General features: G+C 72.4%; 53 protein-coding genes (2 of these 53 running past the window's edge). 38 read left to right on the top strand and 15 right to left on the bottom strand.

The features are described 5' to 3' along the window. Positions 1-1,011, top strand: the 3' portion of a protein-coding gene (locus tag ACFWPI_RS10675) for a hypothetical protein (protein ID WP_380373271.1). 213 nt of this gene lie to the left of the window's left edge; the window shows 1,011 of its 1,224 coding nt (coding positions 214-1,224); its start codon lies beyond the left edge, outside the window; the stop codon is at positions 1,009-1,011. A 103-nt stretch (positions 1,012-1,114) separates the two neighbouring features. Here the strand turns inward: ACFWPI_RS10675 and ACFWPI_RS10670 are convergent, their stop codons facing one another. After that, positions 1,115-2,413 (bottom strand): ABC transporter substrate-binding protein, encoded by a 1,299-nt coding sequence (locus ACFWPI_RS10670; protein ID WP_380373269.1) that lies wholly within the window; start codon positions 2,411-2,413, stop codon positions 1,115-1,117. Positions 2,414-2,587: 174 nt separating this feature from the next. Between ACFWPI_RS10670 and ACFWPI_RS10665 the strand changes: the two genes are divergently transcribed. Then, entirely contained in the window at positions 2,588-3,103 is a 516-nt protein-coding gene (locus ACFWPI_RS10665) for a hypothetical protein (protein ID WP_079135686.1), read from the top strand. Between the two features lie 199 nt (positions 3,104-3,302). Beyond that, positions 3,303-4,169, top strand: a complete 867-nt coding sequence (purU, locus tag ACFWPI_RS10660) for a formyltetrahydrofolate deformylase (protein WP_380373266.1) — start codon at positions 3,303-3,305, stop codon at positions 4,167-4,169. A gap of 33 nt (positions 4,170-4,202) precedes the next feature. Here the strand turns inward: purU and ACFWPI_RS10655 are convergent, their stop codons facing one another. Together ACFWPI_RS10655 and ACFWPI_RS10650 are read right to left on the bottom strand one after the other, a co-directional pair. Beyond that, complete coding sequence (locus ACFWPI_RS10655; protein WP_380373263.1) at positions 4,203-5,438, bottom strand: zf-HC2 domain-containing protein; 1,236 nt, start codon at positions 5,436-5,438, stop codon at positions 4,203-4,205. Then, entirely contained in the window at positions 5,435-6,106 is a 672-nt protein-coding gene (locus ACFWPI_RS10650; protein ID WP_363371749.1) for a sigma-70 family RNA polymerase sigma factor, read from the bottom strand. Before ACFWPI_RS10650 ends, ACFWPI_RS10655 begins: the two co-directional genes overlap by 4 nt. Before the next feature lie 629 nt (positions 6,107-6,735). Between ACFWPI_RS10650 and ACFWPI_RS10645 the strand changes: the two genes are divergently transcribed. Continuing rightward, complete coding sequence (locus tag ACFWPI_RS10645; protein WP_063348164.1) at positions 6,736-7,209, top strand: ATP-binding protein; 474 nt, start codon at positions 6,736-6,738, stop codon at positions 7,207-7,209. A gap of 456 nt (positions 7,210-7,665) precedes the next feature. Here the strand turns inward: ACFWPI_RS10645 and ACFWPI_RS10640 are convergent, their stop codons facing one another. Then, positions 7,666-8,637 (bottom strand): GlxA family transcriptional regulator, encoded by a 972-nt coding sequence (locus tag ACFWPI_RS10640; RefSeq protein WP_063348163.1) that lies wholly within the window; start codon positions 8,635-8,637, stop codon positions 7,666-7,668. A 196-nt stretch (positions 8,638-8,833) separates the two neighbouring features. Between ACFWPI_RS10640 and ACFWPI_RS10635 the strand changes: the two genes are divergently transcribed. The 4 genes from ACFWPI_RS10635 to ACFWPI_RS10620 all read left to right on the top strand — a co-directional run bounded on the left by ACFWPI_RS10635 (position 8,834) and on the right by ACFWPI_RS10620 (position 12,440). Next, positions 8,834-10,165 (top strand): MFS transporter, encoded by a 1,332-nt coding sequence (locus ACFWPI_RS10635; protein WP_380373260.1) that lies wholly within the window; start codon positions 8,834-8,836, stop codon positions 10,163-10,165. Positions 10,166-10,210: 45 nt separating this feature from the next. Then, a complete protein-coding gene (locus tag ACFWPI_RS10630; RefSeq protein ID WP_063348161.1) occupies positions 10,211-10,738 on the top strand; it encodes a GNAT family N-acetyltransferase in 528 nt (175 codons plus the stop codon). A gap of 137 nt (positions 10,739-10,875) precedes the next feature. Beyond that, positions 10,876-11,220, top strand: a complete 345-nt coding sequence (locus tag ACFWPI_RS10625) for a DUF4229 domain-containing protein (RefSeq protein WP_063348160.1) — start codon at positions 10,876-10,878, stop codon at positions 11,218-11,220. Between the two features lie 29 nt (positions 11,221-11,249). Beyond that, positions 11,250-12,440: a LacI family DNA-binding transcriptional regulator gene (locus tag ACFWPI_RS10620; RefSeq protein ID WP_380373257.1), complete on the top strand. Its 1,191-nt coding sequence runs from the start codon at positions 11,250-11,252 to the stop codon at positions 12,438-12,440. Between the two features lie 91 nt (positions 12,441-12,531). Here ACFWPI_RS10620 and ACFWPI_RS10615 read toward each other — a convergent pair whose 3' ends face one another. After that, a complete protein-coding gene (locus tag ACFWPI_RS10615) occupies positions 12,532-13,740 on the bottom strand; it encodes an MFS transporter (RefSeq protein ID WP_380373255.1) in 1,209 nt (402 codons plus the stop codon). A gap of 423 nt (positions 13,741-14,163) precedes the next feature. On the opposite strand from ACFWPI_RS10615, the gene ACFWPI_RS10610 reads away from it, so the two are divergent. Further along, on the top strand, positions 14,164-15,510 hold the full coding sequence (locus ACFWPI_RS10610; protein WP_063348158.1) for a dicarboxylate/amino acid:cation symporter: 1,347 nt from the start codon (positions 14,164-14,166) through the stop codon (positions 15,508-15,510). Between the two features lie 266 nt (positions 15,511-15,776). Here ACFWPI_RS10610 and ACFWPI_RS10605 read toward each other — a convergent pair whose 3' ends face one another. Next, positions 15,777-15,980, bottom strand: coding sequence for a cold-shock protein (locus ACFWPI_RS10605; protein WP_052580872.1), 204 nt, complete (start codon positions 15,978-15,980; stop codon positions 15,777-15,779). A gap of 368 nt (positions 15,981-16,348) precedes the next feature. On the opposite strand from ACFWPI_RS10605, the gene ACFWPI_RS10600 reads away from it, so the two are divergent. From ACFWPI_RS10600 to ACFWPI_RS10575, 6 genes are all read left to right on the top strand, one after another. Then, positions 16,349-17,251, top strand: coding sequence for a menaquinone biosynthetic enzyme MqnA/MqnD family protein (locus ACFWPI_RS10600; protein ID WP_063348157.1), 903 nt, complete (start codon positions 16,349-16,351; stop codon positions 17,249-17,251). 182 nt (positions 17,252-17,433) lie between these two features. Further along, a complete protein-coding gene (mqnC, locus tag ACFWPI_RS10595; protein ID WP_063348156.1) occupies positions 17,434-18,654 on the top strand; it encodes a cyclic dehypoxanthinyl futalosine synthase in 1,221 nt (406 codons plus the stop codon). A 16-nt stretch (positions 18,655-18,670) separates the two neighbouring features. Continuing rightward, positions 18,671-19,387: a hypothetical protein gene (locus tag ACFWPI_RS10590; protein WP_380344903.1), complete on the top strand. Its 717-nt coding sequence runs from the start codon at positions 18,671-18,673 to the stop codon at positions 19,385-19,387. Positions 19,388-19,634: 247 nt separating this feature from the next. Continuing rightward, the gene (locus ACFWPI_RS10585; protein WP_159398455.1) at positions 19,635-20,222 is read left to right on the top strand and encodes a hypothetical protein; all 588 of its coding nucleotides are present in this window, start codon (positions 19,635-19,637) and stop codon (positions 20,220-20,222) included. A gap of 229 nt (positions 20,223-20,451) precedes the next feature. After that, positions 20,452-21,147, top strand: a complete 696-nt coding sequence (locus ACFWPI_RS10580; protein WP_063348153.1) for a demethylmenaquinone methyltransferase — start codon at positions 20,452-20,454, stop codon at positions 21,145-21,147. A gap of 134 nt (positions 21,148-21,281) precedes the next feature. Then, a complete protein-coding gene (locus tag ACFWPI_RS10575; RefSeq protein ID WP_063351195.1) occupies positions 21,282-22,571 on the top strand; it encodes a geranylgeranyl reductase family protein in 1,290 nt (429 codons plus the stop codon). Between the two features lie 72 nt (positions 22,572-22,643). Here ACFWPI_RS10575 and ACFWPI_RS10570 read toward each other — a convergent pair whose 3' ends face one another. The 3 genes from ACFWPI_RS10570 to ACFWPI_RS10560 all read right to left on the bottom strand — a co-directional run bounded on the left by ACFWPI_RS10570 (position 22,644) and on the right by ACFWPI_RS10560 (position 24,683). Further along, positions 22,644-23,006 carry a MazG-like family protein gene (locus ACFWPI_RS10570; protein WP_380373249.1) on the bottom strand — a complete coding sequence of 121 codons (363 nt, stop codon included), beginning with the start codon at positions 23,004-23,006 and terminating at the stop codon, positions 22,644-22,646. Positions 23,007-23,137: 131 nt separating this feature from the next. Continuing rightward, positions 23,138-23,836 (bottom strand): peptidylprolyl isomerase, encoded by a 699-nt coding sequence (locus ACFWPI_RS10565; protein WP_380373247.1) that lies wholly within the window; start codon positions 23,834-23,836, stop codon positions 23,138-23,140. Between the two features lie 85 nt (positions 23,837-23,921). Further along, positions 23,922-24,683: a TetR/AcrR family transcriptional regulator gene (locus tag ACFWPI_RS10560; protein ID WP_380373245.1), complete on the bottom strand. Its 762-nt coding sequence runs from the start codon at positions 24,681-24,683 to the stop codon at positions 23,922-23,924. A gap of 94 nt (positions 24,684-24,777) precedes the next feature. Between ACFWPI_RS10560 and ACFWPI_RS10555 the strand changes: the two genes are divergently transcribed. After that, positions 24,778-25,443: a CatB-related O-acetyltransferase gene (locus tag ACFWPI_RS10555; RefSeq protein ID WP_380373242.1), complete on the top strand. Its 666-nt coding sequence runs from the start codon at positions 24,778-24,780 to the stop codon at positions 25,441-25,443. Positions 25,444-25,691: 248 nt separating this feature from the next. Next, positions 25,692-26,696, top strand: a complete 1,005-nt coding sequence (locus ACFWPI_RS10550) for a DMT family transporter (RefSeq protein ID WP_380373239.1) — start codon at positions 25,692-25,694, stop codon at positions 26,694-26,696. Positions 26,697-26,709: 13 nt separating this feature from the next. On the opposite strand, the gene ACFWPI_RS10545 is transcribed toward ACFWPI_RS10550, so the two are convergent. Then, positions 26,710-27,264: a hypothetical protein gene (locus tag ACFWPI_RS10545; RefSeq protein ID WP_380373237.1), complete on the bottom strand. Its 555-nt coding sequence runs from the start codon at positions 27,262-27,264 to the stop codon at positions 26,710-26,712. A gap of 193 nt (positions 27,265-27,457) precedes the next feature. On the opposite strand from ACFWPI_RS10545, the gene ACFWPI_RS10540 reads away from it, so the two are divergent. The 20 genes from ACFWPI_RS10540 (at position 27,458) to ACFWPI_RS10445 (ending at position 51,561) form a co-directional block, all read left to right on the top strand. Next, positions 27,458-28,582 carry a sensor histidine kinase gene (locus ACFWPI_RS10540; RefSeq protein WP_380373235.1) on the top strand — a complete coding sequence of 375 codons (1,125 nt, stop codon included), beginning with the start codon at positions 27,458-27,460 and terminating at the stop codon, positions 28,580-28,582. Next, the gene (locus ACFWPI_RS10535) at positions 28,579-29,259 is read left to right on the top strand and encodes a response regulator (protein WP_380344892.1); all 681 of its coding nucleotides are present in this window, start codon (positions 28,579-28,581) and stop codon (positions 29,257-29,259) included. Before ACFWPI_RS10540 ends, ACFWPI_RS10535 begins: the two co-directional genes overlap by 4 nt. Before the next feature lie 695 nt (positions 29,260-29,954). After that, the gene (locus ACFWPI_RS10530; protein ID WP_030060100.1) at positions 29,955-30,314 is read left to right on the top strand and encodes an NADH-quinone oxidoreductase subunit A; all 360 of its coding nucleotides are present in this window, start codon (positions 29,955-29,957) and stop codon (positions 30,312-30,314) included. A gap of 100 nt (positions 30,315-30,414) precedes the next feature. Then, positions 30,415-30,969 (top strand): NADH-quinone oxidoreductase subunit B family protein, encoded by a 555-nt coding sequence (locus ACFWPI_RS10525; RefSeq protein ID WP_063348147.1) that lies wholly within the window; start codon positions 30,415-30,417, stop codon positions 30,967-30,969. Next, positions 30,966-31,679 (top strand): NADH-quinone oxidoreductase subunit C, encoded by a 714-nt coding sequence (locus ACFWPI_RS10520; protein WP_380373231.1) that lies wholly within the window; start codon positions 30,966-30,968, stop codon positions 31,677-31,679. The genes ACFWPI_RS10525 and ACFWPI_RS10520 overlap by 4 nt, the downstream gene beginning before the upstream one ends. Beyond that, positions 31,679-33,055, top strand: coding sequence for an NADH-quinone oxidoreductase subunit D (locus tag ACFWPI_RS10515; protein WP_380373228.1), 1,377 nt, complete (start codon positions 31,679-31,681; stop codon positions 33,053-33,055). Before ACFWPI_RS10520 ends, ACFWPI_RS10515 begins: the two co-directional genes overlap by 1 nt. Positions 33,056-33,072: 17 nt before the next feature. Then, a complete protein-coding gene (gene nuoE, locus ACFWPI_RS10510) occupies positions 33,073-33,837 on the top strand; it encodes an NADH-quinone oxidoreductase subunit NuoE (RefSeq protein WP_380373304.1) in 765 nt (254 codons plus the stop codon). Next, entirely contained in the window at positions 33,837-35,198 is a 1,362-nt protein-coding gene (nuoF, locus tag ACFWPI_RS10505) for an NADH-quinone oxidoreductase subunit NuoF (protein WP_380344889.1), read from the top strand. The genes nuoE and nuoF overlap by 1 nt, the downstream gene beginning before the upstream one ends. After that, positions 35,195-37,738, top strand: coding sequence for an NADH-quinone oxidoreductase subunit G (locus ACFWPI_RS10500; protein WP_380373223.1), 2,544 nt, complete (start codon positions 35,195-35,197; stop codon positions 37,736-37,738). Before nuoF ends, ACFWPI_RS10500 begins: the two co-directional genes overlap by 4 nt. Then, positions 37,735-39,063 (top strand): NADH-quinone oxidoreductase subunit NuoH, encoded by a 1,329-nt coding sequence (gene nuoH, locus ACFWPI_RS10495; protein WP_380373220.1) that lies wholly within the window; start codon positions 37,735-37,737, stop codon positions 39,061-39,063. The genes ACFWPI_RS10500 and nuoH overlap by 4 nt, the downstream gene beginning before the upstream one ends. Positions 39,064-39,069: 6 nt before the next feature. Beyond that, on the top strand, positions 39,070-39,672 hold the full coding sequence (gene nuoI / locus ACFWPI_RS10490) for an NADH-quinone oxidoreductase subunit NuoI (protein WP_063348141.1): 603 nt from the start codon (positions 39,070-39,072) through the stop codon (positions 39,670-39,672). Next, entirely contained in the window at positions 39,669-40,667 is a 999-nt protein-coding gene (locus ACFWPI_RS10485) for an NADH-quinone oxidoreductase subunit J (RefSeq protein ID WP_380373217.1), read from the top strand. Before nuoI ends, ACFWPI_RS10485 begins: the two co-directional genes overlap by 4 nt. Next, positions 40,664-40,963, top strand: a complete 300-nt coding sequence (nuoK, locus tag ACFWPI_RS10480) for an NADH-quinone oxidoreductase subunit NuoK (RefSeq protein WP_030060110.1) — start codon at positions 40,664-40,666, stop codon at positions 40,961-40,963. The genes ACFWPI_RS10485 and nuoK overlap by 4 nt, the downstream gene beginning before the upstream one ends. A gap of 13 nt (positions 40,964-40,976) precedes the next feature. Then, positions 40,977-42,872, top strand: coding sequence for an NADH-quinone oxidoreductase subunit L (nuoL, locus tag ACFWPI_RS10475; protein WP_380373214.1), 1,896 nt, complete (start codon positions 40,977-40,979; stop codon positions 42,870-42,872). Positions 42,873-42,906: 34 nt separating this feature from the next. Then, positions 42,907-44,541 carry an NADH-quinone oxidoreductase subunit M gene (locus ACFWPI_RS10470; protein WP_063348139.1) on the top strand — a complete coding sequence of 545 codons (1,635 nt, stop codon included), beginning with the start codon at positions 42,907-42,909 and terminating at the stop codon, positions 44,539-44,541. A gap of 11 nt (positions 44,542-44,552) precedes the next feature. Further along, positions 44,553-46,175, top strand: a complete 1,623-nt coding sequence (nuoN, locus tag ACFWPI_RS10465; protein WP_380373301.1) for an NADH-quinone oxidoreductase subunit NuoN — start codon at positions 44,553-44,555, stop codon at positions 46,173-46,175. Positions 46,176-46,478: 303 nt separating this feature from the next. Next, on the top strand, positions 46,479-47,489 hold the full coding sequence (locus tag ACFWPI_RS10460; RefSeq protein ID WP_063351191.1) for a polyprenyl synthetase family protein: 1,011 nt from the start codon (positions 46,479-46,481) through the stop codon (positions 47,487-47,489). 115 nt (positions 47,490-47,604) lie between these two features. After that, complete coding sequence (locus ACFWPI_RS10455; protein WP_063348138.1) at positions 47,605-48,267, top strand: response regulator transcription factor; 663 nt, start codon at positions 47,605-47,607, stop codon at positions 48,265-48,267. A 244-nt stretch (positions 48,268-48,511) separates the two neighbouring features. After that, on the top strand, positions 48,512-50,509 hold the full coding sequence (locus tag ACFWPI_RS10450) for a 2-oxoacid:acceptor oxidoreductase subunit alpha (RefSeq protein WP_380373210.1): 1,998 nt from the start codon (positions 48,512-48,514) through the stop codon (positions 50,507-50,509). Continuing rightward, entirely contained in the window at positions 50,506-51,561 is a 1,056-nt protein-coding gene (locus tag ACFWPI_RS10445) for a 2-oxoacid:ferredoxin oxidoreductase subunit beta (RefSeq protein ID WP_063348136.1), read from the top strand. Before ACFWPI_RS10450 ends, ACFWPI_RS10445 begins: the two co-directional genes overlap by 4 nt. A 119-nt stretch (positions 51,562-51,680) precedes the next feature. Here ACFWPI_RS10445 and ACFWPI_RS10440 read toward each other — a convergent pair whose 3' ends face one another. The 3 genes from ACFWPI_RS10440 to ACFWPI_RS10430 form a co-directional block, all read right to left on the bottom strand. Continuing rightward, positions 51,681-52,061, bottom strand: coding sequence for a VOC family protein (locus ACFWPI_RS10440; RefSeq protein WP_380373208.1), 381 nt, complete (start codon positions 52,059-52,061; stop codon positions 51,681-51,683). A 190-nt stretch (positions 52,062-52,251) separates the two neighbouring features. Then, positions 52,252-53,904 (bottom strand): LCP family protein, encoded by a 1,653-nt coding sequence (locus ACFWPI_RS10435; RefSeq protein WP_380373205.1) that lies wholly within the window; start codon positions 53,902-53,904, stop codon positions 52,252-52,254. Continuing rightward, on the bottom strand, positions 53,897-54,505 hold the full coding sequence (locus tag ACFWPI_RS10430; RefSeq protein ID WP_380373203.1) for a DUF6542 domain-containing protein: 609 nt from the start codon (positions 54,503-54,505) through the stop codon (positions 53,897-53,899). The genes ACFWPI_RS10435 and ACFWPI_RS10430 overlap by 8 nt, the downstream gene beginning before the upstream one ends. A gap of 295 nt (positions 54,506-54,800) precedes the next feature. On the opposite strand from ACFWPI_RS10430, the gene ACFWPI_RS10425 reads away from it, so the two are divergent. Beyond that, on the top strand, positions 54,801-55,442 hold the full coding sequence (locus ACFWPI_RS10425; protein WP_380373201.1) for a TetR/AcrR family transcriptional regulator: 642 nt from the start codon (positions 54,801-54,803) through the stop codon (positions 55,440-55,442). A gap of 313 nt (positions 55,443-55,755) precedes the next feature. Here the strand turns inward: ACFWPI_RS10425 and ACFWPI_RS10420 are convergent, their stop codons facing one another. Together ACFWPI_RS10420 and ACFWPI_RS10415 are read right to left on the bottom strand one after the other, a co-directional pair. Further along, a complete protein-coding gene (locus ACFWPI_RS10420) occupies positions 55,756-56,313 on the bottom strand; it encodes an RICIN domain-containing protein (protein ID WP_380372672.1) in 558 nt (185 codons plus the stop codon). Positions 56,314-56,376: 63 nt separating this feature from the next. Further along, on the bottom strand, positions 56,377-56,606 hold the final stretch of the coding sequence (locus ACFWPI_RS10415; RefSeq protein WP_380372675.1) for a peptidoglycan-binding protein. The gene runs 628 nt beyond the window's last position; the window shows 230 of its 858 coding nt (coding positions 629-858); the start codon falls outside the window, past its right edge; it ends in the stop codon at positions 56,377-56,379.

Here is a 56,606-nt window from a genome sequence, read left to right as displayed (position 1 = left end):
GCCATGCCGGCCCAGCCCGCCCCGTGGGCCGGTGCTCCGCAGCCCGGTTACGGCGTCCCGCAGCACGAGCCGGCGCCGGAGACGCAGCACCTCCCGCCCTACCCGGGCGCGGACCCGCACGCGGGCGGCTACCCCACGGGCCAGTCCCAGGCCGGCTACCCGCAGCAGCCCGGTCCGGGCGGCTACCAGGGCTACTCGCAGGCCGGGCAGCCGCAGCCGGTGCCGGCCTACCCCGGTCAGGACTACGGGCAGAACTACGGCCAGGGCTACGCCCAGGACCACGGGCAGGGGCAGGGCTACGGCCAGGACCACGGGCAGGGCTTCGACGCCACCCAGGCGGGCGCGCAGGCTCCGGCCGCCCGTGGCGGCCGCCCGTCCAACAAGCTGATCATCGGCGGGGTGGTGGCCGGCTTCGCGGCGGCCGGCATCCTGGTCGCCGTCCTGGTGAACGGGGACGAAACCACCCCCGCCGCCGACGCCAAGAAGACCCTGCCGGTGGCCGCCACCGGCAGCGCCACCCCCGGCACGGCGAGCGCGAGCAGCTCGGGCACCACCGTCGACCCGGCGGTCAAGGCCCAGGCGCAGCCGCTGTCGGACCTGCTCGGCACCGCGAGCGACAGCCGCTCGGCGGTGGTCGGCGCGGTCGCCTCGGTGCAGAAGTGCGACAAGCTGCCCGAGTCGCAGCAGGCGCTCACCGGCGCGGCCGGCAAGCGGCGCGAACTCCAGACCAAGCTCGGCCAGCTGAAGGCGGACAAGCTGCCCGGCGGCCAGCAGCTGGTCGAACAGCTCAACGCGGCGTGGACCGCCTCCGCGCAGGCCGACGACGAGTACGCGGCCTGGGCCGGGGACTCGCAGGGCGCCTGCGACCCCAAGAAGCTGGACAACCAGCACTACAAGAACGCCGTCCAGGCCAGCGGCGCGGCGACCACCGCGAAGAAGCAGGCCTCGACCCTGTGGAACGCGATCGCCACCCAGACCGGCCTGCCCAGCCGCAGCGACGGCGACCTGTAGGACGGACGAACGGACGGACGGGGGAACGGGCCCGCCGGCCCGCCCCTTCGTCGTCCGTCCTTCGTCATTGGTCCTTCGTCGTCCGTTCTGCGTCGTCCGGGCGTCACGCCGGTGGGCGGCCCCCGGTGAGCACCCAGCGGATGTCCACGAAGCCCGGCTGCTGCAGGGTCATCCGGCCGCCCTTGACCACCTGGTAGGTGACCCAGGTGTTCACCAGCCGCGGTGACTCGGTGCTGGGCAGCATGTTGGGGGTGCCCCAGTTCAGCGGCGGGGTGAGCCCGACGTCGATGCCCTCGCCGCTGTCCAGCAGCCCGGTGACGGTCTTCTCGGTGACCTGCCGGCCGGACGCCGCGACCTTCTCGGCGACCAGCCGGAACACCTCGTACGCGACCCAGGTGGTCTGCACGCCGGGATCGGAGACGTCGATGGTGTGGCCGCCGGTGGCGTCGGCGCGCACCACCGCGCGCAGCCCGTCCCAGACCTTCGCCGACTCCGGCGGGTACCAGCTGGTGACGTAGGTGCCGGCCAGCGGGCCGGAGTCGCCGCCGGTGGAGTCGACCACCGACTGCTGCACGCTGCCGATCACCGAGGCGAACCGGGTGTTCCTCGGGTTCAGCCGGCGGTAGGAGTCCAGCAGGTTGCCGGTCGGCTCGGCGGCGAGGGCGCTGGTGACGCAGTTCGCCGGTTCGTCCTTGCCGATCGCCTTGCGGGCCACCGCCGTGTAGTCGGTGGACTGCTCGGGCGCCTTGACGTCGAGCAGCTTGATGCCGGCCGGCTTGAGCGCGTTGGCCAGGTAGCCGAGCAGGTTGTCGCCGGACGGGGTGTCCGGGCGGACCAGCGCGACGGCCTTGCAGCCGGCCTCGACCAGCTGACGGCCGCTGCCGCCGATCAGCGCGGGCATGCCGCCGTCCACCGGGTACGAGAGCGGGCTGCTGAACTCGGGCTGGGAGAGCCCGTAGCCGCCGATCAGGGGGATGCCGGCGCGCTCCAGGACGGGCATGAAGTCGAAGCCGTACTGGCTGTAGGAGCCGATCACAGCGACCGCTTTGGCGTCCACCGCCCGCTGGGCGCAGGCCTTGGCGCCTTCGGAGGTGTTGTGCTCGTTGCAGGTGAGCACCTGCAGCCGGCGGCCGTTCAGCCCGCCCTTGAGGTTGACGTCCCGGCCGATCGCCTCGGCGAGCGCGGTCATGCCGGGCCGGTCGGCGGAGCCGGTGCCGGACGGGGACCAGGTCATCACGGTGAGGTCGCCGCCGTTGGTGGAGGCATCGGCCGGTCCGCCGCACGCGGAGGCCGAGAAGAGGGTGGGGAGCAGGGCCGCGGCGGTGGCGGCCGCGGCGATCGGGCGGCGGCGGCGCCGCGCGAACTGGTGCCGGGGTTGGAGCGGGTCCCTTCGGCTGGTCATCGGTCTTCCCTCTCTGGGGCGCCATCCGGCGCACCGGAGCAAGCCAAGCCCCGGCGCCACACGCCGAGAGGGCCGAAGTGCGAACGGTCGGATAACGGGAGCTGAAATCCGGCGGGGCACGCGTGTAGATCGGGAGTGGAGTACGAACGGACAGGGAACGTACGATCGTTCTCCATGTCCGCCAGCACAGATTCTTCGCATCGGTCTGCCCGAAACACTTCTCGTCCGGGCCACCGCTCCAGCACGATGAACGGCATGCCGCTCAACGACCTGCCCTGGTGGCGCTGGCGAGCCCGACTGCGCTCGGCGCTGCACATGTTGTCCGACCCCGGTTTCCAGCAGGAGACCTGGCTGAACGGCCGGGAGGGGTACGGCGACGTGACCGACGCCGTCTACCGGCTGGTCGAGGACACCTGGCTGGACCACTGGTCGGCCGAGAAGTACGTGGGCACGATCTTCCGCGACTCCGCCGAGGCCGCCCTGGTCGACGTCGCGGTGCTGCGCGTGGTCCAGCTGCTGCACGAGGTCGGCGCGGACGCCCACGCCTCCGCCTACTTCGGCCACCCCGGCTGGCCGGAGGCGGTCCGGGCCGCGCGCGAGGCGCACGTCGCGCTGGCGGTGAACGACGGGGACGACCCGGACGCGGCGCCCAAGTCGCTGGACGTGCTGCGCATCCTCACCCGGGTCTGAGCCTGGGTCTGAGTCCGGGTCCACGGCGGGGCCGCCGGCCGGGTGCCTGGTCGGCGGCCTAACCGGGTGCCTGGTCGGGCTTTCGGTCGGGCCGCTGAGCAGTGCCGTCCCGCAGTACGGGCAGCGGGGCGGCGACTGTCCAGGATGTGACACGCTGGACCACCCACGAACGCCACGACCTCAGGACGGGATACCCCCAGTGGACCAGCAGCCGGCCAGCGCCCAGTACGTCCTCACGCTGTCCTGCTCCGACAAGCAGGGCATCGTCCACGCCGTCTCCAGCTACCTCTTCATGACCGGCTGCAACATCATCGACAGCCAGCAGTTCGGCGACGGGGACAGCGGGCTGTTCTTCATGCGGGTGCACTTCTCCGCCGCCGAGCCGGTCACCGCCGACAAGTTGCGGGCCAGCTTCGCGGCGATCGGGGCCTCGTTCGGGATGGACTGGCAGATCCACCCGACCGAGCAGCGGATGCGGATCGTCCTCATGGTCAGCAAGTTCGGGCACTGCCTGAACGACCTGCTCTACCGCACCCGGATCGGCGCCCTGCCGGTGGAGATCGCCGCGGTGGTGTCCAACCACACCGACCTGCGCGACCTGACCGAGAGCTACGGCGTCCCGTTCCACCACATCCCGGTCACCCGGGACACCAAGGCCGACGCCGAGCAGCAGCTGCTGGACCTGGTCGCCAAGGAGGACGTCGAACTGGTCGTGCTGGCCCGCTACATGCAGGTGCTCTCGGACCAGCTGTGCACCGCGCTGTCCGGCCGGGTGATCAACATCCACCACTCCTTCCTGCCGAGCTTCAAGGGCGCCAAGCCCTACCACCAGGCGCACGCCCGGGGCGTGAAGCTGATCGGCGCCACCGCGCACTACGTCACCGCCGACCTCGACGAGGGCCCGATCATCGAGCAGGAGGTGGCCCGGGTGACCCACGACGTCACCCCGGACCAGCTGGTCGCGCTCGGCCGGGACGTCGAGTGCCAGGCGCTGGCCCGTGCGGTGAAGTGGCACAGCGAGCACCGGGTGCTGCTGAACGGTACCCGCACGGTGGTCTTCGCGTAGAGCGGTCGGCGTGGTCGGAGCGGCTGTGGCCGTTTACGGCCGCGACAGCAGCGGCAGGGCGTGCAGCACCTCGCGGATCGCGGCCCGGTCGCCGTGCTCGCCGACCGGCAGCCGGTCCGGATCGCGGTGCGCGGCGGCCAACTGGCAGAGCTCCAGGCCGTCCAGCACCATCGAGGCCACCGGCTCGCCGCCGGACGGCCCCGACTCCGGCCCGTCCAGCGGTATCAGCCACTCGCCGGCCGCCGGGCCGTCGATCACCAGCCGCAGCCGCCGGCCCCGGCCTTGGCCCTGGCCCGCCACGGGCGGGAGGTCCGGCGCCCCGGCGGGCTCGGGACGGGTGGCGCGGGCGGCACGCAGGTCGGCCAGTGCCCGCGGGACCATCCGGACCGCCAGGTCCACCATCTGCCGCAGGTGCTGGGGCGCCGGCGGGTCGTACGGGTAGGCGACCGCGCGGGCCACGTCCTCGCCGTGCACGTAGCACTCGAAGGCGCGGTCCACGAAGGCGTCGCGCAGCGGCAGCACGGCGAAGCCGTAGTCGACGGGGGTGTTGCCCCGCGGGGCGAGCGCGGCGGTGCGCACCAGGTCGTGGGTCTGCCGCCGCCACCGCTCCCGCACCGACTGCGGTGGGAGGCCGGCCCGGTCGGCGACCAGCCGGGCGGTGCGCTCGGCGATCCCGGCGTACGGCCCGCCCTGCAGCGGGACCCGGGGCAGGAGCAGGGGCGCCGGCAGCCGCGCGGGCGGCTCCTGCGGCGGCACCCGCCGGGCGGCCGGGGCCGGCGTGGCGCCCGGGCCGGCCGGCACCGGGTCGGGCAGGCCGAGGGCGAGCGCCAGATAGCCGTCCACGGCGGCGAGATGGCACAGCACCTCGGCCGGACGCAGCCGCCCGGTGCCGCCGTGCCACGGCAGGTCGGCCACCTCCTGCCACTCCTCCGGGCCGAGGTCGCGCAGCAGCGCGTCGAGCTTGGCCGTCTCCGCGGTGTACGGCATGCCCCAGGCGGGGACGGGCAGTTCGGCCGGGCGGCGGGCCAGGCACCAGTCGAGCACCTGCTGGCGCAGCGAGTTGGGCTGGTCGAGCGGCTCGTCCAGGGCGAGCCACCCCGCCGCCTCACGCAGCCGGGCGGCCTCCTCGGCGCACTCCGGGCAGGTGTGCAGGTGCTGCTCCAGCTCGGCGGCGTCACGGCTCGGGCAGGCGCCGAGGGCCCAGGCGCCGAGCAGCGAGCGCAGGGCGTCGTGGCGCTCCTCGGTGGTGGGCTCGCTCCGCTCGCTCATGCGCCCCTGTCCCCGTCGTCCCTGTCGCCCGCGTCGTCCCGGTGGTCCCGGTCGTCGGCCCGGTCGTCCTCGCGGCCGTGCCGCTCGTCGTGGCGGGCGCGCTCCTCGGCCAGTTCGGTGGCCAGCAGTTCCAGGCCGAGCCGCATCCGCTGCTTGGCGGCCTGCTCGCTGATGCCGAGCAGCCGGGCCGTCTCCTGGTAGGTGCGGCCGTCGTAGTACGTCACCGCGATGGTCTCACGCAGGGATTGGGGCAGGGAGTCCACCACGTACTGCATGCGCGCGGCGGTGGCCACGGCGCGGATCTCCGCCTCGGCCGCGCCCTCGCCGCCGCCCGGGCCGTCAAGTCCGCTGCCCGGGCCGCCCGGTACCCGCTCGGCGGCCCGCCGCGCCCGCAGCCGGTCGACCGCGCGGCGGTGGGTGAGCGCGCCGAGCCAGGAGCGCAGCGAGCCCTGGGCGGGGTCGAAGTCCTCGGGGTGCTCCCAGACGTGGGCGAATATCTCCCGGGTGAGCTGGGCGGCGGCGGCCTGGTCGGCGAGTATCCGCCCGGCCAGTCCGTGCACCATCGGCGCGAGCTGGTCGTAGATCTCGCCGAGCGCGGTCTCCTCGCCGCGGGCGAGGCGGCGTTGGAGCTGCTCGTCCCAGCGCGGCGCGCGGTCGGGGGTGGCCATCGGGAACCACCCTCCTGCCCGGGTTTCGCTGGCGTACCCAACGGTATCTTGCGGCCGGTCGGCGGCGGGAGCATTCCCCGAAGAACGGAACCCGGGCCTGCGGATCGTCACCCGGGCCGCCATCCGGATCGTCACCCGGCCCGGCGCCCGGCTCAGTGCCCGGTCGTCGCTCGTACCGGTGGCCCGTGCGCGGGGCGGTCCGTGGAGGCCGCTGTTCGAAGGCCGTTGGACATATGTCGCACGGGTGGTTCGCGAGTGGCGGGCCGGGTGCGCGGGGCGTCCGGAGGTAGGTTCGCCACTGCGGGACCGGCGGGTCGGCCCGGGCCGGACGAGTGCCGGTACGAGGCTCGCGAGAGTGAACGGGACAGTATGCACTGCGCTGTCCCCCGATCGCTGGAATATGCCCGAAGCGCTTGCCGAGGTCCGTCCGCCCACTCATCCTGAGGCGTAATCGAGTCGCGGCCAGTGCGCGACGGACGAGTTGGCCCGGACGGGACAGCTCGGGTGAGCGCCGGGCGGGAGCCCGGCCGAGGGCCCGGGTGGCACCGGGCGATGTGCGAGGGTTCGCCGGCTGGACGATCCGGCCCGATCGGGACGATGGCCGAACTGCGAGTGCGGGTGGTGGAGCGGTGCAGGTTCTTCAGGTACAGCTGGCGGTGCAGGCGGACCCGGCCGAGGTCGGCCGGGCCCGTCGGTGGGTGCGCTCGCGGCTGCTGAACCACGGGGTGGACCCGGACGCGCCGGTCGCCGAGACGGTGGTGCTGGTGGTCTCCGAGTTGGTGACCAACGCCGTGGTGCACACCGGGTGTCCGGCGGTGCTGCGGCTCTGCCTGCCGGTGGAGGAGGACCAGGCGGGCGGCGAGCCGGCCGGTCCGCTGCGGGTGGAGGTCGCCGACGCCAGCCGGACGGCTCCCGCCCCACGGCACGCCGGGGCGGACGAGAACGCCACCAACGGGCGCGGCCTGGAGCTGGTCGAGCTGCTCTGCGAGCGCTGGGGCTGGTTCCCGGACGGCTCGGGCAAGCGGGTGTGGTGCGAGATCGGCGCGGACGCCCGGCCGGCGGACCCGCTGGCGGGCGTGGACTGGGCGGCGTTGGCGCAGTAGCGGCAGCGGCAGCGGCAGCCCGGGGCCTGCTCGGTTCGCTGCCGTTCCCGCCGGTGATCGTCGGCGGAGATCACTGGCGGAGATCACCGGCCGAAAGCTGACGCAACCATTCCGAATTTCGGACTACCCATTGACGTGACGTATCCGACTGATCACGCTTGGGTGCGGCTCTCCGTCAGTGAGGGGACGCCGAGGGGACGCCCGAACGCCGCCGCGGTGCTGTTGTCCAGGGGGACCACGCCAGCAGGGGGGCCGTGGACCGCCGGTCGCGGGCGCTCCTTGGCGAGTGCGGAGGGTGCGGCGCGGGTTCAGGGCCCGCGCGTCGCGATTGGATGGTGGCCGGCCGCGCCGTGCTCGGGGTGCACGCGGCCGGCCGCCGTCCGATCCGCCGTTGTCCGGCGGCGCTTTCCGGCCACTCGGCCGAGAGCCGTCCAGGGCACCTGAAGCCGCCCGGGGTCACCCGGGGACGGCGCGGAAGGTTCGCCGGTAGGCGCTCGGGGCGACGTCCAGCCGGCCGCGCAGTTGCAGCCGGAGCGAGGCGGCGGTGCCGAAACCGGACTCCCGGGCGACCTGGTCGATCGTCAGGTCCGTGCGCTCCAGCAGCTGCCGGGCCCGCTCGGTGCGCTGCACGGTGAGCCACTGCCCGGGGCTGGCGCCGGTCTCCTCGCGGAAGCGCCGGGTGAAGGTCCGCAGGCTCATGCCCGCCCGGTCGGCGAGCCGGCTCAGCGCCAGCGGCTGGTCCAGGTGTTCCAGCGCCCAGGCGCGGACGGCGGCGGTGCCCTGGCCGGTGGAGTCCACCGGGCTCGGGGCCTCGACGTACTGCTTCTGGCCGCCCTCGCGCCACGGCGGCACCAGGCAGTTGCGGGCCACCGCGTTGGCCACCGCGCTGCCGTGGTCGCGGCGGACCACGTGCAGGCACAGGTCCACCCCGGCGGCCACCCCGCCGGAGGTGAGGACGTCGCCGTCGTCGGTGTAGAGCACGTCCGGGTCCAGCCGCACCTTCGGGTACAGCTCGGCGAAGCGCCGGGTGTAGCGCCAGTGGGTGGTGGCCGGGCGGCCGTCCAGCAGCCCGGCGGCGGCCAGCAGGAAGGACCCAGTGCAGATCGACATCAGCCGGGTGCCGGGCCGGATCCGGCCCAGCGCGGCGGCCAGTTCGGGGGTGAAGGCGGCGTCGACGGTGGCCGTGCTCGCGTCGGCGGAGGCCGGGATCACCACCGTGTCGGCCCGCTCCAGCAGTTCGGGCCCGTGGTCGACGCTGATCCGGAAGTCCGCGCTGGTGGCGATCGGCCGGCCGTCCAGCGTGCAGGTGGCGACCTCGTAGAGCGGCCGCCCGGCCGGGTCCTTGGCGCCGCCGAAGATGCGGGCGGGGATGCCGAGTTCGAAGGCGATCACGCCGTCGAGGGCGAGTACCGCGACCAGGTGGGCCATGCCGTTCCCCTTCGGTGGTGCGGCCGCCCGGGCCGGTTGGGTCGGGTCGGCCGGTCGGTTCGGTCGGTCGGGTCGGTCGGTTCGGGCCAGTCCGGCCGGTTCGGGCCAGGGTACGCCGGGACCGTGGCCCGATTCTTGCGAAAGCTGTCATTCAGGCCACTCGTCGCGGCCGCGCCGCTTCGGGACACTCGTCCGCGTGACCGAACGCAACGCCCCCGCCCCCGCCCCCGCGCCCGCCCCCGAAGGACCCGTCCGCCCCGCCCGTCCGACCCGCTTCCGGGTGCACTACGCCTGGGTGGTGGCCGGTGTCTCGCTGCTGGTCCTGCTCGGCTCGGCCGGCTTCCGGTCCACGCCCAGCCTGATGATGGACGCCCTGCACAACGAGTTCGGCTGGTCGCTCGGGACGATATCCAGCGCCACCTCCGTCAACCTGACCCTCTACGGCCTCACCGCCCCCTTCGCCGCCGCCCTGATGGACCGTTTCGGCGTGCGCCTGGTGGTGGTCTGCGCGCTGCTGACCATCTCGGTCGGCTCCGGGCTCACCATGCTGATGCGCGAGCCCTGGCAACTGGTGCTCTGCTGGGGCGTGCTGGTGGGCCTGGGCAGCGGCTCGATGGCCGGCGCCTTCGCCACCACCATCACCGGCCGCTGGTTCCAGGCCCGCCAGGGCCTGGTCACCGGCGTGCTGACCGCCGCCGGGGCGGCGGGAAACCTGGTGTTCCTGCCGGTCGGCGCCTGGCTGGTCGAGCACCACGGCTGGCGCTCGGCGGTGATCGTGGTCTCGCTCGCGGCCAGCGCGGTCGCCGTCCCCGTCCTGCTGCTGATGCGCGAGCGGCCCGCCGACCTCGGCCTGCTCCCGTACGGGGCGACCGAGGAGCCGCCGGCGCCCGCCGCCGACGGCCGCGCCCTGACCCGCTCGCTGCGGGTGCTGCGGGACGCCGCCCGGAGCCGGGCGTTCTGGCTGCTGTCCGGCTCCTTCGCGATCTGCGGCGCCACCACCGCCGGCCTGGTCGGCACCCACTTCATCCCGGCCGCCCACGACCACGGCATGCCGGTGACCACCGCGGCCGGCCTGCTCGCCATGATCGGCGTCTTCGACGTGGTCGGCACCATCTTCAGCGGCTGGCTCACCGACCGGGTCGACTCCCGGATCCTGCTGGTCACCTACTACGGGCTGCGCGGGATCTCGCTGCTCCTGCTGCCGCAGCTGCTCGCCGGCTCGCTGCAACCGCCGATCCTGGCCTTCGTCATCTTCTACGGCCTGGACTGGGTGGCCACCGTGCCGCCGACCGTCGCGCTGTGCCGCCGGCACTTCGGCGGGGACGCCCCGATCGTCTTCGGCTGGGTGCTGGCCAGCCACCAGATCGGCGCGGCCGTCGTCGCCGGGCTGGCGGGCCTGGCCCGCGACGCGCTCGGGAACTACGACCTCACCTGGTACGGCGCCGGCGCCCTGTGCGTGGTCGCCGTCGGGCTCTGCCTGGCGCTGCGCACCAGCCGGCCGGACCGCTCCGTCCCCGCCCTCTCGTAGGGCGGGCCGGGGGCCTGTCGGACCGGACGGCTAGGCTCCGCGACCATGGCGCTCACCTTCACCCTGGACCCGAAGCTCGACCCGGACCTGCGCACCGCCGTCGTCCGACTGTGGGCCGACGTCACCAACGCCGGCGGCGCGGTCGGCTTCGTGGCGCCGGTGACGGAGGACGAGGTCTGGGACACCGCCGACCACCAGTTCGCCGGGGTCGAGCCGGACGGCCCGGACCGGCTGCTGGTCGCCCACGAGAGTGACACCGGCCGGCTGGTCGGTGTCCTCTTCTTCGAGTCGATGCGCTTCGACCTGATGGAGCACTGGCGGATGCTCAAGCGGGTCATGGTGCACCCCGACTGCCAGGGCCGCGGCTACGGTGCCCGGCTGCTCGCCGAGGCCGAGCGGATAGCCCGGGAGTGGGGCCTGGAGAGCCTGCGGCTGACCGCGCGCGGCGGCCAGGGCCTGGAGCGCTTCTACACCCGCTGCGGCTACCGGGAGGTCGGCCGGGTGCCGGCCGCGATCCGGGTCGCCCCCGGGGACGACCGCGACGACATCACCCTCTGGCTCGACCTGCGCTGAGCGGCGGGTCCGGTCGGGCGGCGGCGGGCGGGGGACGGGCGCCCCCTTCCCCTCGCCGCCCGTCAGGCATGCTTCACTGGGAGACCGGCCCCCGCCCAGACCAGTGAAAAGCCAGACCAGTGAAAAGGATGTGTCCCGTGAGCAGCACCGGCCAGGAGAAGTCGCACGCCACGCTCCGCTACACCTCCCTGCGGGTCAGCATCTTCCTCGGCTGCCTGCTGGTCGCCCTGCTGCTCGGGCACTTCAAGATCATCCCGGTCAGCGGCCAGGCCGGCGTGATCTTCCTGTTCCTGCTGGCCGCGATCGCGTCCGCGCCGCTCAGCTACGTGCTGCTGAGCCGTCAGCGCGACGACATGTCCGCCCAGATCACCACCAAGGTCTCCGGCCTGCGCAGCCGCACCGCCGAGCGGATCGCCGCGCAGAACGCCGAGGAGGACGCCGTCGACGAGGCGGCCCGGACGGCCGCCGTCCGGCAGAGCTGACCCCGGCCGGACCCGCGACCGCAGCCGCCGTGCCCGACTCCGCCGCCTCGGACGCCTCCGCTTCCGACCCCGACCCCGCTTCCGCTTCTGCGGCTTCCGAGCCCGGACCGGCCGACCCGCCGTCCGGGCCGTCCGCGTTGCGCGGGTCGGCCGTCGAGGGGGCGCCCGTCGAGGCGGAGGCCGGGACCTGGCCGGCCCCGGTGCGTCGGCCCACCGGCCGGGACGTGGCCAGGCTCGCCGGGGTCTCCCAAGCCACCGTCTCACTGGTCTTCTCCGGCGCGGAGGCCGGCCGCAGGGTCTCCGACGCCACCCGGGAGCGGGTCCGGGAGGCCGCCCGCAGCCTCGGCTACCGCCCGCAGGCGGCCGGCCGGCAGCTGCGGCTCGGCCGTAGCGGGATGATCCTGCTGGCGGTGCCGAACATCCTCGGCCCGTTCTTCGGCCGGGTGCTGGAGGGCGTCCACGAGGAGGCCGGCCGGCACGGCCTGGCGGTCGTGGTCAGCTCCGGCTGGGGGAGCGCCACCCTCGCCGAGGCCGCTACCACCAGCCGCTTCGACGGCCTGCTGATCTGCTCCCCGGACGACAGCCAGCTCGGCGAGCTGCCCGCCGACACCCCCGCCGTCTTCCTCGACGCCGACCCGGGCACCGACCGGGCCCGGCCGACCGTCGAACTCGACGTGGCGGGCGGGATGCGCGCCGCCGTCGAGCACCTGGCCGGGCTCGGCCACCGCCGGATCGGGCGGCTGCGCTCCACCCACTCCGCGTACACGTTCCGGGTGCGGCAGGCCGCGTTCGAGCAGGTCGCCGCCGAACTCGACCTGGAGGTCGTGGAGTTGGGCGTGAGTCTGAACGAGGGCCAGCCGGCCGCGCGGAGCGTGGCGCACCGCCTGCTGGAGCGCCCGGACCGCCCGCGCGCGGTGATCTGCGACGACGACGTGGTCGCCTCCGGGGTGTACCAGGCCGCCGCCGAGCTGGGGCTGAGGGTGCCGGCCGACCTGTCGGTGGTCGGCATGGACAACGTCGCGGTGGCCGCGCTGCTGGCCCCGCCGCTGACCACCGTCGACCTGCCCGGCGAGGAGCTGGGCCGGGTCGGCGCGGCGGCGCTGGCGGGCCTGCTGCGCGGCGAGCGGGCGGCGCCCGTCCCGCCGCTGGCCACCTCGCTGGTGCTGCGCTCCTCCACCGCGTCGGCGGTCGGCGGGCCGGGGCGGGGCGCGCAGCAGTAGGTAGTAGGAGAAGCAGTAGGTAGTAGTAGGGGAGAACGAAAGACCGCGCCCGCCGGCCAGACCCCGGTGGGCGCGGTCGTCTGTGGGGGCCTCAGCCCACCTGCACCGGCTGCACCGACGGCGTCGGCGGCACCGGGTGGAACCAGCGGCGGGCGCCGAACAGCAGCAGGGCGCCGAGCGCGATCCCGCCCGCCGCGCACAGCGCCACCGGCCGCAGCGAGTCCTCGGCCAGGTTGCCGGACACCGCGTAGCCGAGCGAGTTGCCCGTCGCGAACAGCGTCACCAGCCAGGCGAACGCCTCGGTCACCGTCCCGGTCGGCGCCAGCTCGGCGACCAGCACGAACGCCGCCGCCAGCAGCGGCGCCAGCCCGATCCCGGAGAGGAAGGCCAGCGCGGCCATCGGGTAAGGCCCGGGCAGCAGCACCAGTGGCAGGTAGGACGCGGCCATCGCGAGCGCCATGACCCAGGTGCGGGTGGCCGTGCTGCTGCGCCACTTCACCGCGCCGTAGGCGAGCGCGCCGAGCAGGCCGCCGAGCGCCGCCAGCGCCAGCAGGGTGCCCGCGCCGCCGGGCAGGGCGTCGGCGTGGTGCTCGGCGTAGGCGATGAACAGCACGTTCTGCGCGCCGACGGCCCAGCCGGCCCCGGCCAGTCCGACCAGCAGCAGCACCAGGCCGGGGGAGCGCAGCGGGCCGAGCAGCCCGGCGGAGTGTGCGCGGGCCGGGGCGCGCCAGGCCCGGGCCGGGGCGGTGGTGGCCACGATCAGCGCGCCGGCCAGCCCCAGTCCGGCGGCCATCCAGAGCGCGGCGACCGGGCTGAACAGGCCGGCGATCCCGGCGACGGCCAGCGGGCCGGCCACGTAGAGGATCTGCTGGGAGGCGGAGTCGAAGGCGTAGGCGGTGTCGAGCTGCTCCTCCTCCACCACGTCCGGCCAGAGCGAGCGCAGGCAGGGTTCGAGCGGGGGCATGGCGAGCCCGGCGATCGCGGCGCCGAGCGGGGCGGCGATCCCGGAGCCGGGGGCGAGGGCGAGCAGCGCGTACCCGCCGCCGGCGAGCACGGCGGAGGCGAGCAGGACGCGGGGCTGCCCGGTGCGGTCCACGATCCGCCCGAGCACCGGCCCGCCGACGGCGGCGGAGATCGCGTAGGCGGCGGTGGCCAGTCCGATCCGCCCGTACGGCGCGCCGGCCTCGCGCAGGGCGAGGGCGATCACCAGGGCGGTCATGCCGGCGGGCAGGCGGCCGAGCAGGGTGCCGAGGAGCAGGCGGCTGACGTGGGGGGCGCGGAGCAGGGCGAGGTAGCCCATCGGCGTCTTCTCCGGTCTGGGCAGGCGAGGGCGGGGACGCCGTCAAAGTTATACGTATAACCGCTCAGCGGTCAATCGGGCCGGTGAGGATGATCTGATGGTGCGTCAGCTTCGTTCGTGTCCGGATCTCACCCCAACCTCAAACAACTACTTTGAACATCTCAAACCTTTGCTGCTAATGTGTCGGCCATGACCACCTCAGACGCATCGCGGAAGAACGGCCAGGGCTCGCTGCCCGGCGCCGCCCGCCCGTGCGCTCTGACCGGTGCTGTGGACAGCCCGCGCCGTTGTCGCGCCACGAGCTGTATCCCGGCGGCACGCCCCTGACCGGGGGCCGGGACCTCCCCACCCGGCCCGCGCGCCGTGCCGCCTCCTCCGCCACACCCCACCGTCAGCAACGCCCTCCCCCGGAGCCGCACCGTCATGTCCACAGCGCCCGAGGCGACCCCGTCGCCGTCCGTGCTCGCGAGAATCCGCAAGACCCCGTTCTGGGTCCAGATCGTCGGCGGCCTGCTGCTCGGCGTCGGCCTGGGCTACCTGGCCCGCGCCGCCGACATCTCCTGGCTGGCCACCACCCTGGAGACCATCGGCAAGATCTTCGTCCAGCTGCTCAAGCTGGCCGTCCCGCCGCTGGTGTTCACCGCGATCGTGGTGAGCGTCGCCAACCTGCGCAACGTCACCAACGCGGCCCGCCTGGCCACCCGCACGCTGCTCTGGTTCATGATCACCTCGCTGATCGCGGTGGCCGTCGGCCTGGGCCTGGGCCTGCTGACCAACCCCGGCCAGGGCACCAACCTCAAGACCGACGGCCTCAAGGCGCTCGACTCCAAGGGCTCCTGGATCGACTTCCTGACCGGGATCTTCCCGACCAACATCGTCGACGCCTTCGCCAAGGTGAACGTCCTGCAGATCGTCTTCATGGCGGTCGTGGTCGGCGCGGCGATCATCAAGCTCGGCAGCAAGGCCGAGCCGGTCCTCAAGCTCAGCGAGTCCGTCCTGGAGCTGACCCAGACCGCCCTGTGGTGGGTCATCCGGCTCTCCCCGCTCGGCACCCTCGGCCTGATCGGCAAGTCCGTCGCCAAGTACGGCTGGGACCTGCTCAAGCCCTTCGCCACGCTGACCCTCGACATCTACGTCGGCTGCGCGCTGGTGCTGTTCGTCGTCTACTCGCTGCTGCTCAAGTTCGCCGCCGGCCTGAACCCGGTCAACTTCTTCAAGGGCGCCTGGCCCGCGATCCAGCTGGCCTTCGTCTCGCGCTCCTCGGTCGGCACCCTGCCGGTCACCCGCCGCGTCACCGAGCGCCTCGGCGTCCCCAGCGAGTACGCGTCCTTCTCCGTGCCGTTCGGCGCCACCACCAAGATGGACGGCTGCGCCTCGATCTACCCGGCGATCGCCGCGATCTTCGTCGCCCAGGTCTACAACATCGACCTCGGCATCCGGGACTACCTGCTGATCGCCTTCGTCTCGGTCGTCGGCTCGGCCGCCACCGCGGGCCTCACCGGTGCGATCATCATGCTGACGCTCACCCTCTCCACCCTGGGCCTGCCCCTGGAGGGCGTCGGCCTGCTGCTCGCCATCGACCCGATCCTCGACATGATGCGCACCGCGACCAACGTCGCGGGCCAGGTGCTGGTACCGGTCCTGGTGGCCTCGCGGGAGAAGATCCTCGACGTCGCCGCCTACAACCGCCCCTCCGGCGACCTGTACGAGGACGCGCCGTCGGCCGTCGTCCCGGCGCAGGCGGACAAGGCGGCCCCGGTGGCCGCCTGATCCCCGCCGGCTCGGCGACAAGGGCCCGCTCCCGCACCGTTCCCCGGTGCGGCAGCGGGCCCTTGTGCGTGCCACTGGGGCGCGGGGGCGCGGGTGCTGGCGCGTGCTCGTGTGCTGCTCTCCGGGGCGGCGGCCAGGGGAAAAGGCAGGGGGCCCGCCGGTTGGGCGGGCCCCCTTGGGTGTTGCTCTTGTGCTCATGGTGACGGCTGTCGGGAGCCGCCGACGGACCCGCTGGGGTCCCGAGCGATCAGAACATCAGAAGATGGTCAGATGGGGGTGACGTTCTCCGCCTGCGGGCCCTTCGGGCCCTGGGTGACGTCAAAGTTCACCGCCTGGTTCTCCTCCAGCGAGCGGAAGCCGCTCGCGTTGATGGCGGAGTAGTGGACGAAGACGTCGGGGCCGCCGCCCTCCTGGGCGATGAAGCCGAAGCCCTTCTCAGCGTTGAACCACTTGACGGTTCCCGTGGCCATGCCGTTCTCCTTGCGAGGGACGTGTCGGGGCCACACCGTGTGGCACCCGGTCCGCTGCGCTGATCGCCCTGCCTCCGGACGAGTCCGAAGTTTTTCGATATTGCTGAAAAACTACAAAAAGCCCGCGGTTACATGCTCCGCAGGCTTCAAGTACTGCAAGGGGAATCAAACTGCAACTGAGGGCAACGCTAGCATGCGGTCGCTGTGACGACCAGGGGTGAACTGCGGCCCCCACGACGCGTGTCGTAGGCCCTCGCAGGCGCGTCCCGCAGGCCTCGCGAGCGCGTGTCGGGTGCCCGGTGCAGGCCTTTGTGAACAGCAGGCATACGCTGCGGGAAAGCGCACGAACAGTACAAGGGAGCGGCGCAGTGGCAGCACCGGACGGACAATCGCGGGAGCCCCAGGAACACACCCCGGTCAGGCCTCGCGTCGGCCACATCCAGTTCCTGAACTGCGTACCCCTCTACTGGGGCCTCGCCAGGACCGGCAACCTGCTCGACCTCGACCTCACCAAGGACACCCCGGAGAAGCTGAGCGACCAGCTCGTCGACGGCTCGCTGGACATCGGTCCGATCACCTGCGTGGAGTACCTGCGCAACGCCGACGACCTGCTGGTCCTGCCCGACATCGCGGTCGGCAGCGACGGCCCGGTGATGTCCTGCCTCATCGTCAGCAAGGTGCCGCTCGCCGACCTGGACGGCCGCCGCGTCGCCCTCGGCTCCACCAGCCGCACCTCCGTCCGGCTCGCCCGGCTGCTGCTGGAGGAACGCGAGGGCGTCCGCCCCGACTACTTCAGCTGCCCGCCCGACCTCAGCTCGATGCTCGCCGAGGCCGACGCCGCCGTCCTGATCGGCGACCCGGCGCTGCGCGCCTACCTCGGCCAGGCCGCCGACCTCGGACTGACCGTCCACGACCTCGGCGAGATGTGGAAGGAGTGGACCGGCCTGCCGTTCGTCTTCGCCGTCTGGGCCGTGCGCCGCGAGTTCGCCGAGCGCCGTCCGGAACTGACCGCGGCCGTGCACCGGGCCTTCCTGGAGTCCCGCGACCTCTCACTGGTCGAGGCCGCCAAGGTCGCCGAACAGGCCGCCCGCTGGGAGGCCTTCGGCGCGGACGTGCTGGAGCGGTACTTCAGCGAGGCCCTCGACTTCTCGCTCGGCGAGCGGCAGCTGGCCGGCGTCGCCGAGTTCGCCCGCCGGGTCGCGCACGACAGCGGCTTCGCGTCGGACGTCGCGGTGCGGCTGCTGGAGCCGGCGGCGCTGCCGGTCGGTTGAGCGCGGCGGGGCGCTCCGGTGCTCCGGTGCACCGGCTCCGGTGCTCCGGGGCCGACGGGCAGCGGGCTGACGCGGACGCTCGAAAGGCCTGGCGTAGGCTGGTTCGGCCGTACCCGGACGCCCGTCGTCCGGGGGGCGGCAGCGCCGAGAACTGCAGTATCCGAGAGAGAGAAGGCGGCCAGGTGACCGAGCTCGCAGCGACCACCCTCGATGCGCCCAGCACCGATTTGCAGGCCGTGCTCGACCGCGCCGCCGGCGGTGGCCGGATCACCCCGGAGGAGGCGCTGGAGCTGTACCGCTCGGCGCCGCTGCACGCGCTCGGCTCCGCCGCCGACGCGGTGCGCCGCCGCCGCTACGCCGGTACCGAGCACATCGCGACGTACATCATCGAGCGCAACATCAACTACACCAACGTCTGCGTGACGGCGTGCAAGTTCTGCGCCTTCTACGTGCCGCCGAAGAGCGACAAGGGCTGGTCCCGCGAGCTCGACGAGATCCTGCGCCGCTGCGCCGAGACCGTCGAACTGGGCGGCACCCAGATCATGTTCCAGGGCGGCCACCACCCGGACTACGGCGTGGAGTACTACGAGCGCGCTTTCTCGGCCATCAAGGCCGACTTCCCGCAGCTGGTGATCCACTCCCTGGGTGCCTCCGAGGTCGACCACATGGCCCGGATCTCGGGCGTCTCGATCGAGGAGGCCATCACCCGGATCCACCGGGCCGGCCTGGACTCCTTCGCCGGCGCCGGCGCCGAGCTGCTGCCCGCGCGGCCGCGCAAGGCGATCGCCCCGCTCAAGGAGTCCGGCGAGCGCTGGCTGGAGATCATGGAGGCCGCGCACGGCCTCGGCGTGGAGTCCACCTCCACCATGCTGATGGGCACCGGCGAGACCAACGCCGAGCGGATCGAGCACCTGCGGATGATCCGCGACGTGCAGGACCGCACCGGCGGCTTCCGGGCCTTCATCCCCTACACCTACCAGCCGCAGAACAACCACCTGAAGGGCTCGACGCAGGCCACCGTCTTCGAGTACCTGCGGATGATCGCGATCGCCCGCCTGTTCCTCGACAACATCGCCCACATCCAGGGCTCCTGGCTCACCACCGGCAAGGAGGCCGGCCAGCTGTCGCTGCACTACGGTGCGGACGACCTCGGCTCGGTCATGCTGGAGGAGAACGTCGTCTCGGCGGCCGGTGCCAAGCACCGCTCCAACCTCACCGAGCTGATCCACCTCATCCGGGCCGCCGACCGCGTCCCGGCGCAGCGCGCGACCACGTACGAGCACCTGCGGGTGCTGGACGACCCGGCCAACGACCCGGTGGACCCTCGGGTCGCCTCGCACATCGCCTCCACGGCGATCGAGGGCGGCACCGCGCACCCCGAGCTGAAGATCCTGGACAACTGAGGCCCGGGGCACCGCCGTGCTGACCCTGCACCGGGCGGCCCTGGTGCTGCCCGACCCGGCCGACCCCACCGCCCCGTCCCTCCCGGACGGGGCGGTGCTGGTGCGCGGCGACCGCGTCGAGGCCGTCGGACCGTACCGGGAACTGGCCGCCGCGCACCCGGGGGCGCGACTGCGGGACTGGGGCGCCGCGGTGCTCACGCCGGGGCTGCGCAACCCGTACGGGCACCGGCTGCTGGAACACGCCTACCACCCGGACCCGCGCGAGGAGATCGGCGTCGAGCCGGTCGCGGACGGGCTGACGGGCTCCGCCGACGAGGGGCGCTGCGGCGCGAGCGCCCGGCGCGGGCTGCAGCGGATGCTCGGGTTCGGGGTGACGGCGGTGGCCGGGCCGTTCGAGCGGGCCGCGGTGCGCACGGCCGTGGCGCGCTCCGGGCTGGTCGCGCTGCCGGGCGGCCCGGGCACGGGGGGTGGCCCTGAGGCGGGGAGTGGCCCGGGCGCGGGGGGTGGCCCTGGTGCGGTGGGCGCGGGGGACTGCCTGCTGGGCCTGGGAGACGGCCCGCTGGACCCGCTGTCGGTGCTGCCGCTCGCGGCGGCCGTGCACGGCCGGGTGGCGGCGGGCGGCCGGGCCGACTTCGCGGTGTTCCCGGCCGTTGGGGAGGGCTTCGCCCAGCCATCGCCGGGCGGTTGCCTGGCCGCCGTACTGGGCGGGCGGTTGGTGTACCGGCGGCGCTGAACGAGGCCGGGAACCGGGCGACGTACTCGCCGGTAGTCGGACTTCCTTGCGGCGTACGGCACTTCCTTCGTGTGCCGCCGAACTCCACTGTCCACCCTGTGGGGTGATTCCCCCTTCGCCGTGACCTGAGGGCCCGCCAGCGGATACGATCCCGGACAGCTCACTCCGTACCCTCACCACCTACCGCCCGTGCCCGCGGGTGGCGGGGCCGTGTCCCAGGCCCCGAAGGCAAGCCAGGACAGGAACCATGCGATCCGCGACCGTCCCCCCGCCGCGATCCCCGCGGATGGGCCGTGGTTGGTACCTCGCCGCCGTGCTCAGCGCCGTGCTGGCCGTCGGCATGTGCCTGCTCGGCTGGCGCCAGGCCGACCAGGCCGACCGGATCGGCGCCCACCCCGTGAGAGTCGAAGGCGTCGTCACCCAGCTCCCCACCGGCGGCGGCTCCTACAGCGCCGTCAGCTACCGGGCGTCCGGCCAGTCGCACACCGCGGCCGCGCTGCCGCTCGCCGACGGCGCCAGGATCGGCGACCCGATCTGCCTGGAGCACGCCGCCGACGACCCGGGCGCGGTGCGGATCTGCGGCGACACCTACCCGCAGCCGGTCGGCGTCGGCCTGGCCCGGTTCAGCGTGCCGGTCGCGGTCGGGATGTTCGTGATCTGCGTGCTGCGCATCCGGCGGCACCGGCGGGCGCTCGCGGTCCGCGCCGGGCAGGGCCGGCTGGCCACCACCGTCGCACTGGCGACCGGGGCGCTGGCCGACGGGATGCCCGCGATAACCCACGGCAAGCGCTCCCGGCGCCGGCGGCGCGCGGGCGGGCGGCGCGCGCAGCACTGACGGGGCGCGTAGCACCGGTGGGGCCGTAGCGCCGGTGGGCCGGGCGGGGCGCCGGTGGGCGGGGCGGGGGCGCTGGGCGGGGGAGCTGGGCGGCGGGGGCGCGCGGCGACGTCCGTGCGACGGGTGCCGGGTGGACGGGTCTGTGCGGCGGGGCCCGTGTGGCGGGTGCGGACGCCCCGCGGCGTGCCCCGTTGGTCGGGCTGTCGGCGCCAGGGTGAACAATGGGGGCGTGACCCGAGCCTCTCTGGACAAGCAGCCGCACGAAGTCGCCGCCATGTTCGACGACGTCGCGGCCAAGTACGACCGCACCAACGACGTGCTGTCCCTCGGCCAGGCCCGCGCCTGGCGCCGGGCGGTGGCCGAGGCGGTGGCCGCCGGACCGGGGGACCTCGTGCTCGACCTCGGAGCCGGCACCGGCACCTCCTCGCTGCCCTTCGCCGAGGCCGGCGCGCAGGTCGTCCCGTGCGACTTCTCCGTCGGCATGCTCGTCGAGGGCAAGCGCCGCCACCCCGAGCTGCCGCTCACCGCCGGCGACGCCACCCGGCTGCCGTTCGCCGACGGCACCTTCGACTCGGTGACGATCTCCTTCGCGCTGCGCAACGTCCAGGACACCGACGCGGCGTTGCGCGAGATGCAGCGCGTCACCAAGCCCGGCGGCAAGCTGGTGATCTGCGAGTTCTCCACCCCGACCTGGACGCCGTTCCGGACGGTCTACACCGAATACCTGATGCGCGCCCTGCCGCCGGTCGCCACCGCGGTCAGCAGCAACCCGGACGCGTACGTGTACCTCGCCGAGTCCATCCGGTCCTGGCCCGACCAGCCCGAGCTGGCGGCCCGGCTGCAGGAGAGCGGCTGGTCCAAGGTCGCCTGGCGCAACCTCACCGGCGGCATCGTCGCGCTGCACCGGGCGTACAAGCTCGGGTAGCCGCTGCACCGGCGGGATGGGGGCGTGGTCGTTTCCGGCGGCGGGGACGGAACTAGACTGCCGGAGACAAAAGCCGCCGTCCCCACAGCCGCAGCTCCAGGAGAGTGTCCACCGTGTCCGAGACCGCAGCCGATCTGACGAAGCCGGACAGCCCGGTCGAGAGCACGGCCGACGTCATCGTGGTCGGCGCGGGTCCGGCCGGGTCCACCACCGCGTACTACCTCGCCCAGGCCGGGCTGGACGTGCTGCTGTTGGAGAAGACCGCGTTCCCGCGCGAGAAGGTCTGCGGCGACGGCCTCACCCCCCGCGCCACCAAGCAGCTGGTGGACATGGGCATCGACGTCTCCACCGAGAACGGCTGGCTGCACAACAAGGGCCTGCGCATCATCGGCGGCGGCGTCCGGCTGGAGCTGGACTGGCCCGAGCTGTCCGCCTTCCCCGACTACGGCCTGGTCCGCAAGCGCGCCGACTTCGACGAGCTGCTGGTCCGTCAGGCCGAGAAGGCCGGCGCCCGGCTCTACGAGCGCTGCAACGTCAGCGGGCCCGTCCTGGACGAGCGCACCGGCCGGATCGTCGGCGTCACCGCCAAGCTCGGCGACGAGAAGCGGCCGGTCACCTTCCGCGCCCCGCTGGTGGTCGCCGCCGACGGCAACTCCACCCGGCTCTCGCTCGCCATGGGCCTGCACCGCCGCGAGGACCGCCCGATGGGCGTCGCCTACCGGACGTACTTCACCTCGCCGCGCCACGACGACGACTACCTGGAGTCCTGGCTGGAGCTGTGGGACACCCGCGGCGGCCAGCGCAAGCAGCTGCCCGGGTACGGCTGGGTCTTCGGCATGGGCGACGGCACCTCCAACGTCGGCCTCGGCATCCTCAACTCCTCGCCCGCGTTCGGCGAACTCGACTGGCGCGAGGTGCTCAAGGCCTGGTGCGCCGGCATGCCGGAGGAATGGGGCTACACCCCCGAGAACATGACCGACCCGATCCGCGGCGCCGCGCTGCCGATGGCCTTCAACCGGCAGCCGCACTACACCCGCGGCCTGCTGCTCGTCGGCGACGCGGGCGGCATGGTCAACCCGTTCAACGGCGAGGGCATCGCCTACGCGATGGAATCCGGCCAGATCGCCGCCGGCGTCATCGTCCAGGCCCACGCCCGGGTCACCGAGACCGGGCGCGAGCGCGCTCTGCAGGGCTACCCGCGCGTCCTCAAGGACGTCTACGGCGGCTACTACACGATGGGCCGCGCCTTCGTGAAGCTCATCGGCAACCCCAAGGTGATGCAGATCGCCACCCAGCGCGGCCTCACCCACCCGATGCTGATGCGCTTCACCCTCAAGATGCTCGCCAACCTCACCGACCCGCAGGGAGGCGACGCGATGGACCGCATCATCAACGGCCTCGCGAAGGTCGCGCCCAACGCGTAGCGGGCCTGAGGCCTTCCCCCGGTCCCCCCGGTCCCCCCGGTCCCCCCGGTCCCCCCGGTCCTTTCCAGGACCTCAAGGCGTCTCCTCCGCCGCCTTCCGCTCCCCGTCCGCCGGGCGGCGGGAGGCGGCGGAGCGCTGTTCGACGTAGACGAGGCGGTCGGCGAAGACCCGGGCCGCGTCGGGGGTGAGCGCCCGGAGGGCGACGAGGGCGGTGAAGACGACGTCGCAGAGCTCGTGCTGGACGTCCTCCCAGCTGTGGGTGACGCCCTTGCGCGGGTTCTGGCCGGTGGCGCCGATCACCGCGGCGCCCACCTCGCCGACCTCCTCGGAGAGCTTGAGGATCCGCAGCAGGCGCTCCTCCCGGGGCGACTGCGTGCCCTGCTCGTCGAGCCACGCGACGAGGTGGTCCACGCTCTCCCAGATCCGGCTGTCCATGCGCGCTGCTCCCGTGCGGTGTCGTTGGTGCTGCCACCGTACGGGAGGCGCTGCCGACGCACGGGAACGGCGTGGGGGCGGGCGGTGAGGCACGGACGGTGAGGGGCTGGCGGTGAGGGGCGGGCTCCCGGTCAGCGGGTGCTGATCTTCACGTGGCGGACGTCCACGGGGAGGGTGGGGAAGCCGTCGCCGGGGTTGTTCTGGTCGTCCTCGCCGCCCGCGGCGATCTTCTGCAGGACGTCCAGGCCCGCCGTGATCCGGCCGAACGGGGTGTAGGCGGGGGAGAGCTTGGTGTCCTTCCAGACGAAGAAGAACTGGCTGCCGTTGGTGTTCGGACCGGCGTTGGCCATCGCCACGGTGCCGGCCGGGTAGGTGGCGCCGGTCAGGTTCTCGTCCGGGAAGGAGTAGCCGGGCCCGCCGCTGCCCGTTCCGGTCGGGTCGCCGCACTGCAGGACGTAGAGCCGCTGGGTGGTGAGGCGGTGGCAGTGGCTGCGGTCGAAGTAGTCGTGCTCGGCGAGGAAACGGAACGAAAAGGTGGTGCAGGGCGCCTTGTCGGTCAACGCCTGGAAGGTGATCGCGCCCTGGCTGGTGCGCAGGGTGGCGCGGTAGGGCTGGGCGGCCTTCTTGGCGTCGAAGACCGGGATGCCCTTGAAGTTGTCGGCCGGCACCGCGGGCGTGTAGGTGCAGGCGGGCGCGGGCGGCGTGGTGTCCGCGACGGCGGTGCCGGTGCTCGCCGTGAGCGGGAGGACGGTGGCGACGGCGAGCAGAGCCCAGGGTGCGCGCTTCACGTGACGGGCCTTCCGAAGGGTGGTGGACGGCGGGGTTGGCATGGCGCCATCATCCACGCCGGGGCGGCGATCCGGTAGGGGGCGGTAGGGAGCGGTGGGGTTCAGGCCCCGTCGGGCGGGTGGAGGGTCAGGCGGACTCCGGGGGAACGGGGTTGGCCCGGGGGGCGGGGGTGAACAGTCCGGCGCGGGCGGCCAGTGCGGCGGCGTCGGCGGCCCGCTCGGCGGTGCGGGCGTCCAGCGGCTCGCCGGTGACGAACAGTCGGTAGTAGAGCGGGGCGGTGGCGGCCCGGACTACCTCGGCACCGTCCGTTCCGGTGGGCAACTCGCCTCGGGCGACGGCTCGTTCGGCGACCTCGGCGGCCTGGCGGTGGCGGGAGGTGAAGAAGGCGCGCAGGGCGGTCGCGCCGGTGTCGGAGCGCTGGGCGGCGAAGATCAGCGCGGTGGGGGTGGCCCCCAGGTCGGGATCGGTGAAGACGGTGAACACCTCCTGGGTGATCAGCCGCAGATCCTCGCGGAGGTCGCCGGTGTCGGGCAGCGGCCAGGGCTGGTCGGCCGAGGCGGTCAGGGCGTCCGCGACCAGGCCGTCCACTCCGCCCCACCGCCGGTACAGCGTCGCCTTGTGGACGCCGGAACGGCTCGCGACCGCCTCGATGGTGAGGTCGTCGTACCCCTTCTCGGTGACCTCGGCGAGCGCGGCGGCGACCACCCCCTCCCGGACCCGGGCGCTGCGGCCGCCGGGGCGCGGGGTCGGGGTGCGGGGCTCGGGGTGGGTCGTTTCGAGGCGAGTCGTCGCGGGTGGTGCGGTGGTGGCGGGGCGGGTCGTCGCGGGGCGGGCCGTCGCGGGGTGGGTCGTCGCGGGGTGGGTCGGCTCCGGGGCGTTCTCGTTCAAAGTCGACTCCAGTCGCGTTAAGGCTTGCTGCGGTGTGGCGGTCGTGCCATGCTCATCGTAATGCGACTTTGGTCGCGTTACGAGAGGAGCCTGCGTGACCGCCACCGCCATTCCCGACCCCACTGCCCTGCACCCGCTCGCCGGCCACGACCGGGTCGTCCTGCTGCGCCCACTCGTCACCGACCCGCGGATCGAGGTCGGCGAGTACACCTACTTCGACGACCCCGAGGGGGCCACCCGCTTCGAGGAGCGCAACGTCCTCTACGCCTACGGACCCGAGCGGCTGGTGATCGGCAAGTACTGCGCGATCGCCACCGGGGCCCGCTTCCTGATGGCCGGCGCCGCCCACCCGACCATCGGCGTGTCCACCTTCCCGTTCACGATGTTCGGCGGCGAGTGGACCGAGCGGACCCTCGACCTCGTCACCGGCCTGCCCAGCCGGGGCGACACCGTGATCGGCAACGACGTCTGGTTCGGCTTCGGTGCCACCATCCTGCCCGGCGTCCGGATCGGTGACGGCGCGATCATCGCGGCCGGTGCGATGGTCACCGCCGACGTCGAGCCGTACACCATCGTCGGCGGCAACCCTGCCCGGCCGATCCGGCGCCGCTTCGAGGGCGCCGATGTCGAGCGCCTGCTCCGTGCGGCCTGGTGGGACTGGCCGGTCGAGCTCGTCACCGAGCACGTCCGCGCCATCATGTCCGGGACCCCGGCCGACATCGAGGAGATCGCCGCGGCGAACGGCCTGCTCGCCCGCTGACCTGCCGGGCCTGGGAAGGGCGTTGGCCCCGGGGACGCCGGAGCCCTCCGGAGATCCAGCGAGTTACGGCAGGGCGTTGATCACGGGTGGGCCGGTGCGGGAGGATGGCGTCCCCCTGCTCCATGCTCAGCCCCGTCGATAGCTGTGCCCTTCGTTCAGCTCCAGGGTCCGTCCGACGCCGTACGGTACTCGCGCCCCGCCGGTTCCGTTCGCTCGGAGGGATCTGACTCATGCGTGCCTCCCTATCCATGTCTTCGTCCTCATCGGCCCTTCGCGACCTGCCGGTTCTCCTGGTGGCGGTGGTGTGGGGGTCGAGCTTCCTCGCCGTCCAGCGGGTGGCGGAGCCCGGGACGGCCGTGGCGATGCTGGTCCTGCGGTTCGGGCTGGTGCTGCCGCTGCTCGGGATGGTCGCCTGGCCGGCGCTACGGAGGCTGAGCCGCGCCGAGTGGCTGGGCGGCGGTGCACTGGGGCTGGTGCTCAGCGGGATCTTCCTGCTGGAGACGTACGGCGCCGTGCACACCTCCGCCACCAATGCCGGGCTGATCATCAGCCTCGCGATGGTGCTCACCCCGCTCGGCGAGAGCGTCCTCAGCCGGACGGCGCCGCCCCGCGCCTTCCTCGCGGCCGCCGCGCTGGCCGTGCTCGGCGTCGCCCTGCTCACCGGGGACGGCGGGCTGCGCCCGCCTTCGCTCGGCGACCTGCTGGTGCTGGGAGCTGCCCTGGTTCGCTCGGCCTTCGTCCTGGCGACGGCCCGCGTCCGCGCCGTCCGCGAAACCGACATGCTGGCCCTGACCTGGGTCCAACTCGCCGTCGCGACCGCCGTGTTCGCGGCCGTTGCACCAGCCGTAGGGCCGTCGCCGTGGGCCGTCGCCCGCTCGTACGGGCCCGGCCAGTGGGCCTGGTTGCTGCACCTGTCCCTGTTGTGCACGCTGTTCGCCTTCTTCGTTCAGATGTGGGCTGTCCGCGCCACCTCGCCGTCCCGGGTGAGTCTGCTGCTCGGCACCGAACCGCTGTGGGCCGCCGTCTTCGGCATCACCATCGCCGGGAACCGGATGGGGCCGCTCGCCCTGGTCGGCGGAGCCCTGGTCGTGGTCGCCACCGAGTGGGGCCGTCGCACCGCTCCCGCCCCCGTCCGGCGCGGGGAGACCGAAGCCGCTGAGTCCGAGATCGTCGAGTCCGAGGCCGCTGGATCTGTTGTTGCCGAGTCCGCGACCGGGGTCGGGGAGCGGGGCCCGGAGCCGGCCCCGGTGTGATCCGCGGTGGTGGTCACCGGCGACTCAGCGTCCGACGGGCGTAGTCGATGGTGACCGCGCCGAGCAGCGGACCCCATGCCACCAGCGGCAGGTAGGCGAGGGTCATCACCAGGCCGGCGGCACCGTGCGGGGAGTCCGGCTCCGCCATGTTCCGGCCCCAGCCGCCGACCGCCGCGGTTATCCCGAGCGCGGTCAGAAACGCCGAGCCCAGCGCGCCCGGAACGATCGCGGCGAGCGGGTGCACCGCCCGGCCGCCGATCAGCGGGATCCAGCGCGGCGCCAGCTGGCCCCAGGGCCGGACCAGCCCGACGGTCAGGAAGGCCAGCGCTTCGGCCAGGGCGCTCAGCACCACGACGTAGACCGTGCCCCAGCCCGGCTGGTGCTCGGCGTACCGTGCGGCGGTGGCACCCGTGAAGCCGACCGGGACGCCGAAGCCGAACGCGATCCGCCACAGCCCCGAGGGAACGGTGGTCAGCACGGTGGCCTTGGCGGCGAGCTCGGCCCAGCGTGGTGCGGGCGGGACGGCCGGACGGGTGGTGGTCCGGGCGTTGATCGCGAGCTTCGACATGGTGGTGAACTCCCTTCGCGGCCGGCCCTCCGGCCGCTTCGATGGCTCAAGCCTGGCCGTTCCACGCGGCGAGCGGCAGCTGCCGATCGGGCTGTTCTCCCTGCTCAACAGGCCTCTGAAATATGCCGATCGGCACAGGCGGGCAACCTGCGCCGCGTCGTAACGTGGCGGCAGTCGAAGGGAGGAGATGGCGATGAATCAGATGCTGGCGGTGATCGTCCCGGCCGTGCTTCCGCTGGTCCGGGCGGCGCACAGGCGCCACGGCATGGCGGTCGTGACGGCGACGGCCGGGGCGATGTCGGCCGCGGTCACGGTTGCCGTCTGGCTCACCGGCCGCTGGACGGAGTCGGACCGGTGGCCCGGCCTGGTCGGCCTGGTCGAACTGGCCGTCCTCCTGCTGTCCGTGGTCCTCGCCCTGCGCGTCGAGGACGGCCTCCGGTGCGCGCTGGCGACGTGGACGGCTTGCGGCGCGGTCGCGCTCTGGCCGTCCCGGTTCGAGGCGATCGGCGGGCCCGGAGACGTGCTCACCCTTTTCGGATTCGGGTCGATGCTGGCCCTGCCGGCCGTCCTGACCGGGCTCTACCTGCGCGGCCTGGACGAGGGGCGGTGCCGGGCGGTGGCCGAGGCCAGGCGTTCCCAGCGGCTCGAACTGGCCCACGATCTGCACGATTTCGTGGCGCACGACGTGAGCGGCATGGTCGCCCAGGCTCAGGCCGGGGTGTACCTGGCCGCGGCTGACCCAGCCCGGGCGGTCGAGATGTTCGAGCGGATAGAACAGGCCGGGCAGCGGGCCCTGGCCTCGCTGGACCGGACGGTTCAACTGCTGCGCACGGAGGAGGGGAGCGGGCGCGGACCGCAACAGGGGCTGGCCGAACTGGCGGAGGTGGCAGAACGGTTCACCGCCTTGGGCGGCGCCGAGGTCCGGGTGGAGCTGCCGGACGGGCCGGTCCCCCGGGAGGTGGAGGGCACGGTCCACCGGATCGTGGTCGAGGCGCTGACCAACGTCCGGCGGCACGCTGCGGGCGCCCGGACGGTCGAGGTTCGTGCCCGTCGCGCGGGCGGGTGGCTGGAGTTGACCGTGACGAACGACGGACTCGCACCCGGCGCGGGTGGGCGCCCGCGCGGTGGCGGCGGCAGCGGACTGCCGGGGCTGGCGGCCCGAGTGGAGGCGCTCGGTGGCACGTTCGCGGCAGGCACGGAGGAGCGGGAGGCCTGGCGGGTGGCGGCGAGACTGCCGCTGGAGAGGCAGGAACGACAGGAGAGTCAGGAGAAACCAGTGATTCCGGTGAGGACCAGTTCAGGGGAGAGGTGGAAATGATCGGCAGCACAGGGCCGATCCGGATCCTGGTCGCGGACGACCAGGCCGATGTCCGCACCGCGTTCCGGATGATCCTGGACGTTCAGCCGGACATGTCGGTGGTGGCGGAGGTGGCGGACGGCGCCGCGGCGGTGGAGGAGGCCCGACGGCTTCGACCGGACGTCGTGCTCGCGGACATTCGAATGCCGAGGCTCGACGGCTTGGAGGTCACGAGGCAGCTGGCCGGCGAGTGCAAGGTGATCGTGGTGACCACCTTCGACCTGGACGAGTACGTGCATACGGCCCTGCGGCATGGGGCGGCCGGCTTCCTGTTGAAGCGATCGGGGCCAGTGCTGCTGATCGAGGCGGTGCGGGCGGCGATGGCCGGGGACGCGTTGATCAGTCCACAGGTCACCGTCCGGCTGCTGCGGCACATGACGGCGCCCGGGAGCGACCGTACGGCCGGAGCAGGGCCTTCGGCGGCGGCGCCGCTGATAGCCGGCCCGATCGAGGAACTGACCGCGAGAGAAAGGGAGATCGCCGAACAGGTGGCAGACGGCGCGACGAACGCCGAGATCGGAGCGGGGCTGTTCATCTCGCCGGGGACGGTCAAGAACCACCTCGCCAACGTCCAGCGCAAGCTCGGTGCCCGTAACCGGGTGGGCATCGCGGCCTGGGTCTGGGAGCAGGGCCGGTAGCCGGTAGTCGGTAACCGGCCCCGGTGAACGGTGGGGCGAGCCCGGACGCGGGCGCGAGGGCAGAGGGCAGCGGCCCCGAGGAAGGGCCCCGAGGAAAGGGCCCCAGGGAAGGCGGCGCGGGAAGGGCAGCGCACGGAGGCCGGGGCGCCGCGCGCTGGGCCGGGCATGGCCCAGCGCAGGAGAGGGTCGGGCGGGCGGCGGGCGGCGGGCGGCGGGCGGCGGGCGGGGTGGGGGAGGGGGGAGGGGGAGGGCCCCAAGGACCGTTTCGCGCGCTTGTGAACGAAGGGTCAAGCGAGCGTTCGGCCCCCCGCCACCCCTCAGAGTGAGCCGCTATAACACGTCAACATGGCGCCTCGAAATTTGCTCCCGTCGACGCATAGTTGATATAGGAGCGCGGCTCTGACCAGCCGCTTCACAAGTAAATGCGACTGGTTGTGACCATTTGACTTCTTTGTGTCGACAATTCTGGACATGTTCATATTCGGCACGATTCCCATCGTGGCGTAGATCACAAAGATGACGTTGAACTGCGTGTCGCAGATCACAAGCCGACGGGCATAGGATGCGCTCGTTCCAGGCTTTGTGAACTGCCTCACATGAGGTGGATCCCGGGAACCGGAACGCGGGTTCACCTCAGCGTGACCTGCCGGTTCCGATCTGCAGTCAAGGACGACTGGACGGAGGGAGCGGGGGCTATGAATGCCTACGCGCCGATCCTCGTACTCGGTGCCATCGCGGCGGCGTTCGCGGTCGGCTCCGTCGTGATGGCCTCACTCACCGGCCCCAAGCGCTACAACCGGGCCAAGTTGGAGGCGTACGAGTGCGGCATCGAGCCGACCCCGCAGCCCGTGGGCGGCGGTCGGTTCCCGATCAAGTACTACCTGACGGCGATGCTCTTCATCGTCTTCGACATCGAGATCGTCTTTCTCTATCCCTGGGCGGTGACCTTCGACGCCCTGGGGATCTTCGGGTTGGTCGAGATGCTCCTGTTCATCGCCACGGTCTTCGTCGCCTACGCCTACGTGTGGCGCCGCGGCGGCCTGGAGTGGGACTGAGCGCGGGGTGGCCGCCGCCTTTGTGAACGAGCGGACAAGCCCGAACGGGCCGAGGTACCACAGGACTTGAGGGCTTCTTGAGGGCATTGAGAGGGATCTGATGGGAATCGAGGAGAAGCTGCCGAGCGGCTTTCTGCTCACGACCGTGGAGACGGCCGCCGGTTGGGTGCGCAAGGCGTCACTCTTCCCGGCCACCTTCGGTCTGGCCTGCTGCGCGATCGAGATGATGACCACCGGCGCCGGCCGCTACGACCTGGCCCGGTTCGGCATGGAGGTGTTCCGGGGCTCCCCCCGGCAGGCCGATCTGATGATCGTGGCGGGTCGGGTGAGCCAGAAGATGGCCCCGGTGCTGCGCCAGGTGTACGACCAGATGGCCAACCCGAAGTGGGTCATCTCGATGGGCGTCTGCGCCTCCTCGGGCGGGATGTTCAACAACTACGCGATCGTGCAGGGCGTCGACCACATCGTCCCGGTGGACATCTACCTGCCCGGTTGCCCGCCCCGCCCGGAGATGCTGATGGACGCCATCCTGAAGCTGCACGACAAGATCCAGCACGAGCCGCTGGGCGCGAACCGGATCCGGGCCGAGGAGCTCGGCGAGGCGCTCGCCCTCAAGGCCACCCCGGTCAGCGAGATGCGGGGGCTGCTGCGATGAACGAGCAGGTACCCGAGACCCGTCGCGAGCACCCGGTCCGCGAGATCCCGGTCGAGGTGGTCGGCCGCCGGCAGGGCATGTTCGGCGCCCTGGGCAGCGGTGACACCTCCGGCTTCGGTGGCCTGGCCGCGCCGATCGTGCTGCCCGGCCCGAGCGAACGGCCGTACGGCGGCTGGTTCGACGAGGTCGCCGACGAGCTGGAGGGCGCCCTGGAGGAGCAGGGCATGGACCCGGCCGAGGTGATCGAGAAGACCGTCGTCGACCGCGGCGAGCTCACCTTCCACATCGACCGCGCCCACCTGCTCCGGACCGCCCGCACCCTGCGCGACGACCCGGCACTGCGCTTCGAGCTGTGCCTGGGCGTGAGCGGCGTGCACTACCCCGACGACAAGGGCCGCGAGCTGCACGCGGTCTACCACCTGCGGTCGATCACCCACGGACGGCTGATCCGGGTGGAGGTCACCGCGCCGGACGCCGACCCGCGCATCCCCTCCGTGGTGAGCGTCTACCCGACCAACGACTGGCACGAGCGCGAGGCCTACGACTTCTTCGGCCTGGTCTTCGACGGCCACCCGGCACTCACCCGGATCATGATGCCGGACGACTGGCTGGGCCACCCGCAGCGCAAGGACTACCCGCTCGGCGGCATCCCCGTCGAGTACAAGGGCGCCCAGATCCCGGCTCCCGACCAGCGGAGGTCGTACAGCTGATGAGTACTCGGCACGACGAAGAGGCTCGGCACGACGAAGGGACTCGTCCCCACGAAGAAGCCGAGCAGGCAGAGGCCCGGGAGACCACCGAGGGCCGGGTCTTCACGGTCACCGGCGGCGACTGGGGCGAGGTGGTCGAGGCGGTCGGCCGGGCCGACGACGAGCGCATCATCGTCAACATGGGCCCCCAGCACCCGTCCACCCACGGCGTGCTGCGGCTGATCCTGGAGATCGACGGCGAGACGGTGAAGGAGGCCCGCTGCGGCATCGGCTACCTCCACACCGGCATCGAGAAGAACATGGAGTTCCGCAACTGGGTCCAGGGCACCACCTTCGTGACCCGGATGGACTACCTGACCCCGCTGTTCAACGAGACCGCGTACTGCCTGGCCGTCGAGAAGCTGCTCGGCATCACCGACGACATCCCGGACCGGGCCACCGTGATCCGGGTGCTGATGATGGAGCTCAACCGGATCGCCTCGCACCTGGTCTGCCTGGCCACCGGTGGCATGGAGATCGGCTCCACCACCCTGATGATCTACGGCTTCCGCGACCGCGAGCTGATCCTGGACGTCTTCGAGCTGGTCACCGGCCTGCGCATGAACCACGCGTACGTGCGCCCCGGCGGCCTCGCCCAGGACCTCCCGCCCGGCGCCGTCGACCAGATCCGCGAGTGCGTGAAGACCCTGCGCTCCCGGATGCACGAGTACGACAAACTCGCCACCGGGAACCCGGTGTTCAAGGCCCGCCTGGTCGACGTCGGCTTCCTCGACCTGCCCGGCTGCCTGGCCCTCGGCGCCACCGGCCCGATCCTGCGCGCCACCGGCCTGCCGCACGACCTGCGCAAGACCGACCCGTACTGCGGCTACCAGGACTACGACTTCGAGGTCGCGATCGCGGACAGCGCCGATTCCTACGGCCGCTTCCTGATCCGCCTGGAGGAGATGCGGCAGTCGCTGGGGATCGTCGAGCAGTGCCTGGACCGGCTGCGGCCGGGCCCGGTGATGGTGGCCGACAAGAAGATCGCCTGGCCCGCCCAACTCGCCGTCGGCCCGGACGGGATGGGCAACTCGCTCGACCACATCCGCAAGATCATGGGCACCTCGATGGAGGCCCTGATCCACCACTTCAAGCTGGTCACCGAGGGCTTCCGGGTCCCGGTCGGCCAGGCGTACGCGGCGGTCGAGTCGCCCAAGGGCGAGCTGGGCGTGCACGTGGTCAGCGACGGCGGGACGCGCCCGTACCGGGTCCATTTCCGGGATCCGTCGTTCACCAATCTGCAGTCGATGGCGGCGATGTGCGAGGGCGGCCAGGTCGCCGACGTGATCGTCGCGGTGGCCGGGATCGACCCGGTGATGGGAGGCGTGGACCGGTGACAGACGTTCAGTTGGGGATGCCGGCGCTGCCGGCCACACCGTACCCCGAGGAGGTGCACGCCCGGCTGGCCGCCGACGCCGCTGAGCTGATCGGCCGCTACCCGCAGGCCCGGTCGGCGCTGCTGCCGCTGCTGCACCTGGTGCAGGCCGAGGAGGGCTTCGTCAGCCCGACCGGCATCCGGTTCTGCGCCGAGCAGTTGGACCTCACCACCGCCGAGGTGACCGCCGTCGCCACCTTCTACACCATGTACCGGCGGCGCCCGGCCGGGAAGTACCACGTCGGGGTCTGCACCAACACCCTGTGCGCGGTGCTCGGCGGCGACCAGATCTTCGACGAGCTCCAGCAGCACCTCGGCGTGCGCAACAACGAGACCACCGGGGACGGCGAGATCTCGATCGAGCACATCGAGTGCAACGCGGCCTGCGACTACGCGCCCGTGGTGATGGTCAACTGGGAGTTCTTCGACGACCAGACCCCGGAGAGCGCCAAGCGGCTGGTCGACGACCTGCGCGCGGGCCGGGAGGTCCGGCCGACCCGCGGCGCCCGGCTGTGCACCTTCAAGGAGTCCGCCCGGATCCTGGCGGGCTTCCCCGACGAGCGCCCGGGTGCCAACGACGAGTCCGGCGCGGGCGGCGCGCCCTCGCTTGCGGGCCTGCGCCTGGCCAAGGGCGAGGCGCTGCCCGGCACCGGCGGCACCAAGGTCGTCGCACCCCGCCACGAGGGCATCGGCCACGAGGGCACCGGCCACGAGGGCACCGGCCACGAAGGGACGGAAGCGTGATGACCGCCGCCGAGCCGGCCGAGAAGCTGCTCACCCCCGTCCTGTCCGCCTCCTGGGACGACGACCGGCCCTGGACGCTGGCCACCTACCGCCGCCACCACGGCTACGACGGCCTCAAGGCGGCCCTGGCGATGCCGCCGGACGACGTGATCGCCCTGGTGAAGGACTCCGGGCTGCGCGGTCGCGGCGGCGCCGGCTTCCCCACCGGGATGAAGTGGCAGTTCATCCCGCAGAACGACGGCAAGCCGCACTACCTGGTGGTCAACGCGGACGAGTCCGAGCCGGGCACCTGCAAGGACATCCCGCTGCTGTTCGCCAACCCGCACGCGCTGATCGAGGGCATGATCATCGCCTCCTACGCGATCCGCTGCGACCACGCGTTCATCTACCTGCGCGGCGAGGTCGTCCCGGTGCTGCGCCGCCTGCACGCGGCCGTCGCCGAGGCGTACCAGGCCGGGCTGCTCGGCCGGGACATCCTCGGCTCGGGCGTCAACCTCGACATCACCGTGCACGCCGGCGCCGGCGCCTACATCTGCGGCGAGGAGACGGCGCTGCTGGACTCGCTGGAGGGCCGCCGCGGCCAGCCCCGGCTGCGGCCGCCGTTCCCGGCGATCGCCGGCCTGTACGCCTGCCCGACGGTGGTCAACAACGTCGAGTCGATCGCCTCGGTGCCGCCGATCCTGGCCCGCGGCAAGGAGTGGTTCAAGGGCCTGGGCACCGAGAAGTCCCCCGGCTTCACGCTGTACTCGCTCTCCGGCCACGTCACCAACCCCGGCCAGTACGAGGCGCCGCTGGGCATCACGCTGCGCCAGCTGCTGGACATGAGCGGCGGCGTCCGCCCCGGGCACCGGCTCAAGTTCTGGACCCCGGGCGGCTCGTCCACCCCGATGTTCACCGACGAGCACCTGGACGTCCCGCTGGACTACGAGGGTGTCGGCGCGGCCGGCTCGATGCTCGGCACCAAGGCGCTGCAGGTCTTCGACGAGACCACCTGCGTGGTGCGGGCGGTCACCCGCTGGACCGAGTTCTACGCCCACGAGTCCTGCGGCAAGTGCACCCCCTGCCGCGAGGGCACCTACTGGCTGGTCCAGTTGCTCAAGCGGATCGAGGCGGGCGCGGGCGTCGAGGGGGACCTGGAGAAGCTCCTCGACATCGCCGACAACATCAACGGAAAGTCCTTCTGCGCACTGGGCGACGGCGCCGCGAGTCCGATCGTCTCCTCCCTCCAGCACTTCCGGGCCGAGTACGAGCAGCACCTGGCCGAGCGCCGCTGCCCGTTCGACCCGGCCGCCTCCACCGTCTGGGCCGACGGCCCCCGCCCCGGCCACCAGTCCGCCACCGAAAGGGAGGTGCACGCGTGACGATCACAGAGCCATCCACCTCCACGGGCGACAAGGCCGCGGTCGAGCTGGTCACGCTCACCATCGACGGCGTCGAAGTGCAGGTCCCCAAGGGGACGTTGGTGATCCGGGCCGCTGAACGGATCGGCACCCAGATCCCGCGCTTCTGCGACCACCCGCTGCTCGACCCGGCCGGCGCCTGCCGGCAGTGCATCGTCGAGATCGAGGGCCAGCGCAAGCCCGTCGCCTCCTGCACCATCCCGGTCGCCGAGGGCATGGTGGTGCGCACCCAGGTGAGTTCGCCGGTGGCCGAGAAGGCGCAGCGCGGCGTGATGGAGCTGCTGCTGATCAACCACCCGCTGGACTGCCCGGTCTGCGACAAGGGCGGCGAGTGCCCGCTGCAGAACCAGGCGATGTCCACGGGTGACGCCGACACCCGCTTCGAGGGGATGAAGCGCACCTACGAGAAGCCGATCCCGCTCAGCACCCAGGTGCTGCTGGACCGGGAGCGCTGCGTGCTGTGCGCGCGCTGCACCCGCTTCTCGCAGCAGATCGCCGGGGACCCGTTCATCGACCTGCTGGAACGCGGCGCGCTCCAGCAGGTCGGCACCGGGGACGACGAGCCGCTCGACTCGTACTTCTCCGGGAACACCATCCAGATCTGCCCGGTGGGCGCCCTGACGTCGGCGGCCTACCGTTTCCGCTCCCGCCCGTTCGACCTGGTCTCCTCGCCGAGCGTGTGCGAGCACTGCTCCGCGGGCTGCGCCCAGCGCACCGACCACCGGCGCGGCAAGGTGCTGCGCAGGCTGGCGGGCGAGGACCCGGCGGTCAACGAGGAGTGGAACTGCGACAAGGGCCGGTTCGCGTTCCGCTACGCCCAGCAGCGGGACCGGATCGCGACCCCGCTGGTGCGGGTGGACGGCGAGCTGGTGCCCGTCTCCTGGCCGGAGGCGCTGGCCCGGGCCGCCGAGGGCCTGCGCGGCGCCCGCGCCGGGGTGCTGACCGGTGGCCGGGTGACCGTCGAGGACGCCTACGCGTACGGGAAGTTCGCGCGGGTGGTGCTCGGCACCAACGACGTGGACTTCCGGGCCCGCCCGTACAGCGGCGAGGAGGCGGACTTCCTGGCCGCCGCCGTCGCCGGGCGCGGGGTGGACGTGGACGGCGAGGGCCTGACCTACGAGCAGCTGGAGCAGGCGCCGGCGGTGCTGCTGGCGGGCTTCGAGCCGGAGGAGGAGTCGCCGATCGTCTTCCTGCGGCTGCGCAAGGCGAGCCGCGACCGGGGCCTGAAGGTGTACTCGGTGGCGGCGTTCGCCTCCCGGGGACTGGCCAAGCTGCGCGGCGCGCTGCTGCCGGCGGCCCCGGGCACGGAGGCGGAGTGGTTCGCCGCGCTGGCCGCCGACGAGCCGCTGAACGACGAGGCCGGGCGGGCCGCCGAGCTGCTGCGTAGCCCGGGCGCGGTGATCCTGGTGGGCGAGCGGCTGGCCGCGGCCCCGGGCGCGCTGACGGCGGTGCTGCGGCTGGCGCACGCGACCGGCGCCCGGCTGGCGTGGGTGCCGCGTCGGGCGGGTGAGCGCGGTGCGGTCGAGGCGGGCCTGCTGCCGGGGCTGCTGCCCGGCGGCCGTCCGGTGGCGGCTCCGGCTGCCCGGGCGGAGGCCGCCGGGGTGTGGGGGGTGGCGGAGCTGCCGTCCGGGCCGGGCCGGGACACCGGCCAGATCCTGACGGCCGCGGCGCACGGTGAGCTGGACGCGCTGCTGGTCGGCGGCGTCGACCCGGACGACCTGCCGGATCCGGCGCTGGCCGACGCGGCGCTGGCGGCGGTGCCGTTCGTGGTGTCGCTGGAGCTGCGGCCCTCCGCGGTGACGGCGCACGCGGACGTGGTGCTGCCGGTGGCGGCGGTGGCGGAGAAGGCCGGTGCTTTCCTGGACTGGGAGGGCCGGCTGCGGATGTTCGAGGCGGCGCTCAAGCCCGATCAGCAGATGGGCCGCCATCTGTACCCGGACCTGCGGGTGCTGAGCATGCTGGCGGAGGCGCTGGGCCACCGGTTGGGTCTGCCGGACGTCCGGGCGGCCCGGTTGGAGCTGGACCACTTCACCCCGTGGGCGGGTGACCGGTCCGCGGACCCGGCCGCGCACCCCGGCGTGCTGCCCCGCCCGGCCACCGGCCAGGCGGTGCTGGCGGGTTGGCGCCAGCTGCTGGACAACGGCACGTTGCAGCAGGGCGATCCGCACCTGGCGGGCACCCGGCACCGGGCGGTGGCCCGGGTCTCGCCGGCCACCGCGAAGGAGATCGGCGCGAAGGACACCGGCGCCGAGGCGGGCGGGGAGGGTGGGGCGCTGCGGCTGACCGGCCCGGCCGGCTCGCTGACCCTGCCGCTGGAGGTCACCGACTCGATCCCGGACCGTACGGTCTGGATCCCGCTCAACTCCACGCCGGGCGGCGCCCACCGCGCGCTCGGCACCACCGTCGGCCATCTGGTCACGATCGCCGTGGCCGCCCCCGAGCCGGCCGTCCGGGCCGAGGCCGCGGCGGGCGACGCGGGCAGTGAAGGGGAGGAGCGATGACTCCGCAGCCGTACGAGACGCTCCACTTCTTCGGGCAGGACCCGTGGTGGATGGTGCTGCTGAAGGCGGTGTTCTGCTTCGGCTTCCTGGTCCTGACGGTGCTGATCGCGATCGTCTGGGAGCGCAAGGTGGTGGCCTGGATGCAGCTGCGCATCGGGCCGAACCGGCACGGGCCGTGGGGGATGCTGCAGTCCCTGGCGGACGGCGTGAAGCTCGCGCTCAAGGAAGACCTGGTGGTCAAGGGCGCGGACAAGGTGGTCTACATCCTGGCCCCGATCGTCTGCGCCGTCCCGGCGTTCATGGCCTTCGCGGTGATCCCGTTCGGGCCGGCCGGCAACGAGGTGTCGATCTTCGGCACCCGGACGGCGATGCAGCTGACCGACTTCCCGGTGGCGCTGCTGTACATCCTGGCGACGGCCTCGATCGGCATCTACGGCATCGTGCTGGCCGGCTGGTCGTCCGGTTCGACGTACCCGCTGCTGGGCGGGCTGCGCTCGGCCGCGCAGATGGTCAGCTACGAGATCGCGATGGGCCTGTCCTTCGCGGCGGTGTTCATCTACTCGGGGTCGATGTCGACCTCGGAGATCGTGGCGCACCAGCAGCCGACCTGGTTCGCGGCGCTGCTGCCGGTGTCGTTCATCGTGTACATCATCGCGATGGTGGGTGAGACCAACCGGGCGCCGTTCGACCTCCCGGAGGCCGAGGGCGAGCTGGTCGGCGGTTTCAACACCGAGTACTCCTCGCTGAAGTTCGCGATGTTCATGCTGGCCGAGTACGTCAACATGGTGACCGTCTCGGCGGTGGCCTCCACCCTGTTCCTGGGCGGCTGGCGGGCCCCGTGGCCGGTGTCGACCTTCTGGGAGGGCGCCAACCACGGCTGGTGGCCGATGCTGTGGATCACGCTGAAGATCCAGCTGCTGCTGTTCTTCTTCATCTGGCTGCGCGGCACGCTGCCCCGGTTCCGCTACGACCAGTTCATGAAGCTGGGCTGGAAGGTGCTGATCCCGGTCTCGCTGGTGTGGCTGGTGCTGATCGCGAGCGTGCGGGCGCTGCGCAACGAGGGCTACGGCTTCGGCGAGGTGGTGCTGTACGTCGGCGCGCCGGTCGGGGCGATCCTGCTGCTCGCCCTGCTGCGGGACTTCCTGAAGAAGGAACCCGAGCCCGAACCAGCCCTGCCGAAGGGGGAGTTCGACCCGATGGCGGGCGGCTACCCGGTGCCCCCGCTGCCCGGGCAGGAGCTCCCGCCGGTGCCGCGCCGGCGCAGCCGGGCCCCGAAGCAACTCCAGGACGCCCTCAACGGGGCCGACCATACCGAAGGGAGCTGAACCGAGATGTCGTCCGACCAGACGGAGCGGGCCGAACGGCCCGACAAGCCGTCGATCCTCGGCCCGGCCGCCGGCTTCGGCGTGACCTTCAAGGCCATGTTCAAGAAGCGGCTCACCGAGCAGTACCCGGAGCAGAAGAAGCCCACCGCTCCGCGCTTCCACGGCCGCCACCAGCTGAACCGGCACCCGGACGGCCTGGAGAAGTGCGTCGGCTGCGAGCTGTGCGCGTGGGCCTGTCCGGCCGACGCCATCTACGTGGAGGGCGCGGACAACCGGGAGGAGGAGCGCTACTCGCCGGGCGAGCGCTACGGCGCGGTCTACCAGATCAACTACGCCCGCTGCATCCTGTGCGGGCTGTGCATCGAGGCCTGTCCGACCCGCGCGCTCACCATGACCAACGAGTACGAGCTGGCCGACTCCTCGCGCCGGGACCTGATCTTCACCAAGGAGCAGCTGCTGGTCGGCCTGTCCGAGGGCATGGTGGACTCCCCGCACTCGATCTTCCCGGGCGCCGACGAGGGCGCGTACTACCGGGGCGAGATCACCGCGGCGGCGCCCGGGACGGTCCAGCAGGAGCGCACCGACCGGGAGCGGGAGGTCCAGCAGTGACCTCCCTCAACCTGGCCGCGACCGGGACGACCTCCGTCGGGGAGGCCGTCCAGTTCTGGGTGCTCGCGGTGCTCGCGGTCGGCGGCGCGCTCGGCATGGTGCTGATGCGCAAGGCCGTGCACAGCGCGCTGTGCCTGGCGGCCACGATGATGGCGCTGGCGGTCTGTTACATGGCGCAGGGCGCGGTGTTCCTGGGCGTGGTGCAGATCGTCGTGTACACCGGCGCGATCATGATGCTGTTCCTGTTCGTGGTGATGCTGGTCGGCGTCACCAGCGAGGACTCCCTGAAGGAGCAGTTGAAGGGTCAGCGGGTCGCCGCGGTGCTGTGCGGGCTGGGCTTCGGCGTGCTGCTGATCGCCGGGATCGCCAACGCGCGGCTGGACCACTTCACCGGCCTGTCCGAGGCGAACGCCGAGGGCAATGTACCGGGCCTGGCCCGGCTGATCTTCACCCGGTACGTGTGGGCGTTCGAGGTCACCGGCGCGCTGCTGATCACCGCGGCGATCGGTGCGATGGTGCTGACCCACCGCGAGCACGTGAAGGCGCCGAAGACGCAGCGCGAGCTGGCCGCCCAGCGGGTCGTGGACAACCTCCAGCTGCCGCCGCTGCCGGCGCCGGGCGTGTACGCGCGGCACAACGCGGTGGACGTTCCGGCGCTGCTGCCGGACGGCACGATCGCCGAGGACTCGGTGATGGCGACGCTGCGCGAGCGCGGCCAGGTCCGGGACGTCAGTCAGGAGATGCTGCGGCGGATGGCCGAGCTGGAGAACACCACGGCGGACTGGCTGGGCCGGCCGTCGTCCGAGCGGCCGGCGGTCGCCGGACCGCGCAAGTCCCTGGAGCCGGTGCCGGCGTCGGTGCCGACGTCGGTGAACGGCAAGGACGGCAACGGCGGTCCGAACGGTCTGAACGGCAACGGCGGTCTGAACGCCAAGGACGGTCTGAACGCCAAGGACGGCCTGAACGGCCGCGCCGACGAGGGGGGAGCGGAGTGAACCCGGTCAACTACCTGTACCTCGCGGCCCTGTTGTTCACCATCGGCGCGGCCGGAGTGCTGATCCGGCGCAACGCGATCGTGCTGTTCATGTGCGTGGAGCTGATGCTGAACGCCTCGAACCTCGCCCTGGTGACCTTCTCCCGGCTGCACGGCACCCTGGACGGCCAGATCATCGCGTTCTTCACGATGGTGGTCGCGGCGGCCGAGGTCGTGGTCGGCCTCGCCATCATCGTCTCCATCTTCCGGACCAGGCACTCCGCTTCGGTCGACGACAGCAATCTGATGAAGCTGTAGGCGGAGGGCCTCGGTGAACTCTCTCATTCCGCTGCTGGTGGCGGCCCCGCTGGCCGGCGCCGCCCTGCTCCTGCTCGGCGGCCGCGCGCTGGACCGCTTCGGCCACTGGCTGGCCACCGCCCTCGCGGCGCTCTCGTTCGGCTTCGGCCTGGCGCTGTTCTGGGACATGCTGGGCCGCGAGGCCGAGCACCGGGCCGTCACCCAACACCTGTTCAGCTGGATCCCGGTGAACGGGTTCCAGGCCGACATGTCGTTCCGGCTCGACCAGTTGTCGATGACCTTCGTCCTGCTGATCACCGGCGTCGGCACGCTGATCCACCTGTACTCGGTGGGCTACATGGCGCACGACGAGCGCCGGCGCCGCTTCTTCGCGTACCTGAACCTGTTCCTGGCCGCCATGCTGCTGCTGGTGGTCGCCGACAACTACCTGCTGCTGTACTTCGGTTGGGAGGGCGTGGGCCTCGCCTCGTACCTGCTGATCGGCTTCTGGCAGCACAAGCCGAGCGCGGCGACGGCGGCGAAGAAGGCGTTCATCGTCAACCGGGTCGGTGACCTGGGCCTGTCGATCGCGATCATGCTGATGTTCACCGAGTTCGGTTCCTTCGCCTTTGAGCCGGTCTTCGGTGGGGCGGCGCAGGCGAGCGAGGGCAGGCTGACGGCGATCGGCCTGATGCTGCTGCTGGCGGCCTGCGGCAAGTCGGCGCAGGTGCCGCTGCAGTCCTGGCTGGGCGACGCGATGGAGGGCCCGACCCCGGTGTCGGCGCTGATCCACGCGGCCACCATGGTGACCGCCGGCGTCTACCTGATCACCCGCTCGTCGGCGATCTTCGACCTGGCGCCGGACGCGCAGACCGCCGTGGTGGTGGTCGGCGCGGTCACGCTGCTGTTCGGTGCGATCGTCGGTTGCGCGAAGGACGACATCAAGAAGGCGCTGGCCGGGTCGACGATGTCGCAGATCGGCTACATGGTGCTGGCGGCCGGGCTCGGCCCGATCGGCTACGCCTTCGCGATCATGCACCTGGTGACGCACGGCTTCTTCAAGGCCGGGCTGTTCCTCGGCGCCGGGTCGGTCATGCACGGCATGAACGACGAGGTGAACATGCGTCACTACGGCGGCCTGCGCAAGTTCATGCCGGTCACCTTCGTCACCTTCGGCCTCGGCTACCTGGCGATCATCGGCTTCCCCGGTCTGTCCGGCTTCTTCTCCAAGGACAAGATCATCGAGGCGGCCTTCGCCAAGGGCGGCACCGAGGGCTGGATCCTCGGCCTGTGCGCGCTGACCGGCGCCGCCGTCACCGCGTTCTACATGACCCGGGTGATGCTGCTGACCTTCTTCGGCGAGAAGCGCTGGCAGCCGGACGCCGACGGCAACGCCCCGCACCCGCACGAGTCGCCGAAGACCATGACCATCCCGATGGTCCTGCTGGCCTTCGGCTCGGTCTTCGCGGGCGGGCTGTTCGCCTTCAACGACTCGTTCCTGACCTGGCTGGAGCCCGTCACCGGACACTCCGAGGGCAACTCGCCGCTCGCCCCGCTGGTGGTCACCGTGCTCACCACGGCCTGCATGCTGGCCGGCGTCCTCGTCTCGTACCTGATGTACGGGCGCTCCGCCGTCCCCGTGGTGGCGCCGGTCGGCTCCCCGCTCACCCGGGCCGCCCGCCGCGACCTGCTCCAGGACGACTTCAACCACGCCGTCCTGGTCCGTCCGGGCTCGGCGCTCACCGCGACGCTGGTCTACTTCGACAGCCGCGGCCTGGACGGCTTCGTCAACGGCCTGGCCGCCACCATCGGCGGGGTGTCCAGTCGGCTGCGGCGGATCCAGAACGGCTTCGTCCGCTCGTACGCGCTCTCCATGTTCGGCGGCACGCTGGTGCTGGTCGCCACGACTCTCCTGATGAGGTCCGTCTGATGACTCGCGCAGATTCCACGTGGGGGGTGCGGCCATGAGCGCGTTGCTGACCGCCACCTGTGCCGTCCCGGCGGCCGGCGCGGTGCTGACCGCCGCGCTGCCCGCCGGGTCGACCGAGCGCCGCCGCTCGACCACCAAGGCCGTCGCCCTGGGCGTCTCGGTCGTCACCCTGGTGCTGGCGGCCGTGGTGGCGACCCGCTTCGACCCGCACGGCGACCGCTACCAGCTGACCGAGTCGTACAGCTGGATCCGCTCCTTCGGCATCACCTTCTCGCTCGGCGTGGACGGCATCGGCGCCGTCCTCGCCCTGCTCACCGCCGTCCTGGTGCCGGTGGTGATGCTGGCCTCCTGGCACGACGCCGACCCGGGGCCGGCCGGCCCCGACGGCACCTTCGCCCCCGACACTTTTGAGGGCAGGCGCCGCACCCAGGGCTTCTTCGCCCTGATCCTGGCGGTGGAGGCGATGGTGGTCGTCTCCTTCTACGCCACCGACGTCTTCCTCTTCTACGTGTTCTTCGAAGCCATGCTGATCCCGATGTACTTCCTGATCGGCGGCTTCGGGGACCGGGCCGGCGGCCCCGACGCGGCGCGCCAGCGCTCGTACGCGGCCGTGAAGTTCCTGCTCTACAACCTGCTCGGCGGCCTGGTGATGCTGGCCGCCGTGATCGGCCTGTACGTGATCGCGCAGGACCAGGGCTTCGGCACCTTCGACCTCCAGACCCTCACCTCGGCGATCGCCGACGGCAAGCTGCAGCTGTCCGGCACCGCCGAGAAGGCGCTGTTCCTGGGCTTCTTCTTCGCCTTCGCGGTCAAGGCCCCGCTGTGGCCGCTGCACACCTGGCTGCCGAACGCGATGGGCGAGGCCACCGCCGGCACCGCCGTGCTGATCACCGCCGTGGTGGACAAGGTCGGCACCTTCGCGATGCTGCGTTTCTGCCTCGGGCTGTTCCCGCACGCCTCGAAGACCTTCGCCCCGGCGATCCTGGTCCTGTCGGTGATCGGGATCATCTACGGCGCGCTGCTGGCGGTCGGCCAGAAGGACATCAAGCGGCTGGTCGCCTACGCGTCGATCTCGCACTTCGGCTTCATCATCATGGGCATCTTCGCGCTGACCAGCCAGGGCCAGAGCGGCGCCACCCTCTACATGGTCAACCACGGCATCTCCACCGCCGCGTGGATGCTGGTGGCGGGCTTCCTGATCTCCCGTCGCGGTTCGCGGCTGATCGCCGACTACGGCGGGGTGCAGAAGGTCGCGCCGGTGCTCGCCGGGACTTTCCTGGTCGGCGGTCTGGCGACCCTGTCGCTGCCCGGGCTGGCCCCGTTCGTCAGTGAGTTCCTGGTGCTGGTGGGCACGTTCACCCGCTACCCGGCGATCGGCATCGTGGCGACCTTCGGCATCGTGCTGGCCGCGCTGTACGCCCTGCTGCTGTACCAGCGCACCATGACCGGACCGGTGAAGGCCGGCGTCGGCGGGATGCCCGACCTCAAGGTCCGCGAACTGGCCGTGGTCGCCCCGCTGGTGGCGCTGACCATCCTGCTCGGCGTCTACCCCAAGCCGCTCACCGACCTGGTCAACCCCTCGGTGAACGCGACGCTCTCGCAGGTCCACGAGACCGACCCGGCGCCGGCCCACCCGGTCGCCGCCACCTCAGGAGGTGAGCAGAAGTGAGCACCACCGGCATGCTCGCCGCCGCCGGCGGCAACACCGCCAGCATCCCGGCGCCGCACCTGGAGTACGGCCAGCTCTCCCCGATGCTGGTGGTGTTCGGCGCCGCCGTGGCCGGCATCCTGGTGGAGGCCTTCGTGCCCCGCCGGTACCGGCACTGGACGCAGGTGTCGCTCGCCCTGGCCGGGCTGATCGGCTCCTTCGTCGCCGTGGTGGTGCTGGCCTCCCAGGGCTTCGGCTCCACCCGGGTCGACCTGCTGGCCATGGAGTCGGTCGCGCTGGACGGCCCGGCGCTGTTCCTGCAAGGCGTGATCCTGCTGGTCGCCGTCGTCGCGGTGCTCACCTACGCCGAACGGAAGCTGGAGCCCACGGCGGGCGGCCTGCCCGCCGACGCCTTCGCGGCCCAGGCCGCCGCCACCCCCGGCGGCGAGCAGGAGCGGGCCGCGGTCCGGGCCGGCTTCGCCACCAGCGAGGTCTTCCCGCTCACCATGTTCGCGGTCGGCGGGATGCTGCTGTTCCCCGCGGCCAACGACCTGCTGACGATGTTCGTGGCGCTGGAGGTCTTCTCCCTCCCGCTGTACCTGCTCTGCGCGCTGGCCCGGCGCCGCCGGCTGCTCTCCCAGGAGGCGGCCGTCAAGTACTTCCTGCTGGGCGCCTTCGCCTCGGCGTTCTTCCTGTTCGGCACCGCGCTGCTGTACGGCTACGCGGGCAGCGTGAAGCTCGGCGACATCTCGGACGTGATCTCCGGCAAGGCGATGACCACCCCGGCGCAGCTGAGCAGCACCCAGAGTGACGCGCTGCTGCTGATCGGCCTGGCGATGCTCGCGGTCGGCCTGCTGTTCAAGGTCGGCGCGGTGCCGTTCCACTCCTGGACCCCGGACGTGTACCAGGGCGCGCCGACCCCGGTGACCGGTTTCATGGCGGCGGCGACGAAGGTCGCGGCCTTCGGGGCGTTCCTGCGGCTGTTCTACGTGGCCTTCCCGGGCCTGCGGCTGGACTGGCGGCCGGTGCTGTGGGGGGTGGCGATCCTCACCATGGTGGTGGGCGCGGTGCTGGCGGTCACCCAGCAGGACGTCAAGCGGCTGTTGGCGTACTCCTCGATCGCGCACGCCGGGTTCATCCTCACGGGCGTGATCGCCACCAACAAGCAGGGCCTGTCCTCGGTGCTGTTCTACCTGCTGTCGTACTCCTTCGTGACGCTCGGCGCGTTCGCCGTGGTCACCCTGGTGCGCGACTCCAAGGGCGAGGCGACCCACCTGTCCAGCTGGGCCGGGCTGGGCCGGCGCTCGCCGCTGGTGGCGGCGGTGTTCGCGCTGTTCCTGCTGGCCTTCGCCGGGATCCCGCTGACCTCCGGGTTCACCGGGAAGTTCGCGGTGTTCCAGGCGGCGGCGGCCGGCGGGGCGACGCCGCTGGTGATCGTGGGTGTGCTGAGCTCGGCGGTGGCCGCGTTCTTCTACATCCGGGTCATCGTGCTGATGTTCTTCTCCGACCCGAAGCCGGGCGGCCCGACGGTGGCGATCCCGAGCGCCTTCACGGCGACCGCGATCGGGGTGGGGGTGCTGGTCACGCTGGGTCTCGGCCTGCTGCCGCAGTACTTCCTGGACCTGGCGTCGAAGGCCGCGCTGTTCGTCCGCTGACCGCTGCCGGGGCGGCGCCGCCGCCCCGGGCCCGTCCGGGCCGCGCCCTCGGCGCGCGGTCCGGACGCGCGTTTGCCGCCGGCCTGCCGGCGCAGGGGCTCCGGCCCGTGTTTTCCAGCTGAATTCGCCCCCACCGCAGTACTGCCCCCACAGCCGCCCTGACCAGGGCATCCGGCCCGATCATGACAGGATCCGCACGCCCGTGCAGTGATCCACTCGTGACCGGATACCCTGCCTGTATGGCCAGCGGCGGCACTCAGGGACCAGGCCGCTAGATCGACCAGGGACAGAGGAGTGGTCTTCGTGACCGTCGTGGGACCCTTCGGGCTCAGCGTGCAGGACCGCGACCTGACCCGGGACGTTCAGGCCGGACTGGACGCGGTGGAGACGGCTCTCGCCGAGGCCGTCAAGAGCGACGTCCCGTTCATCACCATCACCGCCAGTCACCTCATCGAGGCCGGCGGCAAGCGCTTCCGCCCGCTGCTGCTGCTGCTGGCGGCGCAGTTCGGCGACCCGGGGGCACCCGGGGTGGTGCCGGCCGCCGTCGTCGTCGAGCTCACCCACCTGGCGACCCTGTACCACGACGACGTCATGGACGAGGCCCCGGTGCGCCGCGGCGCCCCCAGCGCCAACTCCCGCTGGGACAACTCGGTGGCCATCCTCACCGGCGACTTCCTGTTCTCCCGCGCCTCCCAGGTGCTCGCCGACCTCGGCCCCGAGGCGGTGCGGATGCAGGCCGACGCCTTCGAGCGGCTGGTCACCGGCCAGATCCTGGAGACCCGGGGCCCCGGTCCGGACGGCGACCCGCTGCTGCACTACCTCGACGTGCTGGCCGGCAAGACCGGTTCGCTGATCGCGGTCTCCTGCCGGATAGGAGCACTGATGGCCGGCGCCGAGTCGTGGATGGTGGACACCCTCAGCGAGTTCGGCGAGCGGATCGGCATCGCCTTCCAGCTGGCCGACGACGTGCTGGACATCGCCAGCGACGGCCAGGAGTCCGGCAAGACCCCTGGCACCGACCTGCGCGAGGGCGTGCCGACCCTGCCGACCCTGCTGCTGGAGCAGATGCCGGCCGACCCCGCCGACCCGGCCGACACCCGGCTGCGCGAACTGCTCACCCTGGACCTCGCCGACGACGAACTGCACGCCGAGGCGCTGCGGCTGCTGCGCCGCCACCCCGCGCTGGAGCGCGCCCGCCGGGAGACGCTGCGCCAGGCCGAGGACGCCCGGGCGCTGCTCGCCCCGCTGCCGGACTGCGCGGCGAAGGCGGCCCTGGAGGGGCTCTGCGACGCGGTGGCGATCCGGACCATGTGACCGGGGCGCGGCGGGCGGCAGCCCCCGGACGGCGGATCCGCGGACGGCGGGTCGGGTGTTTGCCCGGATGGGGGAGACTGGCCTCTGTCAGCTCAGCCCTGCCGGGAAGGTCACCATGCGCCGTGTCGTCATAGCCGAGGACTCCGTACTGCTGCGGGAGGGCCTGACCCGGCTGCTCACCGACCGGGGCCTGGAGGTCGTGGCGGGTGTCGGGGACGGCGCCGCGCTGGTGAAGACCATCCACGACCTGGCCGCGGCCGGGCAGCTGCCGGACGTCGTGGTCTCCGACGTGCGGATGCCGCCGAGCCACACCGACGAGGGCCTGCGCGCCTGCGTCGAGCTGCGCGGCCGCTACCCGGAGCTGAACGTGCTGGTGCTGTCGCAGTTCGTGGAGGAGCGGTACGCCTCCGAGCTGCTGGCGGGTTCGACCCGGGGCGTCGGCTACCTGCTGAAGGACCGGGTCGCGGAGGTGCGCGAGTTCGCGGACGCGGTGGTCCGGGTCGCCGACGGCGGCACCGCGCTGGACCCGGAGGTGGTGCAGCAACTCCTCAGCCGCAGCCGCAAGGGCGATGTGCTGGCCAACCTCACCCCGCGCGAGCGGGAGGTGCTCGGGCTGATGGCGGAGGGCCGCACCAACAGCGCGGTGGCCAAGCAGCTGGTGGTCTCGGACGGCGCGGTGGAGAAGCACGTCAGCAACATCTTCCTGAAGCTGGGCCTGGCGCAGAGCCCGGAGGACCACCGCCGGGTGCTGGCGGTGCTCACCTACCTCAACTCGTAGCCGGCCGGGCGGCCGGGCAGCTCGGGGGCAGGGGGCCGGGGGAGCGGCCGTCGGACGCGGAATGATCTCCGGCGGTCGGACGTTGTACCCCGTGTGCGGTTCGGGCGCGGGCCGGTGTTTTCCCGCCGCACGTGGGAGTTCCGTCCGGGATCAAGTGCCCGCGCATAGGATGCGGGAGGTGCACCAAGCGGACGGGGCACGGGGCCGCGCCCGCGGTGGTGTGCCCTCGAGGAGGTCCGCGGCAGTGACCAGTCAGGTCGATCAGTCAGAGGCAGTGGACGGCTCGGACGGCGACGGTGGTCGTTCCGGCAGTGGTGACGGACGCCCCGGTGCGGCCGTGCCCGCCGATCCAACGGCCCCGGGAGGTTCGCCGCCGAGGAACAGCAAGCCGATTCGCCGACTCGACCGGGTGATCATCCGTTTCGCCGGCGACTCGGGTGACGGCATGCAGCTCACCGGTGACCGGTTCACCTCGGAGACGGCGTCGTTCGGCAACGACCTCTCCACGCTGCCGAACTTCCCGGCCGAGATCCGGGCGCCCGCCGGGACGCTGCCGGGCGTGTCGAGCTTCCAACTGCACTTCGCGGACCACGACATCCTCACCCCGGGGGACGCGCCGAACGTGCTGGTGGCGATGAACCCGGCGGCGCTGAAGGCGAACCTGGAGGACCTGCCGCGCGGCGCGCAGATCATCGTCAACACGGACGAGTTCACCAAGCGCGCGCTGGCGAAGGTCGGTTACGCGGCGGATCCGCTGGCCGACGGCTCGCTGGAGGGCTACCACCTGCACAAGGTGCCGCTGACGACGCTGACCCTGGAGGCGTTGAAGGACAGCGGGCTGGCGCGCAAGGACGCCGAGCGGGCCAAGAACATGTTCGCGCTGGGGCTGCTGTCCTGGATGTACCACCGCCCCACCCGCGGGACGGAGACCTTCCTGCGCAGCAAGTTCGCGAAGAAGCCGCAGATCGCCGAGGCGAACATCAGCGCGTTCAAGGCGGGTTGGAACTTCGGCGAGACCACGGAGACCTTCGCGGTCTCCTACGAGGTGCCGCCGGCCAAGCTCCCGGCCGGGCGCTACCGCAACATCTCGGGGAACCTGGCGCTCTCCTACGGCCTGATCGCCGCCGCGCAGCGCTCCGGGCTGCCGCTGTACCTGGGCTCGTACCCGATCACGCCGGCCTCGGACATCCTGCACGAGCTGAGCCGGCACAAGAACTTCGGGGTCCGCACCTTCCAGGCCGAGGACGAGATCGCCGGGATCGGCGCCGCGCTCGGCGCGTCCTTCGGCGGCGCGCTCGGCGTGACGACGACCTCGGGCCCCGGGGTGGCGCTGAAGAGCGAGACGATCGGCCTGGCGGTGTCGCTGGAACTGCCGCTGCTGGTCGTGGACATCCAGCGCGGCGGCCCCTCCACCGGCCTGCCGACCAAGACGGAGCAGGCGGACCTGCTGCAGGCGATGTTCGGGCGCAACGGCGAGGCGCCGGTGCCGATCGTCGCCCCGGCGACGCCGGCCGAGTGCTTCGACGCGGCGCTGGAGGCGGCGCGGATCGCGGTGACGTACCGGACGCCGGTGTTCCTGCTCTCGGACGGCTACCTGGCGAACGGCTCGGAGCCGTGGCGGATCCCGGAGGTGGACGAACTCCCGCTGATCAGCCCGGACTTCGCGACCGGTCCGAACCGCGAGGACGGCTCGTTCTGGCCCTACCTGCGGGATCCGAAGACCCTGGCCAGGCCGTGGGCGCTGCCCGGTACGCCGGGGCTGGAGCACCGGATCGGCGGGATCGAGAAGCAGGACGGGACGGGGAACATCTCCTACGACCCGGCGAACCACGACTTCATGGTCCGCACCCGGCAGGCGAAGATCGACGGGATCGCCGTCCCCGACGTGGAGGTCGACGACCCGAGCGGCGAGGCGCGGGTGCTGGTGCTCGGCTGGGGTTCGACGTACGGGCCGATCACCGCGGCCGTGCGGCGGGTGCGGGCGGACGGCGGGGAGGTCGCCCAGGCGCACCTGCGCCACCTGAACCCCTTCCCGGCCAACCTGGGCGCGGTGCTCAGGAGTTACGAGAAGGTCATCGTGCCGGAGATGAACCTCGGCCAGCTCGCGCTGCTGCTGCGGGCGAAGTACCTGGTGGACGCGGAGTCCTACAACCAGGTGCGTGGACTGCCGTTCAAGGCGGCACAGTTGGCGGACGTGCTGTCGGCGGCGATCGGCACCCTGGACGAGGAGGACCACCGATGAGCGAGAACGGCTTCCCCTCCCTGCGCCTGGTGCCCAAGGCCGAAGAGCCGCAGAGCGCACGGGACTTCAAGACCGACCAGGAGGTGCGCTGGTGCCCCGGCTGCGGGGACTACGCCGTCCTGGCGGCGGTGCAGGGCTTCATGCCGGAGCTCGGCATCAAGCGCGAGAACACCGTGTTCGTCTCCGGGATCGGCTGTTCCTCGCGCTTCCCGTACTACATGAACACCTACGGGGTGCACTCGATCCACGGGCGCGCGCCGGCGATCGCGACCGGGCTGGCGTCCGCGCGGCAGGACCTGAGCGTGTGGGTGGTGACCGGGGACGGCGACGCGCTGTCCATCGGCGGCAACCACCTGATCCACGCGCTGCGGCGCAACGTCAATCTGAAGATCCTGCTGTTCAACAACCGGATCTACGGCCTGACCAAGGGCCAGTACTCGCCGACCAGCGAGCTGGGCAAGATCACCAAGTCGACGCCGATGGGCTCGCTGGACGCGCCGTTCAACCCGCTCTCGCTGGCGATCGGCGCCGAGGCGTCCTTCGTCGCCCGGACGATCGACTCGGACCGCCAGCACCTGCAGTCGGTGCTGCGGGCGGCGGCCGCGCACGAGGGCACCGCGCTGGTGGAGATCTACCAGAACTGCAACATCTTCAACGACGGTGCGTTCGAGGCCTTGAAGCAGCCCGGCACCCGGGACGAGGCGCTGATCCGGCTGGAGCACGGCCAGCCGATCCGCTTCGGCGCGGACCTGGCCGGCGGCGTGTTCCGCGGCCCGGACGGAGAGCTGTTCACCGCCCCGGTGACGGCGGACAACGAGGCGCGGGTGCTGGTCCACGACGCGCACGCGGCCAACCCGACGGCGGCCTTCGCGCTGTCCCGGATCGCCGACGCCGACACCCTGCACCACACCCCGATCGGTGTCCTGCGCGATGTGCGACGGCCCGTCTACGACGAGCTGATGGCGGGGCAGTTGGCGGCCGCGCAGGCCGATCGCGGGCCGGGCGACCTGGCCGCGCTGCTGGCGGGCGGCGACACCTGGACGGTGGACTGACCGGTCCGGCCTGGTCCGGCCTGGTCCGGCCTGGTCCGGTCACCGCGGCGCCCCCTCGGCCATCGGCCGAGGGGGCGCCGTCGTTCGTTCGGGCACGCGGTCACTGCTCGGGCGCGTGGTTACTGCTTGGCCCACTCGACCAGTTCGATCACGACCCCGTTCGGGTCGGTGACCTGGAACAGCTTCTCGCCCCACGGCTCCTCGCGCAGCGGCAGGGTGATCTCGACCCCTTCGCCGCGCAGCCGCCGCTCCTCGCCGACGAGGTCCTCGACGACGAACGCCAGGATGACGCCGGACGCGGTCCGGTCGCGCTGGCGCTCGGGCAGCACCTCCAGGCCGCGTCGCAGGCAGACGACGTTGACCCCGCCGCCGGGGTGCTGGAGCGAGACGAAGCCGTCGGCCGACATCTCCTCGCTGTAGCCGAAGTGCCGCTGGAGGAAGGCGGCGGAGGCGGTGACGTCCTCGACGGTCAGGGCGAGGGTGGTGGTGGTGATCTGCATGGCGGAGCCCTCTCGTCGGCGCGAGCGCGCGGTTATCCCGTACGCAGTACACTATACATAGTACGGAGAATTGCGCGAGGAGTGTGCGCCCTGGGCCCGGACGCGGGGGAAGGCGCGGGGAAAAGCCGTAGGGAGGCTCCCGGGTGGGGAGCCTCCCTACGGCTCGGTGCGGTGCGTCAGGTGCGGGGTGTCAGAAGACGCAGGGGATGCCACCGTCGCTCTGGGCGTCGACCGACGGGCCCTGCACGGGCAGGTTGGCCGCCGGGTCGGACGGGGAGCCGGTCGCGCCGCCGCCCGGCGCTGCGGCGCCGGTCTTGTCGTCGGTCGCGCCGGTGAAGCCGGTGCCGAGGGTGACGACCACCCGGTCGGCGGGGGCCGACGCGGACTCCGTGGCGGTGACGCCGTAGCGGGCGGCGATCTGGTCGGCCGCCTCCTTGGCGCCCTTGCCGTAGGCCACGGTGGTGGTCTTGGGCTTCGCGGCGGCGCTGCCGGTCTTGCCCGCCTTGAAGCCCATCGCGACCAGGGCCTTGGACTCGGCGGTGGAGGAGACCCCGGCGGCCGTGGAGGCGTTGAAGACGTCCACGGTGGTGGGGGCGGCGGCCTTGGTGGTGGGCGGCGCGGTCGTGGCCGGCGCGGAGGAGGCCGCCGGGGTGGGCGTGTCGCCCGCCGCGTCGGGGGCGGCCGGGGCGGAGTCGGCGTAGCCGAAGATCTGCTTGACGACCTTCTGGAGCTTCGCGGGGGTGACGAGGTTGACGTCCTGGCCGTTGCGGGTGCCGAAGCCGTCGAAGGTCAGGGTGTTGAACTCGACATTGCCGCCGGTGAGGTTGGGGGCCTGCTGGGCGAAGTCGAGGACGTTCCACTCGTTGTCGATGACCAGGTCCTTCTGCACCACGCCGAACAGCTGCTGCAGCTTGCCGAGGTCGCTGATGACGCCGTCCTGCTTGAGCTTGTGCACGACGGAGGAGATGAAGGCCTGCTGGCGGTGGGTGCGGGCGAAGTCGCCGCTGTTGCCGTCCGGGCCGTCCAGGTTGTGGCGCTGGCGGACGAAGGAGAGTGCCTGGGAGGCGTTGAGCTTGTTGATGCCCTTGTGGAAGTCGGCGCCGGAGCCCTGGCCCTCCATGGCCGGGTCCTTGGTGTCGTGGGTGAGGCAGACCTCGATCGGCTCGACGGCCTTGGCGATGTCGTAGAAGCCCATCAGGTTGACCTCGGCTATGTGGTCGACGGGCTGGTCGAGGAACTTCTGCACGGTCTGGATGGTGGCCGCCCGGCCGGCGTCGCGGCCGGCCTTCTCCAGGTCCGCGCCCTTGAGCCCCTTCGCCTGGAGGGCCGGGGTGGCCTTCTCCTTGGCCTCGCCGTAGGCCTCCTTGATCTTGCGCATGCCGGCCTGCTTGCCGTCCCCGGTGTAGGTCATGACGTAGTCGTCACGGGGGATGGAGACGGCCTGCGCCTTGCCGCCGCCGGCGGGGATGTGCAGCAGGATCAGGGAGTTGGTGTTGTAGCCGCCGATGTCGGAGCTGTGGCCGGCGTGCAGTTCGTCCTGGACGAACTCCGGCGGCAGGTCCGTCCCGTCCATGTTCTTACGGCTGTCGAGGCCGATCAGCAGGATGTTGACCGAGTTGTCGAGGTGCTTGGGCGCGTTCTTCTTGGTCTCGGCGATGGCGTTGGAGGTGGTCATCCCGTCGGTGAGGGACGTCACCTCGTACCAGACCACCCCGCTGGCGGCGAACACCGCCAGGGCGACCGAGCAGGCCAGCGTCCGGCCCGCGATCAGCAGGGGGGAGGTGCGGCGGGTCGGGGGCGCGGCGGTGCGGCCGCCGTCCCGGGTCTGCGGGTTCTCAGCCATGGTCCCTCCTCCGGTCCCGGACCAGCCGGACCACGATCACCAGGGCGGCCGTTGCGACGGCCGCGGCCATCACGGGAAAGTCGTGGACCACCCACTTCGCGGAGCCGGTGGCCAGGTTCTTGCCCTGGTAGGCGTCGCCGTTGGCCAGCAGTTCCGCGCCGGCCGTCACCCCCAGGACCAGCAGCGGGGAGGCGGCGAGGACCCACCACCAGCCGTTGCGGCTGCTGAGTGCGGCCGCCAGGCCGGTGCCGAGCACGGCGCCCACCAGGAAGGCCGTCCCCATGCCGGGGCCGGAGAGCTCGTCGATCCCGGCGCCTGCCGCCGGCAGCCCCACGGCCAGGGCCGCGGGCAGGGCCGCTCCGCCGGGGAAGGGGCGGGGGTGGGCGGGGGCCTTGTTCGCCCGCCGGCGGGCTCCCTGGTCGGAGGTGCGTCCCGGTGTCCGTTGGTCGGTCGTCCGCCCCGGTGCCTGCTGGCCGGTCGTCCGCCGGTCGGCCGTCCGCTGGCCGGCCGTCCGTTGGTCGGTCGTCCGCGCCTGCGTCTCCTGGCCGGGCGTTCGCCCGCGTGCCTCTTGGTTGGACGTCCGTCCTCGCCGCCCCGCCACGCACTCACCCCCGGTGTTCCCGTGCTCTGCGCCCCTGTGGCGCCTGCGCCCGGTCCTCGTGTGATGAGCCGTTGTGCGCTGCCACTTCTGGACGCTGCTGTTCGGCCGGCCGGTTCCCGCGCTCGGCTTCCGTTTTCCGGTCGGGGGCAGGCGTGCTGTTGAATTCCCTCTACACGGGTGTAGAGGTTGTAGGCAGCATAGAGCACCCTTGTTCGATGGCAACCCGGCTCAGGCGGGCTCGGGAGACACTACACCGGGCAGTTTTCGAGAGCCCCGGTAGATGAGGAGTGACGCCGTGGCGGCGACGGGCGGAGCGGGACGGCCGGAGAAGCGCAAGGCGATCACGCGGGCCGCGACGGCGGTGTTCGGGCGCGAGGGCTACGTCCGGGCCAGCATGGACGCGATCGCGGCGGAGGCCGGGGTGTCCAAGCGCACGGTCTACAACCACTTCGCCGACAAGGAGACCCTCTTCCTCTCCGTCGCACTCCAGAACTCGGCCGAACTGACCGAGGTCATACGCGAGTTGATGGACAAGCACCTCGACCGGGTGGTGGACCTGCGCCAGGACCTCACCGACTTCGCGGTCGAACGGGCCCGGGCCGTCCTCTCGGCCGGGGACCGCGGCGCGCTCGGCCGGGCCATCCGCGCCGAGGTCGCCAACATCCCGGCCGACGTCCTGGAGGCGTGGCTGGAGGCCGGCCCGATCGCCTCGCAGCGCGACCTCGCGCAGCGGTTCGAGGTGATCGCGGACCGGGGCCTGCTGGTCGTCGACGACGCCCCGCAGACCGCCGAGCAGTTCACGCTGCTGACCTTCCACGGCGTCGCCGAGCGCTCGTTCTGGGGCGCCCTGCCGGTGGCGGACGAGGAGCTCGCCCGGATCGCGGCGCTCGGTGTCGACGCCTTCCTGCGGATCCACCGGGTGCCCGCGGTGCGGTGACGGCGCGGGTGCCGGTGGCGCGGTGACAGCGGGCGCCGGAGCGTGAGACGCCCGCGGCACGGTGACGGCGGAAGCCTGACCGTGACACGCCGCCGGGGAGGGGTCCGGCGGCGCGTCACGGGGCCCACTCGTGGGCGAGCAGGTCGAGGACCGGCTCGCCCACGAACCCCTCCGCCGGCCCAGGGGTGGCTCGGGAGGAGGGTGGTGGGCGCGGACCGGTCCGCTCGCCGAGGCCGGCGAACGGACCGGGGACGGGGTGGGTCCGACGATTCGCGCCCCCGGCGGGAACCGTCGGACCCCTCTCGGCGAGCCGTCAGCCGATCTTCCAGCGCTGGGCCGGGTCGTTGCCGTTGCAGGACGTCACCGAGGTGAGCTGGGCGACGCCGTTGGACTTGAGGCACTGGCCGGTGGCCACGTTCTGGATCAGGTACCAGCCGCGGTCCTCGCTGGTGCGGATCCACTTCTGGTTGGCCGGCAGCCAGTCGCCGGCCGGGCGGTTGAGGCCGTCCCAGCCGCCGGGGGTGTCCCAGAGCTGGACGGCGCCCGAGCCGGTGTCGAGGTCGACGACCTTGCCGGCCGAGCCGTGCGAGATGGCGGTGGTGCCGTCGCAGTAGCCCCAGAACGACCAGGTCTGCGCGGCGCTCTGGTTGCCCTGGTAGACGCCGATCCGCTGGCCGTTGACCTCCGTGTTGGCCGGCAGGTCCAGGGCGCCGGTGGCGCCGTTGTAGACGGAGGTGACGGTCTGCAGGTTCGGCGCCAGCTCGCAGCCGGCGGCGTGCGCGGCCGGGGCGGTGACCACGGCCGCCCCCGCGACGGCCGCGACGGCGCCGAGCCCGGCGAGGAACCTGCGGGTGCGGGTGACGGGTTTCATCGGGTTCTCCTTCTGGGTGTGGAGTCTGGGTGTGGTGGATCCGGGTGTGGTGGAGGTGCGGCGTCAGCCGCGCGGGACCTGGAGGGCGTCCCACTGCTTGGGGCCGGGGATTCCGTCGGCGTCGCTGCCGGAGTCGCCCAGCTTGTGCTGCCAGTTGCGGAAGGATTCGAGGTCCGCCCCGGACCACTCGGGGCCGGGGCCCTCGGCGTAGGCGGAGCAGCCCTCGGCGACCAGGCGCTCTCCCATCCGGGTGATGACGTCGCTCTTCTGGCCGTCCTGGAAGAAGTCGGCGC

This window comes from Kitasatospora sp. NPDC058492 (genome assembly GCF_042720685.1).
In the GTDB taxonomy this organism is placed as follows: Bacteria; Actinomycetota; Actinomycetes; order Streptomycetales; family Streptomycetaceae; genus Kitasatospora.
This window is presented reverse-complemented; position numbering and strand designations above follow the sequence as displayed.

Coding starts and splice junctions, on each gene's coding strand:
- ACFWPI_RS10670 (WP_380373269.1), bottom strand. CDS start 2,413: ATGACCAGCCGAAGGGACCCGCTCCAACCCCGGCACCAGTTCGCGCGG.
- ACFWPI_RS10665 (WP_079135686.1), top strand. CDS start 2,588: ATGTCCGCCAGCACAGATTCTTCGCATCGGTCTGCCCGAAACACTTCT.
- ACFWPI_RS10655 (WP_380373263.1), bottom strand. CDS start 5,438: ATGAGCGAGCGGAGCGAGCCCACCACCGAGGAGCGCCACGACGCCCTG.
- ACFWPI_RS10650 (WP_363371749.1), bottom strand. CDS start 6,106: ATGGCCACCCCCGACCGCGCGCCGCGCTGGGACGAGCAGCTCCAACGC.
- ACFWPI_RS10640 (WP_063348163.1), bottom strand. CDS start 8,637: ATGGCCCACCTGGTCGCGGTACTCGCCCTCGACGGCGTGATCGCCTTC.
- ACFWPI_RS10630 (WP_063348161.1), top strand. CDS start 10,211: ATGGCGCTCACCTTCACCCTGGACCCGAAGCTCGACCCGGACCTGCGC.
- ACFWPI_RS10615 (WP_380373255.1), bottom strand. CDS start 13,740: ATGGGCTACCTCGCCCTGCTCCGCGCCCCCCACGTCAGCCGCCTGCTC.
- ACFWPI_RS10610 (WP_063348158.1), top strand. CDS start 14,164: ATGTCCACAGCGCCCGAGGCGACCCCGTCGCCGTCCGTGCTCGCGAGA.
- ACFWPI_RS10605 (WP_052580872.1), bottom strand. CDS start 15,980: ATGGCCACGGGAACCGTCAAGTGGTTCAACGCTGAGAAGGGCTTCGGC.
- ACFWPI_RS10585 (WP_159398455.1), top strand. CDS start 19,635: ATGCGATCCGCGACCGTCCCCCCGCCGCGATCCCCGCGGATGGGCCGT.
- ACFWPI_RS10570 (WP_380373249.1), bottom strand. CDS start 23,006: ATGGACAGCCGGATCTGGGAGAGCGTGGACCACCTCGTCGCGTGGCTC.
- ACFWPI_RS10565 (WP_380373247.1), bottom strand. CDS start 23,836: ATGCCAACCCCGCCGTCCACCACCCTTCGGAAGGCCCGTCACGTGAAG.
- ACFWPI_RS10550 (WP_380373239.1), top strand. CDS start 25,692: ATGTCTTCGTCCTCATCGGCCCTTCGCGACCTGCCGGTTCTCCTGGTG.
- ACFWPI_RS10545 (WP_380373237.1), bottom strand. CDS start 27,264: ATGTCGAAGCTCGCGATCAACGCCCGGACCACCACCCGTCCGGCCGTC.
- ACFWPI_RS10540 (WP_380373235.1), top strand. CDS start 27,458: ATGAATCAGATGCTGGCGGTGATCGTCCCGGCCGTGCTTCCGCTGGTC.
- ACFWPI_RS10535 (WP_380344892.1), top strand. CDS start 28,579: ATGATCGGCAGCACAGGGCCGATCCGGATCCTGGTCGCGGACGACCAG.
- ACFWPI_RS10530 (WP_030060100.1), top strand. CDS start 29,955: ATGAATGCCTACGCGCCGATCCTCGTACTCGGTGCCATCGCGGCGGCG.
- ACFWPI_RS10525 (WP_063348147.1), top strand. CDS start 30,415: ATGGGAATCGAGGAGAAGCTGCCGAGCGGCTTTCTGCTCACGACCGTG.
- ACFWPI_RS10520 (WP_380373231.1), top strand. CDS start 30,966: ATGAACGAGCAGGTACCCGAGACCCGTCGCGAGCACCCGGTCCGCGAG.
- ACFWPI_RS10515 (WP_380373228.1), top strand. CDS start 31,679: ATGAGTACTCGGCACGACGAAGAGGCTCGGCACGACGAAGGGACTCGT.
- nuoE (WP_380373304.1), top strand. CDS start 33,073: ATGCCGGCGCTGCCGGCCACACCGTACCCCGAGGAGGTGCACGCCCGG.
- nuoF (WP_380344889.1), top strand. CDS start 33,837: ATGACCGCCGCCGAGCCGGCCGAGAAGCTGCTCACCCCCGTCCTGTCC.
- nuoH (WP_380373220.1), top strand. CDS start 37,735: ATGACTCCGCAGCCGTACGAGACGCTCCACTTCTTCGGGCAGGACCCG.
- nuoI (WP_063348141.1), top strand. CDS start 39,070: ATGTCGTCCGACCAGACGGAGCGGGCCGAACGGCCCGACAAGCCGTCG.
- ACFWPI_RS10470 (WP_063348139.1), top strand. CDS start 42,907: ATGAGCGCGTTGCTGACCGCCACCTGTGCCGTCCCGGCGGCCGGCGCG.
- nuoN (WP_380373301.1), top strand. CDS start 44,553: ATGCTCGCCGCCGCCGGCGGCAACACCGCCAGCATCCCGGCGCCGCAC.
- ACFWPI_RS10455 (WP_063348138.1), top strand. CDS start 47,605: ATGCGCCGTGTCGTCATAGCCGAGGACTCCGTACTGCTGCGGGAGGGC.
- ACFWPI_RS10445 (WP_063348136.1), top strand. CDS start 50,506: ATGAGCGAGAACGGCTTCCCCTCCCTGCGCCTGGTGCCCAAGGCCGAA.
- ACFWPI_RS10440 (WP_380373208.1), bottom strand. CDS start 52,061: ATGCAGATCACCACCACCACCCTCGCCCTGACCGTCGAGGACGTCACC.
- ACFWPI_RS10435 (WP_380373205.1), bottom strand. CDS start 53,904: ATGGCTGAGAACCCGCAGACCCGGGACGGCGGCCGCACCGCCGCGCCC.
- ACFWPI_RS10420 (WP_380372672.1), bottom strand. CDS start 56,313: ATGAAACCCGTCACCCGCACCCGCAGGTTCCTCGCCGGGCTCGGCGCC.